The 57,267-nt window shown below is 65.0% G+C and carries 50 protein-coding genes and 3 pseudogenes (1 of these 53 only partly in view); 27 read left to right on the top strand and 26 right to left on the bottom strand.

Features of this window, described 5'->3' with window-relative positions; all coding sequences use genetic code 11:
* A protein-coding gene (locus AC0L3P_RS21120; RefSeq protein ID WP_473304649.1) for an endo-1,4-beta-xylanase crosses the window boundary here: on the top strand, positions 1-573 show its 3' portion. The gene continues 495 nt to the left of window position 1, outside the view; 573 of the gene's 1,068 nt are visible here — the last part of the coding sequence; its start codon lies off the left edge, out of view; its stop codon occupies positions 571-573.
* Between the two features lie 12 nt (positions 574-585).
* On the opposite strand, the gene AC0L3P_RS21115 is transcribed toward AC0L3P_RS21120, so the two are convergent.
* From AC0L3P_RS21115 to AC0L3P_RS21105, 3 genes are all read right to left on the bottom strand, one after another.
* On the bottom strand, positions 586-1,536 hold the full coding sequence (locus AC0L3P_RS21115) for a DUF6492 family protein (protein ID WP_275172167.1): 951 nt from the start codon (positions 1,534-1,536) through the stop codon (positions 586-588).
* A 95-nt stretch (positions 1,537-1,631) separates the two neighbouring features.
* Positions 1,632-2,426, bottom strand: a complete 795-nt coding sequence (locus tag AC0L3P_RS21110) for a protein-L-isoaspartate O-methyltransferase family protein (RefSeq protein WP_275172168.1) — start codon at positions 2,424-2,426, stop codon at positions 1,632-1,634.
* Position 2,427: 1 nt separating this feature from the next.
* Positions 2,428-5,892 carry an AAA family ATPase gene (locus tag AC0L3P_RS21105; protein ID WP_473304646.1) on the bottom strand — a complete coding sequence of 1,155 codons (3,465 nt, stop codon included), beginning with the start codon at positions 5,890-5,892 and terminating at the stop codon, positions 2,428-2,430.
* A 143-nt stretch (positions 5,893-6,035) separates the two neighbouring features.
* Between AC0L3P_RS21105 and AC0L3P_RS21100 the strand changes: the two genes are divergently transcribed.
* The 4 genes from AC0L3P_RS21100 (at position 6,036) to AC0L3P_RS21085 (ending at position 14,760) form a co-directional block, all read left to right on the top strand.
* A complete protein-coding gene (locus AC0L3P_RS21100; protein ID WP_473304644.1) occupies positions 6,036-12,491 on the top strand; it encodes an amino acid adenylation domain-containing protein in 6,456 nt (2,151 codons plus the stop codon).
* Between the two features lie 141 nt (positions 12,492-12,632).
* The gene (locus tag AC0L3P_RS21095; RefSeq protein WP_007600599.1) at positions 12,633-12,806 is read left to right on the top strand and encodes a hypothetical protein; all 174 of its coding nucleotides are present in this window, start codon (positions 12,633-12,635) and stop codon (positions 12,804-12,806) included.
* Positions 12,807-13,051: 245 nt separating this feature from the next.
* Positions 13,052-13,783, top strand: a complete 732-nt coding sequence (locus AC0L3P_RS21090) for a 4'-phosphopantetheinyl transferase family protein (RefSeq protein WP_473304642.1) — start codon at positions 13,052-13,054, stop codon at positions 13,781-13,783.
* On the top strand, positions 13,780-14,760 hold the full coding sequence (locus AC0L3P_RS21085) for an LLM class flavin-dependent oxidoreductase (protein WP_473304639.1): 981 nt from the start codon (positions 13,780-13,782) through the stop codon (positions 14,758-14,760). Before AC0L3P_RS21090 ends, AC0L3P_RS21085 begins: the two co-directional genes overlap by 4 nt.
* Positions 14,761-14,897: 137 nt before the next feature.
* Here the strand turns inward: AC0L3P_RS21085 and AC0L3P_RS21080 are convergent, their stop codons facing one another.
* From AC0L3P_RS21080 to AC0L3P_RS21070, 3 genes are all read right to left on the bottom strand, one after another.
* Positions 14,898-15,923 (bottom strand): histone deacetylase family protein, encoded by a 1,026-nt coding sequence (locus AC0L3P_RS21080; protein WP_354065293.1) that lies wholly within the window; start codon positions 15,921-15,923, stop codon positions 14,898-14,900.
* 126 nt (positions 15,924-16,049) lie between these two features.
* The gene (locus AC0L3P_RS21075) at positions 16,050-16,991 is read right to left on the bottom strand and encodes an SMP-30/gluconolactonase/LRE family protein (protein WP_354065295.1); all 942 of its coding nucleotides are present in this window, start codon (positions 16,989-16,991) and stop codon (positions 16,050-16,052) included.
* Entirely contained in the window at positions 16,948-19,020 is a 2,073-nt protein-coding gene (locus tag AC0L3P_RS21070) for a PQQ-dependent sugar dehydrogenase (RefSeq protein ID WP_473304635.1), read from the bottom strand. Before AC0L3P_RS21070 ends, AC0L3P_RS21075 begins: the two co-directional genes overlap by 44 nt.
* A gap of 206 nt (positions 19,021-19,226) precedes the next feature.
* Here AC0L3P_RS21070 and AC0L3P_RS21065 point away from each other — a divergent pair, with 206 nt between their 5' ends.
* From AC0L3P_RS21065 to AC0L3P_RS21055, 3 genes are all read left to right on the top strand, one after another.
* Positions 19,227-19,460 (top strand): DUF6894 family protein, encoded by a 234-nt coding sequence (locus tag AC0L3P_RS21065; RefSeq protein ID WP_007600593.1) that lies wholly within the window; start codon positions 19,227-19,229, stop codon positions 19,458-19,460.
* A gap of 9 nt (positions 19,461-19,469) precedes the next feature.
* A complete protein-coding gene (locus AC0L3P_RS21060) occupies positions 19,470-19,646 on the top strand; it encodes a hypothetical protein (protein WP_275172179.1) in 177 nt (58 codons plus the stop codon).
* Between the two features lie 224 nt (positions 19,647-19,870).
* A complete protein-coding gene (locus AC0L3P_RS21055) occupies positions 19,871-21,460 on the top strand; it encodes a gamma-glutamyltransferase family protein (RefSeq protein ID WP_473304632.1) in 1,590 nt (529 codons plus the stop codon).
* A gap of 3 nt (positions 21,461-21,463) precedes the next feature.
* Here the strand turns inward: AC0L3P_RS21055 and AC0L3P_RS21050 are convergent, their stop codons facing one another.
* The 4 genes from AC0L3P_RS21050 to AC0L3P_RS21035 are packed head-to-tail and all read right to left on the bottom strand — an operon-like array spanning position 21,464 to position 24,931.
* Positions 21,464-22,747 carry an NAD(P)/FAD-dependent oxidoreductase gene (locus AC0L3P_RS21050; protein ID WP_473304629.1) on the bottom strand — a complete coding sequence of 428 codons (1,284 nt, stop codon included), beginning with the start codon at positions 22,745-22,747 and terminating at the stop codon, positions 21,464-21,466.
* Positions 22,748-22,759: 12 nt separating this feature from the next.
* Positions 22,760-23,491 carry an amino acid ABC transporter ATP-binding protein gene (locus tag AC0L3P_RS21045; RefSeq protein ID WP_473304627.1) on the bottom strand — a complete coding sequence of 244 codons (732 nt, stop codon included), beginning with the start codon at positions 23,489-23,491 and terminating at the stop codon, positions 22,760-22,762.
* A complete protein-coding gene (locus AC0L3P_RS21040) occupies positions 23,488-24,141 on the bottom strand; it encodes an amino acid ABC transporter permease (RefSeq protein WP_007600584.1) in 654 nt (217 codons plus the stop codon). The genes AC0L3P_RS21045 and AC0L3P_RS21040 overlap by 4 nt, the downstream gene beginning before the upstream one ends.
* 31 nt (positions 24,142-24,172) lie before the next feature.
* A complete protein-coding gene (locus AC0L3P_RS21035; protein WP_275172183.1) occupies positions 24,173-24,931 on the bottom strand; it encodes an ABC transporter substrate-binding protein in 759 nt (252 codons plus the stop codon).
* A 180-nt stretch (positions 24,932-25,111) separates the two neighbouring features.
* Between AC0L3P_RS21035 and AC0L3P_RS21030 the strand changes: the two genes are divergently transcribed.
* A complete protein-coding gene (locus AC0L3P_RS21030; RefSeq protein ID WP_473304624.1) occupies positions 25,112-25,786 on the top strand; it encodes a helix-turn-helix domain-containing protein in 675 nt (224 codons plus the stop codon).
* A 117-nt stretch (positions 25,787-25,903) separates the two neighbouring features.
* On the opposite strand, the gene AC0L3P_RS21025 is transcribed toward AC0L3P_RS21030, so the two are convergent.
* Both AC0L3P_RS21025 and aptA read right to left on the bottom strand, forming a co-directional pair.
* Positions 25,904-27,169 carry a D-amino acid dehydrogenase gene (locus AC0L3P_RS21025; RefSeq protein ID WP_473304622.1) on the bottom strand — a complete coding sequence of 422 codons (1,266 nt, stop codon included), beginning with the start codon at positions 27,167-27,169 and terminating at the stop codon, positions 25,904-25,906.
* A gap of 70 nt (positions 27,170-27,239) precedes the next feature.
* Positions 27,240-28,568: an omega-aminotransferase AptA gene (gene aptA, locus AC0L3P_RS21020; protein WP_018455698.1), complete on the bottom strand. Its 1,329-nt coding sequence runs from the start codon at positions 28,566-28,568 to the stop codon at positions 27,240-27,242.
* 149 nt (positions 28,569-28,717) lie between these two features.
* Here aptA and AC0L3P_RS21015 point away from each other — a divergent pair, with 149 nt between their 5' ends.
* The gene (locus AC0L3P_RS21015; protein WP_007606338.1) at positions 28,718-29,266 is read left to right on the top strand and encodes a cupin domain-containing protein; all 549 of its coding nucleotides are present in this window, start codon (positions 28,718-28,720) and stop codon (positions 29,264-29,266) included.
* Positions 29,267-29,406: 140 nt separating this feature from the next.
* Positions 29,407-29,559, top strand: coding sequence for a hypothetical protein (locus AC0L3P_RS21010; RefSeq protein WP_167552259.1), 153 nt, complete (start codon positions 29,407-29,409; stop codon positions 29,557-29,559).
* Positions 29,560-29,600: 41 nt separating this feature from the next.
* On the opposite strand, the gene AC0L3P_RS21005 is transcribed toward AC0L3P_RS21010, so the two are convergent.
* The 3 genes from AC0L3P_RS21005 to AC0L3P_RS20995 are packed head-to-tail and all read right to left on the bottom strand — an operon-like array spanning position 29,601 to position 33,398.
* On the bottom strand, positions 29,601-31,856 hold the full coding sequence (locus tag AC0L3P_RS21005) for a xanthine dehydrogenase family protein molybdopterin-binding subunit (RefSeq protein WP_473304619.1): 2,256 nt from the start codon (positions 31,854-31,856) through the stop codon (positions 29,601-29,603).
* Complete coding sequence (locus AC0L3P_RS21000) at positions 31,843-32,904, bottom strand: FAD binding domain-containing protein (RefSeq protein WP_473304617.1); 1,062 nt, start codon at positions 32,902-32,904, stop codon at positions 31,843-31,845. Before AC0L3P_RS21000 ends, AC0L3P_RS21005 begins: the two co-directional genes overlap by 14 nt.
* Complete coding sequence (locus AC0L3P_RS20995; protein ID WP_027568188.1) at positions 32,901-33,398, bottom strand: (2Fe-2S)-binding protein; 498 nt, start codon at positions 33,396-33,398, stop codon at positions 32,901-32,903. The genes AC0L3P_RS21000 and AC0L3P_RS20995 overlap by 4 nt, the downstream gene beginning before the upstream one ends.
* 240 nt (positions 33,399-33,638) lie before the next feature.
* On the opposite strand from AC0L3P_RS20995, the gene AC0L3P_RS20990 reads away from it, so the two are divergent.
* Together AC0L3P_RS20990 and AC0L3P_RS20985 are read left to right on the top strand one after the other, a co-directional pair.
* Positions 33,639-34,280, top strand: a complete 642-nt coding sequence (locus AC0L3P_RS20990; RefSeq protein WP_473304811.1) for a TetR/AcrR family transcriptional regulator — start codon at positions 33,639-33,641, stop codon at positions 34,278-34,280.
* Between the two features lie 53 nt (positions 34,281-34,333).
* A pseudogene (locus tag AC0L3P_RS20985) lies at positions 34,334-34,737 on the top strand (DUF4864 domain-containing protein).
* Here the strand turns inward: AC0L3P_RS20985 and AC0L3P_RS20980 are convergent.
* Positions 34,734-35,999, bottom strand: coding sequence for an MFS transporter (locus AC0L3P_RS20980; RefSeq protein WP_473304615.1), 1,266 nt, complete (start codon positions 35,997-35,999; stop codon positions 34,734-34,736). The pseudogene AC0L3P_RS20985 and the gene AC0L3P_RS20980 sit on opposite strands and share 4 nt — an antisense overlap.
* 152 nt (positions 36,000-36,151) lie before the next feature.
* Here AC0L3P_RS20980 and AC0L3P_RS20975 point away from each other — a divergent pair, with 152 nt between their 5' ends.
* The 8 genes from AC0L3P_RS20975 to AC0L3P_RS20940 all read left to right on the top strand — a co-directional run bounded on the left by AC0L3P_RS20975 (position 36,152) and on the right by AC0L3P_RS20940 (position 43,565).
* Positions 36,152-36,595, top strand: a complete 444-nt coding sequence (locus AC0L3P_RS20975) for a hypothetical protein (protein ID WP_473304613.1) — start codon at positions 36,152-36,154, stop codon at positions 36,593-36,595.
* A 79-nt stretch (positions 36,596-36,674) separates the two neighbouring features.
* Positions 36,675-36,959, top strand: coding sequence for a hypothetical protein (locus AC0L3P_RS20970; RefSeq protein ID WP_275172198.1), 285 nt, complete (start codon positions 36,675-36,677; stop codon positions 36,957-36,959).
* Positions 36,960-36,968: 9 nt separating this feature from the next.
* Positions 36,969-38,390, top strand: coding sequence for a TolC family protein (locus tag AC0L3P_RS20965; protein WP_473304609.1), 1,422 nt, complete (start codon positions 36,969-36,971; stop codon positions 38,388-38,390).
* A 13-nt stretch (positions 38,391-38,403) separates the two neighbouring features.
* Positions 38,404-39,741 (top strand): copper oxidase, encoded by a 1,338-nt coding sequence (locus tag AC0L3P_RS20960; protein WP_473304607.1) that lies wholly within the window; start codon positions 38,404-38,406, stop codon positions 39,739-39,741.
* 35 nt (positions 39,742-39,776) lie between these two features.
* Positions 39,777-40,232: a cupredoxin domain-containing protein gene (locus tag AC0L3P_RS20955; protein ID WP_275172202.1), complete on the top strand. Its 456-nt coding sequence runs from the start codon at positions 39,777-39,779 to the stop codon at positions 40,230-40,232.
* 15 nt (positions 40,233-40,247) lie between these two features.
* Complete coding sequence (locus AC0L3P_RS20950) at positions 40,248-40,550, top strand: copper-binding protein (RefSeq protein WP_275172204.1); 303 nt, start codon at positions 40,248-40,250, stop codon at positions 40,548-40,550.
* Positions 40,551-40,922: 372 nt separating this feature from the next.
* The gene (gene flhA / locus AC0L3P_RS20945; RefSeq protein WP_275172205.1) at positions 40,923-43,064 is read left to right on the top strand and encodes a flagellar biosynthesis protein FlhA; all 2,142 of its coding nucleotides are present in this window, start codon (positions 40,923-40,925) and stop codon (positions 43,062-43,064) included.
* Between the two features lie 294 nt (positions 43,065-43,358).
* On the top strand, positions 43,359-43,565 hold the full coding sequence (locus AC0L3P_RS20940) for a hypothetical protein (RefSeq protein ID WP_275172206.1): 207 nt from the start codon (positions 43,359-43,361) through the stop codon (positions 43,563-43,565).
* Between the two features lie 297 nt (positions 43,566-43,862).
* Here the strand turns inward: AC0L3P_RS20940 and AC0L3P_RS20935 are convergent, their stop codons facing one another.
* From AC0L3P_RS20935 to fliI, 6 genes are all read right to left on the bottom strand, one after another.
* A complete protein-coding gene (locus tag AC0L3P_RS20935; RefSeq protein ID WP_473304601.1) occupies positions 43,863-45,083 on the bottom strand; it encodes an NAD(P)/FAD-dependent oxidoreductase in 1,221 nt (406 codons plus the stop codon).
* A 142-nt stretch (positions 45,084-45,225) separates the two neighbouring features.
* The gene (locus AC0L3P_RS20930; RefSeq protein ID WP_275172209.1) at positions 45,226-46,185 is read right to left on the bottom strand and encodes a helix-turn-helix transcriptional regulator; all 960 of its coding nucleotides are present in this window, start codon (positions 46,183-46,185) and stop codon (positions 45,226-45,228) included.
* Between the two features lie 355 nt (positions 46,186-46,540).
* Positions 46,541-47,599, bottom strand: a complete 1,059-nt coding sequence (locus AC0L3P_RS20925; RefSeq protein ID WP_473304597.1) for an anti-sigma factor — start codon at positions 47,597-47,599, stop codon at positions 46,541-46,543.
* A 76-nt stretch (positions 47,600-47,675) separates the two neighbouring features.
* Positions 47,676-48,221 (bottom strand): sigma-70 family RNA polymerase sigma factor, encoded by a 546-nt coding sequence (locus tag AC0L3P_RS20920; RefSeq protein ID WP_275172211.1) that lies wholly within the window; start codon positions 48,219-48,221, stop codon positions 47,676-47,678.
* Positions 48,222-48,399: 178 nt separating this feature from the next.
* Positions 48,400-48,819, bottom strand: coding sequence for a flagellar export protein FliJ (fliJ, locus tag AC0L3P_RS20915; protein ID WP_007606301.1), 420 nt, complete (start codon positions 48,817-48,819; stop codon positions 48,400-48,402).
* 121 nt (positions 48,820-48,940) lie between these two features.
* Entirely contained in the window at positions 48,941-50,266 is a 1,326-nt protein-coding gene (gene fliI / locus AC0L3P_RS20910; RefSeq protein WP_106946294.1) for a flagellar protein export ATPase FliI, read from the bottom strand.
* A 415-nt stretch (positions 50,267-50,681) separates the two neighbouring features.
* Between fliI and ctrA the strand changes: the two genes are divergently transcribed.
* The 6 genes and pseudogenes from ctrA to AC0L3P_RS20880 form a co-directional block, all read left to right on the top strand.
* Positions 50,682-51,383: a response regulator transcription factor CtrA gene (gene ctrA / locus AC0L3P_RS20905; protein ID WP_007600544.1), complete on the top strand. Its 702-nt coding sequence runs from the start codon at positions 50,682-50,684 to the stop codon at positions 51,381-51,383.
* A gap of 169 nt (positions 51,384-51,552) precedes the next feature.
* Positions 51,553-51,957: a DUF350 domain-containing protein gene (locus AC0L3P_RS20900; protein WP_473304594.1), complete on the top strand. Its 405-nt coding sequence runs from the start codon at positions 51,553-51,555 to the stop codon at positions 51,955-51,957.
* A gap of 1 nt (position 51,958) precedes the next feature.
* On the top strand, positions 51,959-52,381 hold the full coding sequence (locus AC0L3P_RS20895; protein WP_275172213.1) for a hypothetical protein: 423 nt from the start codon (positions 51,959-51,961) through the stop codon (positions 52,379-52,381).
* Positions 52,382-52,384: 3 nt separating this feature from the next.
* Positions 52,385-53,542, top strand: a complete 1,158-nt coding sequence (locus tag AC0L3P_RS20890) for a glutathionylspermidine synthase family protein (protein WP_473304589.1) — start codon at positions 52,385-52,387, stop codon at positions 53,540-53,542.
* A gap of 248 nt (positions 53,543-53,790) precedes the next feature.
* Positions 53,791-54,429: a response regulator transcription factor gene (locus AC0L3P_RS20885; RefSeq protein WP_473304586.1), complete on the top strand. Its 639-nt coding sequence runs from the start codon at positions 53,791-53,793 to the stop codon at positions 54,427-54,429.
* 30 nt (positions 54,430-54,459) lie between these two features.
* Positions 54,460-54,666, top strand: a pseudogene (locus tag AC0L3P_RS20880) (hypothetical protein); the annotation flags it as partial.
* Here AC0L3P_RS20880 and AC0L3P_RS20875 read toward each other — a convergent pair.
* The 4 genes and pseudogenes from AC0L3P_RS20875 to AC0L3P_RS20860 all read right to left on the bottom strand — a co-directional run.
* A complete protein-coding gene (locus tag AC0L3P_RS20875) occupies positions 54,593-55,465 on the bottom strand; it encodes a CheR family methyltransferase (protein WP_473304584.1) in 873 nt (290 codons plus the stop codon). The pseudogene AC0L3P_RS20880 and the gene AC0L3P_RS20875 overlap by 74 nt on opposite strands.
* Positions 55,462-56,652, bottom strand: a complete 1,191-nt coding sequence (locus AC0L3P_RS20870; RefSeq protein WP_275172219.1) for a protein-glutamate methylesterase/protein-glutamine glutaminase — start codon at positions 56,650-56,652, stop codon at positions 55,462-55,464. The genes AC0L3P_RS20875 and AC0L3P_RS20870 overlap by 4 nt, the downstream gene beginning before the upstream one ends.
* Positions 56,653-56,727: 75 nt before the next feature.
* Positions 56,728-57,093, bottom strand: coding sequence for a response regulator (locus AC0L3P_RS20865; RefSeq protein ID WP_007600538.1), 366 nt, complete (start codon positions 57,091-57,093; stop codon positions 56,728-56,730).
* Positions 57,094-57,166: 73 nt separating this feature from the next.
* Positions 57,167-57,267 (bottom strand): annotated as a pseudogene (locus tag AC0L3P_RS20860) (chemotaxis protein CheW); the annotation flags it as partial.

The following is a 57,267-nucleotide window of genomic DNA, read 5'->3' as shown; positions in this document are numbered from 1 at the left end:
GACTCGTTCTGGACGCAGCATTTGGGCAATCGCTGGATTCCGCTGGCGTTCCGCACGGCGGCCGCGGCCGACCCCTTCGTCAAGCTCGCGATCAACGAATACGACATCGAGTCGGCAAAGGACACGTTCATTGCGAAGCGCGCGGCCTACCGCAATCTCATCATGGACCTGCTCGACCAGGGCGTGCCGTTGCACGCCGTGGGACTGCAATCGCATCTGCATGCCGAGCTCGAGATCGACACCCATGGGCTCGCGGAATTCGTCACCGAGCTGCGCGCCTGGGGCCTCGAGGTGCTCGTCACCGAGCTCGATGTCGACGATCAGAAGCTGACGGGGACGCCGGCGGAGCGCGATGCCATCGTCGCCAAGCGCGTCGACGATCTCCTGACCGCGATCTCGACCAGCGGACCGGTGCGCTCGATCCTGACCTGGGGCCTCTCGGACCGCTATAGCTGGATCAACGGCACGTTTGCGCGGGCGGACAAGCAGCCGAACCGTCCCCTGCCGCTCGACGGCGAATTCAAGCCGAAGCCGTTCATGAACGTGATCAGCAAGTTCACGAGAGACGCGTGAAGGCGCCGGGTCTCAGCGCGTCTTCGGAGCCTCGAACTGAACCTCGTCCCCCATGTCCTCCGGAGACAGGCTCGGACCACGACGGTCGCGCGAGCTAAGGCGGAACACGTCGCGGATATCGTCGATCGAGGTCGACGAATAAGACTGGATGCACAGCGCCACCTGGTCGGGCGAAGCGGCGTGCATCATCGTTTCGATGGCCGGGCGGTCGAGGCGCGTGTCGTCCCAATGCGAGACCGCGATGCTGTCTTCGGTGACCCGATGCGTGGCCAGATGCGCGGGCGAGTTCGCGACGAAATGGCCGTACATGAGATATTCCGAGAACTTCTTCTTCCGGCACAGTGCCAGAACCCAGTTCAATCCCGTCGCGGACTTGATCGCGTCGGTCATCGCACGCGCGGTGTCCTTGTCCCACACCAGCGCGTTGCCGACATAGTCGTCCGCAGGGAAGGACCGCTCCTTGATACCGAGGAGCTGATCGACGGTGCGGAGCCACAGGACATGCAAGGGGTGGGCGGCGTCGATCCCGTTACGCGTGACGAATAGCGGTGTCTTCTCGGAGCCCGCATATTGACCGACGTCGAATTCGCGGAAGAACAGATTGTCCGAATCCAGGATACAGACGCGCTGTTCGGGCGCGTTGAGGACGCCCGCGATCTTGAGGATCTGCTGGATGTGCCAGCCATGAACGGGCGACGACAGCAACGACAGCCAGACGCGCCGTTTGCTGATGAACTGAAGTGCCGGCGGCAGCGCCCACAGCCATTTCGGCAAATAGCGCGAGGCCGGAACGATGACACGCTTGTCGGAAGCGAACCGCGCGAACAGCGGCAGATCCTCATCGTTAACGAGAACATAATGCCGCGTGTAGCCCGTCAACCAGGTGTCGATGCTCTCGCTGAGCAGCGAAAAGCGCTCGATATCCTTGGCGTAGCTGGCGGTCAGCAGGGCAACGGAATGCATGGCGCGCGCTCGTATGGCGATCAGGCCGCAGTCATAGCGGCGTCGAGACGCGTTGGATACTTAGATTCGCAATCAAGGTAAAATGAAACGAAGCATTAGCCATCCGAAGGCAGCCCCTGCTCGATGCCGCGAAAACGCAGCGGCGCCAGTGCGGAGGCGCGCTGCCACCAGTCGGCGACGCGGTCGTCGAGCGCGGTCACACCTCGGCCCTGGCCGGGGAAGATCCGGACCTGCTGCACCGCCTCGGCTTCGAACCCCTTGCCCTTGCGGGTGATCTTGAGGGCGGCGCCTTCGCGGTCCCGCTGGGTCAGCGGCACCAGAAGCCGGCCGCGCGGACGAAGCGAACGAAGCCAGAGCGGATGCGGCTGCGAGAAGCCGGCATGAACGATGATCATGTCGGCGGGTTCGCCGATGTCCTCGCATCCGTCGCCATGGACGACCGCGACGTTGCGATAGGCGCTGAGATAATTCGCGGCGCGCGACGCAAGCCGTTCGTCGCATTCGATCGCCCGCACCCTGCCCTTGGGGCCCACGATCTTCGACAGCACGGCCGAGAAATAACCGAGCCCGCAGCCGATCTGGACCACACGGTCTTTTTCCCCGACGTCGAGCAAATCGATGAAGTGCGCCCACAGGCTCGGCAGTCCGGTGTCGAGCTTGCGGCGCGCATCGATCGCGACCAGCACATTGTTCTGGAGATGAACGGGATCGGCATCCGGCGTCAGCCGATAGTTGCGCGCCGCCTCGGTCTTGATGCGCCAAGGCCCCTTCGCCAGGAAGTTTTCGCGGGGAACAGTGCCGAGGGCTTCGAGCAAGCGCGTTGAGGAGATCCGCTCGCGCTTTGCGATCAGCTCCACGTAACGCGCACGCGCGGCGGCGAGGTCGCTCATCTCACGGGATGGCCTGTGCGCGAACAGGCGCGTCGGCGCCGAGTTCGTTGATCAGTTGCATCGCCTGTTTCAGGTCCGGCGTGGAAAAGCCCTCGCTGAACCTGCCGACGATCGGTACGAGCAGGAGACGAGCGTGCTCGCGCTTGCCGGCTTCGTGCGACAGGCGCGCGAGGCTGACGGCGGTGCGAAGCTCCCAGGACAGAGCGCCCTGCTTGCGCGCGATCTCCAGCGACAGGTTGAACAGGTCCTCGGCCTCCTGCACCGAGGCTGGATTCCCGTCCGACAGGGTGATCTCGCCTTGCAGGCGGTAGACTTCGGCGAGGTAGGAGTGATCGCCGGTCCGTCTTGCGGTCGCGAGCGCACCATCCAGCGCGCGCAAGGCGGCGTCGCGCATCCCGACTTTGGCGTAGGCCTCGGCAAGCAGGCAGCGGAACCAGCAGCCGGCGAGCCAGGAATCCATCGCTTCATATTCGTCGAGGCCGAACCGCATCTGGCTGAGGCCTTCGTCGGCCTCGCCGAGCTGCGCCAGCGCCCAGCCGCGCAAGATCGCCGCCTGCTGCTTCCAGTGCAGGAAATTGTGCTCGGTGGCGATGATCATGGCGCGGTTGGCGTGGTCGCGCGTGCCCTCGACATCGCGCAAATGCTGGCAGAGATAGGCGCCGAACACGAGCGCGAAGGCGAGCGTGAAGGGGTGGCGGATCTTCTCGGCGTTCGCGATCGCCTGCTCGCTGTGCTGGCGCGCCGCGTCGGGCCGGCCGAGGAACCACAGCAGGTAGCCGAGATAGGACAGCGAGACGACGCCGGGATCGGTGCCGTGCCGCTCCATCAGATCGGAGTGCAGGTCGGGGCTGTAGAGGTTGATGCAGCGATGCAGATGGTGCTGGGACACAGCAAAGCGCCCGCGATAGAGCATGGTCATCGCGATCGAGCGATGCGCCTCGATCAGATAGCCGGTCTGCTGCGCCGGCAGCGTCCCCTCGTTCAGCCGCTCGCGCTTGGCGAACTTCAACAGCTCGACGCTGAGGTCGTGCGCGCGGGTCAGATCGGCGCGGATGAAATGACAGACCCAGAGCCCGCGCGTGGCGGCGAAGGCCTTTTCGTCGTCGTCGAGCTGCTGGCCGAGCTCGAGGGCGCGGACGTAGTTCTCCTCGACCTCCTGCACGGCATAGCCCTTGGCGGCGATCAGTGCGTTGCCGAGCGCGATGCGCAGCTCGAGCTCCATCTCGTCGGCGCCCTGCATGCGCGCATTGGCCTGCACGACGCCGAGGCCGCGGCCCAGATGCCCGATCGCCTCCAGATTGGCGCCACTCTTGGCCGCCTGCTTGCCGGCCTTGAGCCAGAAGCTGGCGGCGCTCTCGCTCTGGCCGGATTCAGTCATATGATGGGCGAGCAGTTCCGGTTCGCGCTCGGTCTTCTCGGGATACATCTCGGCGAGCACCTGCGCGATCCGGGAATGCAGCTTGCGCCGCTCGCTGTGCAGCAAGCTCGCATGCGCGGCGTTCTGGATCATCACGTGCTTGAAGGAGTAGAGCGCGTCGGGCGGATGGCCGCGGCGCATGATCAGCCCGGCCTCCTCCAAATGATTGAGCGCGGCCTCGATCTGTTCGGCGGGCGTGTTGGCGACCGCGTGCAGCGTCTCGTAGGAGAATTCGCGGCCGATAGTGGCGCCGATCTGCGCGATCCGCTTGAACGGCCCCATCCGGTCCAGCCGCGCCATCAGCGAGTCCGTCAGCGTCGCCGGGATCGCGAGCTGCCGCCACGGGCCCGACAGCACGTAGCGCCCGTGCCGTTCGGTCAGGAGGTTGGATTCGAGAACCGTCTTGGTCAGCTCCTCCAGGAACAGCGGCACGCCGTCGGTCTTGACGATGATCTCCTCGATGACCTCCTTGGGAAGTTCGCGTCCCGCCACGCGCTCGACCAGCGTCGCGCGCAACAGCCGGCTCAATCGGCTCAGCACCAGGGTCGTGATATGCGAATGGGCGTTCCAGCTCGGCTGGAATTCGGTGCGCGCGGTGATGATGACCAGGATTGGCCGGTTCTGTGCCCGGTCGACCAGGAGATCGATCACCTCACGGGACGTCGGGTCGATCCAGTGCAGATCCTCGAATGCGATCACCAGCGGCTGCTCGCGCGCAAGGCCGAGGAAATGATTGACCAGCGCCGCGACGGTTGCATCCTTTTGCTGCTGCGGCGACAGCTCCAGCGGCGGATAGCGGTCGCCGGTCGGAATGGACAACAGCGCGGCAAGCAGCGGCGCAACCTGCTCGATGTCGCCATGAGCGGCGGCGATCGCGGTCTCCAGGCTCGCCAGCGACTGCACGGACGCATCCTCGCGATCGAGACCGAGAGAGAATTTGAGCTGCTCGGCGAACGGATAGAACGCCGTGGAGGTGTAATAGGGCGAGCACTGGAACGAGACCTGTCCATGGCGGTCGCCCGCGATCCGCTCGAAGATTTCCTGGATGATGCGCGACTTGCCGATGCCGGGCTCGCCGAACTTGACCACGACCTGGCCCTCGCCCTCCTTGGCCTGCTGCCAGCGCCCCATCAGCAGCGCAATCTCCTCCTCGCGGTTGACGAGCGGGGTCAGCCGCGTGCCCATCGCGGCGGCGAAGCGGGTCTCCACCCGCGAGGCGCGCATCACGTGCCAGGCCTGGGCTTTCTCCGAGATGCCCTTGAGCGCGTGGACGCCGAGATCGCGGTAGTCGAACTTCCCCTTCAGCAGCGACTGGGTTGACGTGGAAATCACCACACCGTTGGGCGGCGCCAGACCTTGCAGGCGCGCGGCGAGATTGACGGTTTCTCCGACCGCGGAGTCGCGCTCTTCGGTGCCCTGTCCGACGAGGTCGCCAACCACGACGATACCGGTCGCGATGCCGATGCGGACGGCGGGTGAGTGGCTGAGCGCACCACGCGGCTCGATCGCGCGGGCGGTGGACAGCACCCGGACGATTTCCAGCCCCGCACGCACCGCGCGCTCGGCGTCGTCCTCATGTGCGGTCGGATAGCCGAAATAGACCAAAATACCGTCCCCGACGAAGCGGGCGGCAAAACCTTCGTAATGCTTCACCACGCGGACGCAGGTTTCGCGGAAGCTCGCGATCATGTCGCGCACGTCTTCCGGATCGAACTGCACCGACAGCGAGGTGGAATCCACCATGTCGCAGAACATGGTGGTGAGCTGACGCCGCTCGGCGCCGACCTCCGTCCGGACTTGCGGGCGCGCTGTCGCGTCAAGCTTCTCCGCGGTTTCAGCCCGGAACAACGCGGTCATGGCCCGCTGGAGCCGCTTCCGATCGCCGAGTGGCAAGCCGAGCTCGACCAGATCGGATTCGGTCAGGTCCCCCATGACGTCGAGATCGAGACGGTGTTGCGCGAAGAGATCGGTATAGTGGCTAAGACCGATGCCCTCGAGCCAGCGCTTCAGCCCGCCTTCCGCTCCCGTGCCCGGCTCATTCTCCAGCATGGTGATTCTGCCCGACCCAATCACTCCGTCGAAGGGCTCAGGGCCCCGCAACCACAGATTTTGGGGCCAAAACTTCACCTCAGACTGGACGCGTTCCTTAACTTCTTGGAAGAATAGCCCAATCGGATCAAAAGGGAACGGAATTGTCGGACGCCACACGCCCAGCGCCGCAGGAATCAGCCGGCACGACGGCCGAAACGAAGATATTCGCGCATATCGGCGGCCTTCTCGATTTCCATGCCCGCAAGACGCCGGCGGCCCCCGCCCTCCTCGCCCCCGGCCGGCCGGTCCTCAACTACGGCGAGATTGCCGAGCGAACGCATGAGCTCGTCAGCACGCTGCGCGGGTTTGGCATTGCACCTGCCGACCGCATTGCGGTTGCGCTGCCGCGCGGTGCCGACAGCGCACTGGCTCTGATTACGGTCGCCTCGAGCTGCGCTTGCGTCCCCGTCAATCCCGATCTGACGGCGGACGAGCTGCAACGCTATTTCAGCGAATTGAAGCTGACGGCGCTCGTCACCAGGGCCGACACGAACTCGGCCGCCCGCGATGTCGCCAAGGCGCTCGATATTGCCGTGATCGATTTCATGCCGGGGCCGCAAGATGATCTCGGCGGCTGCGCGTTCGTCGGGCCTGCGGTTGGACCGGCGAGCAGCATCGGCGCCTCGCGCGGCGACGATGACGCGTTCATCCTGCTGACATCGGGCACGGCGGCGCGGCCGAAGATGGTGCCGCTGACGCATCGCAATGTGTGTCTCTCCGCCTACAACGCCGGCCGCGTGCTGTCGCTCGCGTCCCACGATCGTCTGCTCAACGTCCTGCCGCTGTTTCACGCCCATGGTTTGATCTCCGGCCTGCTGACGGCGCTGGCCGCGGGCTCCAGCGTGATCTGTACCGACGGTTTCGACGCATCCTCCTTCTTCGGCTGGATGCGGCAGCTGCAACCGACCTGGTACACGGCAGTGCCGACCATCCATCGCGCGCTGCTGACGGCGGCGGAGGCGAACCCGGATCTTGCCCGATCGTCGTCGCTGCGCGTGATCCGCTCCGCCTCGGCATCGCTTGCGCCTGCGATCCTCGACGGGCTGGAGGCGACGTTCGGCGTTCCCGTGCTCGAAACCTACGGCATGACGGAGGCGGCCTCACAGATCGCGGCCAACCCGTTCGAGCTGCGCAAGATTGGATCGGTCGGCCGTGCCGCGGGCCCCGAGATCGCAATCATGGACGAGACGGGCCGCGCGCTCGCCAGCGGCGAGCATGGCGAGATCACGCTGCGCGGACCCAATATGAGCCGCGGCTACTATAATGACGAGGCGGCGACACAGGCTGCCTTTCGCAACGGCTGGTTCCGGACCGGCGATCTCGGTTATCTCGACTCCGACGGCTATCTCTTCATCGTCGGCCGTATCAAGGACGTCATCAACCGCGGCGGGCAGAAGATCTCGCCCCTCGAGGTGGAAGAGGTTCTGCTCAGCCATCCGGGGGTGCTGGAGGCCGGCGTGTTTGCCGTCCCGCACCAGAAGCTCGGCGAGAACGTCGCCGCAATCGTGGTGCTGCGGCCTAATTCCGAGGCGACCTCGGACCAGTTGCGTCAGTTCGCCCGGAAGCGGCTCGCGGCCTACAAGGTGCCGAGCCTGATCCGCAGCGTGGCGACGCTGCCGAAAGGCGCCAGCGGCAAGGTTAAGCGCAATGCGCTGGCCGAGCTGATCGCAACAGGGGGCGGCGGCGAGGACGAGGCTCGTCTGCCGCGCAATGCGCTGGAGACGGAGCTCGCCGGGGTCTGGGCCAATTTGCTGGAGCTGCCGCAGGTCGGGGGCGATCAGGACGTCTTCGCGCTCGGCGCGGACTCGCTCGCGGTGACGCAGATGCGCTCGCGCCTGCGCGAACGCTTCAATGTCGATTTCTCGTTCGAGGACGTTTTTGATTGCGCCACGGCCGCCGCGCTTGCGGCCCGGATCGAGACCGCTGCAACCCATCGCGAAACGCTGCTGCCGGCCTGGCGCCAGACGACGGAAGCAGACGCGCCGCTGTCGTTCCAGCAGCAGCGGATGTACGTGCTCTCGCGGCTGGACCCCACTCGCTATAATTATAACGTCGTCGAAGTCGCGCTCCTCAAGGATGGGCTCGACGTCGCCGCACTTTCTGCGAGCCTCGCCGCGGTGTCGGCGCGCCATGAGGCGTTGCGGTCGGTCATCATCGAACGCGAGGGCGAGCCGGTGCAGCTTGTGCTGCAATCGCCGCCGCGGTTCGAGCGGATCAAGCTCAAGCCCTGCCCTGCGGACAAGCGGGCCGCTGTCGTCAGGCGCGAAGCGCTCCGGCTCGCGCAGCATCCGTTCGACCTTGCGCATGAGGCGCCGCTGAAAGTCACGCTGCTCTCGTTCGACAAGAGCAGCCATGCGCTGGTAGTCAACGTCCACCACCTCGTCACCGACGGCTGGTCGCAGCGGCTGTTCTGGGAAGAACTCGCCGCCCATTATTCGGCAGCGCGCAAGAACGACGTGGCGGCACTGCCTTCGCCCGCCTTCCAGTACCGCGACTTTGCGCTCTGGCAGCAGAGCTGGACGAAGACGTCGGCGGCAAAAGAGCAGCTCGACTACTGGCGGACGCATCTCGACGGCGTCACCACGCTGCCGCTGCGAACCGACCGGCCAAGGCCGGAGGTCTGGAGCGGCCACGGTGCCCGTCACTATCTCGAATTCTCCAAAACTCTGTCGGCCGACCTGCGCGCGCTGAGCCAGAACCAGGGCGTCACGCCCTTCATGACCCTGCTCGCGGCGTTCCAGTGCCTACTGTTCCGTCACACCCGACACGAGGATGTCGCGACGGGATCGCTGATCGCCAATCGTAACCAGATCGAGAGCGAGCGCCTGATCGGACTGTTCGCCAACACCCTGATCCTGCGCAATGATTTTGGCGGCGATCCGAGCTTCGGCGACATGTTGCGCCGGGTACGGCAGGTCACGCTCGATGCCTATCGCAATCAGGACCTCCCGATCGAAGAGGTCCTGCGCGCGCTTCAAATCGCGCGAAGGAGCGATGGCAATCCGCTGTTCCGGATCATGTTCATCCTCCAGAACGCCTCGATCGAGGCGGCACGTTTCTCCGGCCTGTCGACGCGGCGGATCGAAATCGATCCAAAAGTGGCGCGATTCGACATCACCCTCGAACTGGTCGAGGCCGACGGGCGTTTCACCGGCTTCTTCGAATACGCCACCGATCTGTTCGACGCGGCGACGATCGAGGGCATGGCCGCTCAGTTCAAAACCCTGCTCAAATCGGTCATCGCCGATCCGGAGCAGCGCATCTCGCGCTTGGCACTCCTGACCGAGGCCGAACGCCGGCAGCTGCTGACGCAGGGCCGGGGCGTGCCGGCCAATTTCGCCACGCGCGGCAATCCGAGCGAACGTTTCGACCGCCAGGTCAAGAAGACCCCGAACGCGATCGCGGTGTCGGACGGCCGCACATCCGTGAGCTATCGCGAGTTGGCGCGCCGCAGCCAGGCGGTCGCGCGCTGGCTCACCCTCGAAGGCATCGGCGCCGAGGCCGTGGTTGCCTTGCTTGTGGATCGCGGGCCCGACCTGCTTGCCGCGATGATCGCGGTGCAACGCGTGGGCGCCGCCTTCCTCAATCTCGATCCCGACCAGCCGCCGGCACGGCTCGCAACCATCCTCGGATCGAGCTGCGCCCGCGTGCTGCTGACCGGACGCGCGCAATCATCCATGGTCGAGGCGCTGCTCGAACCGCTGGTCGAGCGCATCCAGGTCGCCGAGCTCGAGGACGCGATCGCGCCAGGCGTGACCAAGCCGGCCCGCGCGGCGCGGCGCACGGCCTCCAGCCTCGCCTATCTCATCTATACCTCGGGCTCCTCCGGTGCGCCGAAGGGCGTCATGATCGAGCAGCGCGGGCTTTCGAACCATCTGGCCTCGCTCATCTCCGAGCTGAACCTCTCGGCCAGGGACGTGATCGCGCAGACCGCGCCGCAGAGTTTTGTCATCTCGGTGTGGCAGTTCCTCGCGGGGCCCATGGTGGGTGCGCGCGTCCATGTCTGCGGTACCGCGATCGTGCGGGACCCGATCTTGCTCGCGCGCGAGATCGAGCGCGAGGGCATCACGGTGCTCGAGATCGTCCCATCGCTGCTGCGTGTGATCCTCGATCGCATGGACGAGGCACAGGTCCGACGCGCCTTTGCGAGGCTGCGCCTTCTGATCTCGACGGGCGAGCCGCTGCCCATCGATCTCTGCAAGGCCTGGTTCGCCCGCTGTCCGAAAGTGCCGCTGATCAATGCCTATGGTGCGTCGGAATGTTCCGACGACGTCTCGCTGCATCGCCTGACCAAGGCGCCGGCGACCGACACGGGCCATGTCCCGGTCGGCGCGCCTTTGCCGAACACGCAGCTGTACGTGCTCGACGCAAACCTGCAGCCGCAGCCGGTCGGCGTGACCGGCGAACTCTGCATCGGCGGCGCCGGTATCGGCCGCGGCTATGTCAACGATCCCGCGCAGAACCGGCAGCGCTTCCTGCCCGATCCGTTCTCGCGCAAAGCAAGCAGCCGGCTGTACCGGACCGGCGACCTCGCCCGCCGCCGCGCCGACGGCACGATCGAATGCCTCGGTCGCGCCGACCATCAGGTCAAGGTCCGCGGCTACCGTATCGAGCTCAAAGAGATCGAGAACGCGCTTGCCGACCATCCGGATGTGCGCGCCGGCATCGTCGAGCCGCGCCGCGAAGCGAGCGGCGAAGTCAGACTGATTGCCCATATCGTCGCAAGATCCGGCAGCCGGAGCAGCGCCAGCGAGCTGCGCGACTTTCTGAAGAGCCGGCTGCCGGGCCATGCCATCCCGTCCGCGTTCCTGTTCCTGGATCAGGTGCCGCTCAATGCCCATGGCAAGATCGACCGGACCGCGCTGCCGGCGCCCGCGCAGCAGGAAACGTCCGGAGCGGATGTGGCCGTGCCGGCGCGGCGCTTCACCGAAAAGGTGCTGTCCGACATCTGGATCGACCTGCTGAAGGTCGAGAGCCTCGGCGTGACCGACAATTTCTTCGACCTCGGTGGCCATTCGCTGCTGGCGGGCCAAGTCATGGCGCGCGTCGCTCGGGCGCTCGGCGTGTCGCTGCCGATCAAGACCATCTTCGAGGCACCGACGATCGACGAGCTTGCCCGGCGGGTCGACGAGGCCGTGGCGGCAAAGCCGCGCAAGCCGGCCGCAAGTTTCGCAAGGCTGGCTACAGCGAGCCTGGCCGAAGGCAGCCCTCCCACGCTCTCGATCGCGCAGGACCAGATGCTGCGGATCGAGCAGAATCTTCAGGGACTGCCGCTGTTCAACCTGCCTTTCGCCTTCCGTCTCCAGGGGCCGCTCATTCTGGCTGCTCTGGCGCAGGCGATCGACGACATCGTGCGCCGGCACGAATCGCTGCGGACCCATTTCGGCTGGAGCGGCGGGGAGCCCGTCAGCCGCGTCGCCGCGCCCGGCGCCCTCGGCCGTGTCCTGACCGTCGAGACGATCGGCGACGGTCAGCCCCACAACAACAAGCGGCGCACGGCGCTGGAGCTCCGCAAAATCGATCTCCTGATCGAACAGGAGACCTATACCCCGATCGACACCACGCGCGCGCCGCTGCTGCGCGCCCGGCTGCTGCGACTTCACGACGGCGATCACGTGTTGCTGCTGACACTGCACCACGCCGTCGTCGATGGCTGGTCGATCGGCGTGCTGTTCGAGGAAATATCCAACCGTTATGCGGCGCTGGCCGGCTATCGGTCGGTGCCGCTGCCGAAACCGCCGCCGGCTTTTTCGGACGTGGCGCGCTGGCAACGCTGGTGGTGCGGCACCGATGCCGCCCGCCGTCAGGCGGCCGACTGGACCGAGAATTTGCGCGGGGCGCCTCCCCTCTTCGAGGGCGAATCAAGCCCGGGCCCGTCCAGGGGGCACCATCCGGTCAGTCTCGAGCGTGAGCTGATCGGCCGGCTCGCGGCTTTCGCCAGCCAGCACAATTGCACGCTGTTCATGTGCCTGCTGACCGGTTTGAAAGCCCTGCTGCTGGCGCGGACCGGCCGCAACGACATCTCGATCGCCACCGCCATGGCCAATCGCGCCCAGCCGGACACCGACCGGATCGTCGGTACGTTCGAGAACACGGTGATCGTTCGCACCAAAATCACGCCGGAACTGTCGTTCGCGCAGGCCGTGGCCGGGGTCCGAGAGAGCGTGCTCGACGCGCATGCGCGCCAGGAGCTGCCGTTCAACATCCTGGCCGACCATCTGGAGCAGGAGGGCGTCAATCCAGCCTCGCTGCTCCAGGTCTATTTCACCCTGCAAAATCCGCTGCGCCGGCCGCTCGATCTGCCTGATCTCACGACAGCATCGATCGGCAACATCGCCCGCGAAGGCCAGCCGGTGCTGCCGATCGACCAGACCTGGCTGTCGCTGATGCTCAAGGAGCGGTCGACGGGAATCACCGGTTCATGCAATTACAAGAGCGAGCTGCTCGACGGCGCTACGGTCGGCCAGTGGATGGAGGATCTTGTCGCGCTGCTCGGGGCTGCTCTCGTCCAACCCAATGCGCCACTCGGCCGATTGCTCAATCGCAGGGCGGCATAACCGGCCGCAAAGCACGGACTAATACGGGGTCACTCGTCAAAGCTGTGAATGACCAAGTTGCATCTTGATTATTTGGCGCCATCGCGCAAGATTATTCTCGCGTTTTGATTTGGACGATTATTTTCAACCGGGGAGTTCGTTATGGGTTTCATCAAATTTACCAAGGGCACCTCGTTGAGCGACAAGGACCGCAAGGCCCTGCAGAAGTTGCTCGGCGCCGAGAAGAAGAAGCTGCAGTCCGCGCTGAAGGACGTCGACGCTAGCATCTCGATGTTGGGCGGCTCCAAGAAGTCCAAGAAGAAGAAGAAGACGTAAGACTCGTCGGCCGGGACGCCGCACGAATCTTCAGGCTTCAGTTTTCGGGCTTCAGCTTTCAAATTTGGCCGCTCGCGTGTCGAGTTGGGGTCTCGCACAAGCTTGCGCCCGTAAACCGGCCAGCAATCGACAAGGATTCGCCCGAGTGGACCGCTAGAAGCGGTCCGCTCAGTTGATTCTTGCTCAGTTGATTCTTCCGTCATGGCAGGGGATTTGGCCCCGGCCTGACGCCATGGGCCCAATTGATGGCAGACGACAGAATTGAACTGTTTGTCGGACTGATCGAGACTTTTGACGCGCCGGATGCGGTTGATACGTGCCGGCGCCTGCTCTCGGTCGACGAACGGGTACGAGCCGACCGCTTCATGTTCGAGCGGCACCAGCGGCAATATATTTTCGCGCACGCAATGTTGCGCCTTTCGCTCTCGCATGTCGCACCTGATGTCGCACCCACCGACTGGTCGTTTGCGGCCGGGCGTTACGGGCGGCCGTTTGTCGCATCGCCCAAGACCTCGAGCTCGCTGCATTTCAGCCTGTCGCACGCCGACGGCTGCGTCGCCTGCGTTGTGTCAGGGCATGAGACCGTCGGCGTCGACGTCGAGACCGTCTCGAGTCGGGTGGCGCCGCTGTCGACCGCGCTTCGGTTCTTCGCGCCGGAAGAGGTCGAAACGCTGCGCGGACTGCCGGAGCCCGCTGCGACCGAGCGCTTCTTCGACTACTGGACGCTGAAAGAAGCCTATCTGAAGGCCAGGGGTTTCGGCCTCAATCTGCCGCTCGACGCCTTCGCAATGCAGGTCTCGCGCGAGGCGATCGAGATCAGCTTCAAGCCCGATATTGCCGACGATCCGCAAGGGTGGCGATTCCAGCTGATCTCGCCGTCGCCCTCGCATCGTCTCGCGATTGCCGATGGCTCCCGCGCCACCGGCGGCCTTCCCATCACCCGCAATGCGTGGCCGCTGCAGGAGGCGGCTGAATGACGCCGCGGCGGCTGCGCGTATTTCCCGCGATTTCGCGCAACCGCGACCCCAAGAAATACGTCGCCGAGTTGATGCGGGTCGCGCAGTTCGCCGACCGCAACGGCTTCGAAGGCATCCTGCTGTTCGAAGGCAACGACGTGTTCGTCGAGCCCTGGGCGATGGCCCAGCACATCATCGGCGAGACGACCCGATCCTCGCCGCTGATCGCGGTCAATCCGGTCTACATGCACCCGTTCACGGCGGCGAAATTTGTCTCGTCCTTTGCGCAGCTCCACGGCCGCAAGGTCTATCTCAACATGATCACGGGGACGGCGGTCAGCGATTTGCAGGGGCTCGGCGACGAGCAGTCGCATGCCGACCGCTATGTCCGGCTCGGCGAATTCGTTGCGCTGATGCGCCAGCTGCTGGCAAGCCCGCGGCCGGCGACTTTCGAGGGCCGGTTCTACCGCGCAAGCAACCTGCAACTGCGGCCGCGCCTGCCGCCGGAGCTGATGCCGGAATTTCTGGTCGCAGGCCAGTCCGAGCCGGCACAGCGCGTGGCGAAGGAGACCGGCTGCATCAAGATGCAGATGCTGCCGCCCGATCTCGACCGCGGCCTCGATGCGCCGGGCGTGAATTTTGGAATTTTCGCCCGCGAGGGACGCGACGAGGCACGACAAGCGGCAAAGGCGCGTTTCCGCGATAATGCCGACGATCGCGAACTGCTCGCACTCACCGTGGAAAACAGCGATTCCGTGTGGAAGCGGCGCCTCTACGAGGGCCAGAGCGGCGAGCTAGCGGACAATGGCTATTGGCTGCTGCCGTTCCTGACCTTCCAGGCCGACTGCCCCTACCTCGTCGGCAGCTACGCGGAGATCGGCGCGAAGCTGAAGGAATTTGCCGCGAAAGGGCTGACCACGGTCATGCTCGACATGGTCGCAGACGAGACCGAGATGCAGCACGTCTGCAAGGCGCTCGCGGCAAGCGGGATGTTTTGAGTTGTTGATGAAGTCGACCTAACCATCACATCGTCATTGCGAGCGTAGCGAAGCAATCCAGAGTCCCTGCGCGGAAAGATTCTGGATTGCTTCGCTACGCTCGCAATGACGGAGAATGATGGGCTACTCAGCGAGAATCACCGCGCCTCTTCGAATCCCGCCAGCACCGAGGTCAGGTTCGCGCCCAGGATATCCGAGAGATAGCCGCCCTCCTGCACGAACACGGTCGGCAGGCCCATCTTCGCGATGGCCTGGCCGATGCGGCGGAAGCCGGGCGTAGTGACGGCGAGACCCTTCAGCGGATCGTGCTCGGAGGCGTCGAGGCCGAGAGCGATGACGAGGGCGCCGGGCGCAAAGGATTCGATCGCCTTGCGCGCGACGTCCATCGCCTGGATGTAACCGTCATCGCCGGTGCCGATCGCCAGGGGGATGTTGAGATTTGTGCCGAGGCCGGGACCTTCGCCGCGCTCATGCGCATAGCCCCACACGTAAGGATAATACGCGACGGGATCGGCATGGATCGAGACCGTGTAGACGTCCGGCCGCGCGTAGAAGATGCCTTGCGTGCCGTTGCCGTGATGGACGTCGACGTCGAGGATCACGACACGCTCGTGCTTCTGCCGCAGATGCGCCGCCGCGATCGCGCTGTTGTTGAGGAAGCAGAAACCGCCGGCCATATCGCGATAGGCGTGATGGCCGGGCGGCCGGCAGAGCGCATAGGTCGCATCCTCGCCGTCCATCACCATCTGTGCCGCGCTGACGGCAACGTCGGTCGCGGCGCAGGCCGCGGCCCAGGTGCCCGGGCCGATCGGCGCCGCGGTGTCGGCGGTGTGCCAGCCGAGCTTGCCAATGATATGAGTGGGATAAGTCGCGGCATGGCGCACCGGATGGATGTTGCCGATCATCTCCGGGCCGGAATCGCCGAGCGCGGTCCAGGCCTCCCAAGCCTCGCTCAGGAACGACAAATATTCCGGACTGTGGATGCGCGCACGCGGCCCCTGCCCGAATATGGTGGGCTCGACCAGTTGATGCTTGCCGTCCTTGAGCCCTTTAAGCAGGCGGTCGGCACGTTCGGGCTGCTCGGTGGTGCGCTTGACGACGCCGCGGACCAGGAAGAATTGCGGATCGTGGCTGCGATGCAGCTCGGTATGGACGGCTTTCACTCAAACACTCCGTGGTCGCTTTGACGGTGCCACAGATGTCTAAATCCCCGCGGCGGCGAGATGCAAGCAAGAAGAATGCCGCCCGTGTCGCACCGCCCTGCGCCGGAAGCAGATCGCTCGTGAAACTCAGCAGCGCCCGCGCTGAAGACAGTGCTCGCGGCCCTGCTGGTCGGTGCGGAAGGACTCGACGAAGCCGCCCTGACGCTGGGTCACGAAGATCGTCTTGCCGTCGTGGCCTCCGAAGGCGAGATTGGTCGGCTCCTTGGCCCTGAGCGCGATCTCCCGCTCGACCGCGCCATTGGCCTTCATCAACGTGATCGTGCCCTTGAGGATGCGCGCGACATAGAGGCGGCCGGCCACGTCGGTGCGCAGGCCGTCGACGGTGTCGGGCTGAAACGCCTTGACGAGTTTTGGACTGGTGAGCTCGTTGCCGCCGAGCGTGTAGGACCAGATCTGGCCGCTGCTGGATTCCCCGACATAGAGCGTCTTGTCATCAGGGCTGAGATCGATGCCGTTGGTCGTGCCCATCGCGCGCGGCGCCGACATGAGCTGTCCCTGCACCGTTCCGTCGGCGCCCCTCGCGATGCGCCAGATGTGACCTTCGCGACCTTTCCAGTTCGGATCGCTCGCGTAGATCGTGCCGTCGCGGGCGATGGTGATGTCATTGGGCTGGTTCATCTCGTCGGAGTGAAACCAGAGGGCTGGCTCGGTCGATCCCTTCGGGATCGCGAAGATGTTGTGCTTCTTGTAGTCGGCGATGAACATGGTGCCGTCGCGCGCGAAGCGGATGGCGTTGCCGACGCTGCCCTCGGGCAAAGCCGTAAACGGCACGGACGCCGCGCCGCCGACAGGCAGCTTGCCGATGGTGCCGGGCTTGCCGAAATTGACGACGAAGAGGTTGCCGTCGAGATCGGCGGCCGGGCCTTCGATGCCAAAGGTGTATTCGCCTGATGGCGTCACCTGTACGCTTTCGAACAGTTTCGTTTCCGCTCGGACCGGTGCCGTCGCAAGGACGAGAACAACGCTACTGCACAGGCACCAGAAATTCCTGCCGGATGTAATAGCCATCGCCGTCGCTGCACTCGCCATTCAGATAGGGATCGGCCGGCCGGAAGAAGCGGCTGAAGCCGGGTTTGTCTACAGCGTTCCTTTGTGTCACGACGACGACCTTGGCAGCCGGTATTTCGCCGCATTCCTTGTTGGTTTTCCCAAAGAACTTGCGCTGCGGCGGGCCGGGCTTGATCCGCATCCGGATGCCCGGAACCATTTTTGACACCAGCAGATCCGCCGTGTCGAGCAGGCGCGTGTAACCAGGCTCGGCCTTCGGCAAGCCTTCGCCACCCGGCGGCATCAGCTTCTCCGCGCCTAACCCGCGAAGCCGCGTGCGCAACTTGCCGGAGTCTGGATCACCAGGATAGATCCAGCCGTCCTGTGACAGCATGAAGCGAAGCACCGTCGCGTCCTTCTGTGCGTCAGATTGGCCCGGCTTCAGGCCGAAATCCGAGTGACAGCCGACGCAATGCTTCTCGACGAGGCCCTTGCGCAAATTGGTGAGCCGGACGCTGTTCTGCGCGTCCCTGGCAACGAAGACCGCCAGTTGATCGATCAGCGCCTGGCTACGCATGTCGCAGGGCAACGGCGCGGGCGCATCGCCCGCGGCCCGGTCGATCCGGATCGCGGTCTGGTTCTTGTCCTCGACCAACCAGATTGCGCCGTCCTCCGCGACCGTCATGCCGACGGGCGCACCTTGCGGCCGCGCGCCGTTGACGCGGTGCCAGCCTGCAATCAGCTCCTCGAACGGCGCCGCGGCGACGTCGCCGGCCTCGGTGTGAAAGCTGTGGGTCGGATCGGCCGCGCAACTGACATGATAGCGCACCGGCGCCGGGGCGGGCTTCGGGAAGCCGTGGTCGTCGACGTCATAGACGATGACGCGGCTGCCGGTCGGGCGATAGCCGTGCAGGCCGACCAGCAGCTTGCCCTCGAGCTCCGGAAATTTCACGCCGTGATAATAGAGCATCGCGAGCGGCGCACCGTGCGGCGGCAGCAGCGAGAACGGCGACTTGTAGAGAACGTTGGAGGTGCACAGCGACTTGTAGATTCCCGCCTGCAAGACGATCCTGAATTCGGGACTCGGCGTCGACAGATCGTAGCAATAGGGCCAGCCGTAATGCCGAGCCTGCTCGATCGCATTGATCTCCTCGTTCGGCTTGAAAATGTCAGGCAGGTCGCGACCGTTCTCGCCTTGCAGGAAGGCATAACCAGCATCGGGAAAGCTCGGGTGCAGCGCCAGTGCCATCGAGTTGCGCAGGCCGCGCGCATAGACGCTATGCGGCGGGTCGGCATCGCCAGGCTTCAACGCCGGGAAGATACCGCCCGGCGGCGGCATGAACAGCCAGATCGACGCCATCGCGGAAGCGCCCTCGGCCGCCGCGCAAGGCTTTGTGATCGGCGCCGGCGTGATGCAGTCGTCGCTGTGCGAGCCGATGTTGACGAACAGGCGGCCGTTCTTATCAAAGACAAACTGCTTGAGTGGATGCGCGCTCTCGTCGACCCTGGTGCCGTCGGGCAATGTGATCCGGCGGCCCGGCATGTGACGGACGATGGTCTCGACCGTATCGCGCGGTTTGTCGGCGAGCGGATCGAACCGGAAGATCGTCTCCGCGCTCGAGGCATAGAGCTTCTTGTCCGGACCGATCACGAGGCCGAACGGATATTCGATTGCAGTCAGCAGCTCCTTGAACCGCTGTCCCTGGGGTGCACGCGGGTCGAGCAACAGCAGCCGGCCGTCGGTATGGCCCCAGCCCGCCATGTCCGCGACCACGAACAGGTCACGACCGGGCACCTGGATGATCGAGCGCGGGAATTTCAGCCGATCCTCCCCGCTAGCGACGAGGCCGGCGCAAAATCCCGCTTTCATGTCGATCTGGATTCTTGGAAAAACCAGATCGGAGCTGCCGCAGGTCTCCGGGCCGATCGCATAACCGCTCTTGCGGACCGGTTCTGACGAGCCTACCGAGGCGAAGGTCAGGAGGATCACCAAGGCGCCCGCGCATACGCGCAGGCTTCGGCGTTCACGCCAGAATGTGAGGTGGTTCACGGCGCCTCCCGGACTTTCCGTCCAGGGTTGTTCCATGCCGTGGGAATGCCGTCCAGTTGATCAACACCCCCTTGTGATCAAACCAGCAGGGGGCTTGGCGCCGACCAATCTCCGTAGATTCCCTTACCGGGCTCGACCCGAATGTTTCGCGAAGGCTTGGAATGGTATCGGTTTGCCGTCCCAATCGCTCCCAATAGGAGACGCATATGGTCCAGGTCTATTTTCACTGCTCAAATACCGAGGGCACGCTGATCGATCGCAGCGGCACAGCGGTGACCAATCTGACCGAGGCGCGCGACCGTGCCGCCCAGATCATGAACGCGATGATCCTAACGCCCGGCGCTGAGGATTGGCGCGACTGGGTGATCCATGTCAGCGGCTCCGACGGCGAGGAGATCTTCGACCTCCCCTTCACTGCCATGCTCGGCAAGCCGCACTGAGGTGATGCCATGTTGCTCGCGTCACTGACCCTGCTCCGCCAGCCCCTGAGCTTCGTCGCCAGCAAATGGCAGACGCTGATCCGGATCGCCGGCAATCCCTACCGGCCCGAGCTCCACTACATGCGCGGGCCTGGCCCGAAATGGCACGCCAAGTATCAGGCCAGCCGGCTGGATCGCGCCCGCTGAGCCCTGCGGCTCCTGCTTCCCACTGATCGGTCTCTCGACTCATGATGCCCGGGCCACCCCCGGGCATTCACGTGTTGGCGCCTCCCCCGCCTGCTTCACACCAGCCATGTCGCGCCTCCCTTTCGATATTCTCGGTGGGGACGATGTGCCATTGTCCGGGCACTCCGCCCATTGCGGAGCCCAGCGCAACGAAGCCAAACCGAAAACAGCACACAGACATCATCATGCCTCATCAGTTCAGCCACGCCCAAACCGTCCGCAAGCCCGCCGTTACATCCAAAGGCGGCATCGTCGCTGCGCAATCGCGGCGGGCGGCCGAAGTGGGGGCGCAAGTGCTGGCGGCAGGCGGCGACTGTGTGGACGCGATCGTCGCCACCACCTTCGCGCTCAACGTGCTGGAGCCCTGGAACAGCGGCATGGGCGGCGGCGGCGCGATGGTGCTCTACCGTGCGGCGGAAAATCGCTACGAGGTGATCGACTACGGCATGTGCGCCCCGCAAAGCCTGCGCACCGCCGACTATCCGCTCAGCGGCGAAGGCGCGGCTTCCGATCTGTTTCCCTGGCAGCGGGTCAAGGACGACCGCAACATCCACGGCCCCGGCGCGATCGCCGTGCCCGGCGTCGTCGCCGGCATGGAAGAGGCGCATCGTCGTCACGCCAGGCTGCCGTGGAAGGATCTGGTCGCGCCGGCCGTCGCCCTCGCCGGCGAAGGCCTGCTGGTCGACTGGTGGACCACGCTGACGATCGCGGCATCGGCGGCCGATCTTCGGCGCTATCCCGCGAGTGCGACAACGTTCCTGAAGGACGGCCTGCCGCCAAGCGCGCCATGGGGCATCAAGTCAGAGACGCGACTGCCGCTGGACACACTGAAGGCGACGCTGTCGCATCTCGCGGCCGCCGGTCCGCACGATTTCTACCAGGGCGATCTCGCCAGGAGCATCGCGTCCGACATCAAGGCTGACGGCGGCGCGCTGTCGGTGGAGGACCTCGCCGCGTTCCGGGCCCATCCGCGCGAGCCGCTGGCGATCCCCTATCGCGGCGGCAAGGTGTTTGCGACGCCGGAGCTCACGGCCGGACCGACGATGGCGCATGCGCTGCGCCTGTTGCAACAGAACTTTAAGCCGGGAAGCGCGCCCGATGCAGCCGCCTACGTCGAATATGCCGCCGCGCTGCAATCAGCCTATCGCGAGCGGCTCAAGGATATGGGCGATGCCGACGGCAAGCGCTCGCTCGGCGCGGACTATCTGGCGCCCGCCTGCACGACGCACTTCTCCGTGGTCGACCGCCACGGCAACATCGCGGCGGTGACGCAGACGCTGCTGTCTTCCTTCGGCTCGAAATATGTCACGCCGAACACCGGCATCGCCATGAACAACGGCATCATGTGGTTCGACCCGACGCCGGGCACCACCAACTCGCTCGCCCCTGGCAAGCGCTGCCTCACCAACTACACGCCTGTCATCGCCGAGGCCAAGGACGGCAAGCGGCTCGCGGTCGGCGCCTCGGGCGGTCGCCGCATCCTGCCCTCGGTGATGCAGATCGTATCGTTTGCGATGGATTTTGGCATGGATCTCGATGCCGCGATCCATCAGCCGCGCATCGATGCCAGCGAAGGCGCAATCGTGATCGGCGATACCAGGTTGCCTGCGGGCACACGCGAGACGCTCGCGGCGCGCTTCGACTATGAGGAAGCGCGGGTGCAGTCCTTGCCGCAGAAGTTCGCCTGCCCGAGCGTGGTGATGCGCGACGGCGACACCAATTCCGGCGCAGTCGAGATTTTCCAGCCGTGGGCCGACGCGGTGGTCGAGGGCTGAGGCTTAGATCCCCAGCCGGTCCCGCACGCGACCAGCGATCACTGCCGTCGTCACGCCCACCGGCCACAACGTATGCATCGGGATCGGCTTGATTCCGGTGACGGGCATGTCGATCTCGGCCTTGGCGCCACCGATCAGACGGCGCGCCAGTTGCGCGCCCATCGCGGTCGAGAGCGCGACGCCGCGGCCGTTGCAGCCGAGCGAGATCAGGATGTTGTCCGCGGGCTCGTGCACATGCGGATAATGATCCCCTGTGATGGCGAGCCGGCTATTCCAGCCATGGGTCCAGGCAACGCCCTTGAGCTGCGGCCATAGCCGCTCGGCATATCGCATGAGATAGGCGACGTCGCGCGGCGAATTGATCCAGCGCATCGGACCGCGACCACCCATCAAGAGGCGGTTCTGCTGATCGATGCGGTAATAGACGGTGATGTGGCCGCTCTCGTAGAGCACCGGTCGCGTCGGCATGATCGAACGTGCCACGTCATCAGACAGCGGCGCCGTGGCGGCGATCGAGGAAAACACCGGCACGATGGTGCGGCGGAGCGCCGGCCAGAGATCGTCCGTAAAACCGTTGGTCGCGAGCAGCACCTTGTCGGCATGAACCACCGCGCGCGGAGTCTCGATGCGCCAGCGGCTGCCCTCGCGACGGAGCGATAGTGCCGGTGTTTCGCCATGCACCTGCGCGCCCGCGGAGATCACGGCGCGCGCAAGGCCGCGGGCGTAGCTGAGCGGATGCAGGTCGCCGCCGCGGGTATCCAGCATGGCGCCGATGTAGCGATCGGTGCCGGTCATCTCGCGCAATTGCTCGCGATTGAGGTACGTCACCGGCATCCCACGGGCGATGCACTGTTGTGCGGTTGTCTCGATCGCGGCGGCGCTGGCCTCATTATAGGCCGCGCGCAGCGTGCCGTTCTGCCGCGCTTCGCACGGAATCTGGTAGCGACGGATCAAATCGTGGGTGAAGTTCGTCGTGCCGTAGGAGAACGCGACCATGCGGCGGCCGAGCTCAGCGCCGAAATCGGCCTCGATCTGATCGGGATCGTGCTTCAGTCCGGGATTGGTGTGGCCGCCATTGTTGCCGGATGCGCCCCAGCCCGGCTCCTGCGCCTCCAGTACCAGTGCCTCGACGCCCTGCTCCGCCAGATGCAATGCGGTGGACAGGCCGGTGTAGCCGCCGCCGATAATGGCGACGGAAACATTCTTGTCCGTGTCGAGCGGCGGCGTCGCAACCGGCGCCACGGCGGTGTCGGCGTAGAGCGAGGGTGGCAGCGGCAGGCGCGTCATGGCAAGAACCGGTCAGAGCGGATGCAGCACGCGGCGCAAAAAGTCCTGCGTCCGCGCATGCTGCGGTTGATTGAGCACCGATTTTGCCGGCCCCTGCTCGACGATAACACCGCCGTCAATGAACAGCACACGGTCGGCGACGTCGCGGGCAAAGCCCATCTCATGGGTGACGACGACCATGGTCATGCCGTCATCGGCGAGCTTGCGCATCACGCCGAGAACGTCCCCAACGAGCTCGGGATCGAGCGCCGAGGTCGGTTCGTCGAACAGGATGGCCTTGGGCTGCATCGCCAGCGCCCGCGCGATCGCGACGCGTTGCTGCTGGCCGCCGGAGAGCTGCGGCGGATGTTCGTCGGCTTTCTCGGCAAGGCCCACCTGGGCGAGCAGCGCGCGGCCACGCTCGAATGCGGCAGCGCGCGGCTCCTTCTTCACATAGAGCGGACCTTCGACCACGTTCTCCAGCACCGTCCGGTGCGGAAACAAATTGAAGCGCTGGAACACCATCGAGACCTGGGTGCGGACCTTCACGATCGACGGCGCGTCGCGGTCGACCTTCAATCCTTCGACGCTGATCTCGCCGCGGTCATAGCTTTCGAGACCGTTGATACAGCGCAAGATGGTTGACTTGCCGGAGCCGGAGGGGCCGACGATGCAGACCACCTCGCCCTTCTGCACGGACGCCGTGATGCCCTTGAGCACCTCGTTCTCGCCAAAGCTCTTGTGGACGTCGGTCAGCTCGATCATTTCTTGCCGGCCCGCTTCTCGAAGTGACGGACCAGCAGGATCAGCGGAATGCTCATGGTGAGATACATCAGCGCAACCATCGTAAACACGTTGGTGTTCTTGAAGGTCGAGGACGCGATCAGCTTGCCCTGAAGGGCGAGCTCGGCGACCGTGATGGTCGAGGCCTGCGAGGAATCTTTCAGCATCATGATCATGACATTGCCATAGGGCGGCAGCACGATGCGTACCGCCTGCGGCAGCACGACCCGGCGCATGGTCAGCCACCAGCCCATGCCGATCGATTGCGCCGCCTCGATCTGCCCCTTGTCGATCGCCTCGATGCCGGCGCGGAAATTTTCTGCCTGATAGGCCGAGTAGGCGATGCCGAGCCCGAGGATCGCGGCCTGCAACGCGGACAGCGTGACGCCGAGATCGGGCATCACGAAGTAGAGGTAGAACAACAGCACGATGATCGGAATGCCGCGGATCACGTTGATCAGGCTGGCGCTGAGCAGCGACAGGACGCGGATGCCGGAGACCCGCATCATCGCCCAGACGAGGCCAAGCACCGTCGATAGCAGCAGCGAGCCGATGGTGACGACGATCGTCAGCACGACGCCGCTCATCAGGATCGGGAAGAATTCGGCCGCGTCGTGCCAGAAGCCCTTCATCAATCAGCTTTCATCGATTGGCGTCTGGCGATCAACCCTGTGCCTTCAGGCCCCATTTATCGAGGATCTTGTCGATGGTGCCGTTGGCCTTCAGCTTGGCGAGCGAGGCGTTGATCTTGCCGAGCAGCGCGGTCTCACCCTTGCGCACGCCGATGCCGACCGAGCCGACGGTGACGGGCTTATAGCCATCGACCAGGCGCACCTCGGGAAAGCCGCCCTGCTTCAGATTGTAGGCGAGGATCGGATAGTCGGCGTAACCGGCCTTGAGGCGGCCGGTGTTCACGTCGCGCAGGATGTCGGGGATGGTGTCGTAGGCCTTGACGTCGGCGAACAGGCCGGACTTCTTCAGCGCGTCAACGAAGGCGGTGCCGACCTGGGCGCCGACCGTCTCGCCCTTCAGATCGTCCTGGGTGGCGTAGGCCTTGGTATCGCTCTTGGGGACCACGAGGCCTTCGCCATAGGTGTAGATCGGATCGGAGAAGTCGACGACCTCCTTGCGCGGCGCCGTGATGAACATCGCGGCCGCGATGATGTCGATCTTGCTCGATGTCAGCGACGGAATCAGCGCCGAGAACTGCATCGGCTCGATCTGCACGTTGAAGCCGGCATCCTTGCCCACTTCAGTGACGAGATCGACCATGATGCCCTGGATTGTATTGGTCTTAGTGTCGAGGAACGTGAAGGGAATGCCTGTCGGCGTCGAACCGACCTTCAGCACTTGCTGCGCCGAAGCCGGCGCTGCTGCGGCAATCGCGAGTGCCGCGACCGCGGCCAGACCAAAACGCTTCATCGCATCCCCCTTGGGCCCGACCGATGGCGGCGCTCGCAGATCTCGTCATCGCAGACGTTGCGGGCCAAGCCGTTTCGGCCTATTTTCACCAGTATGAAAATTTGGTCACATTTTCACGAGCGATGCAAGCGGTTTTCATGCACATGAAGGAAGCGGTTTGACGTGAGCGGTGGCAAAAGAATGCGCAGACCGGCCGCCGCAAAGCGGGTGAAGAAGGTGCAGATAAAGGTGAAGGTGAACGCCAGCGCCAGCACCAGGACTATTGCGAAAGCGGCCGAGCCGGCGATGGATGTCGCGGTCGGTCGCCGCATTCGCGATCTCAGGCGGATCAGGCAATTCTCGCTCGAGACGGTCGCCTCGCGCACGGATCTCTCGATCGGCTTCCTCAGCCAGATCGAGCGCGGTCTGTCGTCGCCGTCGCTGCGCGTGCTCGCCACGCTCGCCGACGTGCTCGGCGTCGGTATCGCCGCGCTGTTCGGCGCGAGCCCGAGCGCCGACGGTGCATCCGACCAAATCGTCACGCGCGGGCTTCAACGGCCCGAACTGAAGCTCTGGCGCACCGGCGTGTCCAAGCAATTGCTGAGCCCCGCCAGCACCGACAACCGGCTCAACCTATTCCTGGTGCATCTGGAGCCCGGCGGCTCCACCGGCGACGAGCTCTATACCCATGACGGCGAGGAAGCCGGCCTCGTTCTCGAAGGCGAGATGATGCTGACGGTGGACAACGAGACATGGTCGCTGAAGACCGGCGACAGTTTTCGGTTTGCCAGCCGGAGGCCGCACCGGTTTTCAAATCCGGCTGAGGATGCCAAGGCGGTGGTGCTGTGGGTGAATTGCGTGACGGGGACGGGGTAGTGCAGCCCGTCATTCCGGGGCGATGCGCAGCATCGAACTATGGTGCGCGATTGCGCACCTGAGAATCTCGAGATTCCGGGTTCGTCTCTTCGAGACGCCCCGGAATGACGGCCTCACTTAGCCAAACCGGTACTTGTACCGGTCCACCGTCAGCGCACTCACATCAATGTCCGGCTTCTTGCCCGACAGCATGTCGGCGAGCACGCGGCCGGAGCCGCAGGACATGGTCCAGCCTAGCGTCCCGTGGCCGGTGTTGAGGTGAAGGTTGGCGTACTGCGTCGGGCCGATCACGGGCGGGCCGTCCGGCGTCATCGGGCGCAGACCGCTCCAGAACGTCGCCTTGGAGAGATCGCCGCCGCGCGGGAACAGATCGGTCAGCGAGTGATCGAGCGTGGCGCGGCGCGCGTCGTAGAGCTGGCTCGAGAAGCCGGAGATTTCGGCGGTGCCGCCGACGCGGATACGACTACCCAAACGGGTGATGGCGACCTTGTAGCTCTCGTCCATCACCGTCGATTCCGGCGCGCCGGAAGCGTCCTTGATCGGCACAGTGATCGAATAGCCCTTCACGGGATAGACCGGCAGCGAAATATCGAGGGGCACGACCAGCCGCGACGACCAGCTTCCGAGCGCGAGCACGTAAGCGTCTGCCTGCAACATGCCGGCACTGGTCGCGACACCGCTGACGCGCGCGCCGTCGGTGACGATGCGGTCGATGCCGGTATTGAACATGAAGCGCACGCCGAGCGCTTCGGCGTGCTTGGCCAGCGCCTGCGTGAACATGTGACAATCGCCGGTCTCGTCCTGCGGCAAACGCAGTCCGCCCGCGAACTTCTCCTTCACGCCCGCCAGCGCCGGCTCGGCCGCGATGCAGCCCTCTCGGCTCAGCACCTCGAACGGCACGCCGTACTCCTTGAGCACGGCGATGTCCTCACCGGTGCCGTCGAGCTGGGCCTGGTAGCGGAACAGCTGCAGCGTGCCCTGCGAGCGCTCGTCATACTGGATGCCGATGTCGCGGCGCAGGTCGCGCAGGCAATCGCGGCTATATTCCGCGATCGGAATCATCCGGCTCTTGTTGATCGCGTAGCGTTCGCTGGTGCAATTGCGCAGCATCTTGAGCAGCCAGACCCACATCACGGGATCGAGCTTCGGCCGGATCACCAGCGGGCCGTGCTTCATCAGCAGCCATTTGACCGCCTTCACCGGAACGCCGGGACCGGCCCAGGGCGAGGAATAGCCGGGCGAAACTTCGCCGGCATTGGCAAAGGAGGTCTCGAGCGCCGGTTCGGGCTGACGGTCGACAACCGTCACCTCATGGCCGGCACGCGCGAGGTAGTAGGCAGAGGTGACACCGATGACACCGCTGCCGAGGATCAGAACTTTCACGCTTCGTCAAACTCCCGCGGCATCACGCTCGCCGCTGCAAGAGGAAACTCCGCAACGGCGAGAGCAATTATCAGGCCACCCGCTTGATGGCGTCGCCGAGGATCGACACGATATCGTCGATGTGGCTCTTCTCGACGATGAGCGGAGGCGACAGCGCAAAGCTATCGCCGCTCATGCGGAAGTACAGCCCGCGATTGAAGCAGTCGACCATGACGTCGTAGCCACGCACGCCGACCGTACCGTCACGCGGCGACAGCTCGACCGCGCCCATCAGGCCGCAATTGCGGATGTCGACGACGTTGGGCAGGCCCTTCAGCGAATGCAGCGCGTCGCGCCAGTATTCGGAGATCGACGCACCGCGCGTCAGCAGGCCTTCGTCCTTGTAGATGTCGAGCGTGGCGATGCCCGCGGCGCAGGCGACCGGATGCGCCGAATAGGTGTAGCCGTGGAACAGCTCCATCGCGTTCTCCGGGCCGACCATCAGGCCGTCATGCACCTTGCGGCTCGCAAACACGGCGCCGCAGGGAACGGTGCCGTTGGTGATGCCCTTGGCCGTCGTCATCATATCAGGCGTGACGCCGAAGAAGTTGGCGGCGAACGGGGTGCCGAGGCGGCCGAAGCCGGTGATGACCTCGTCGAAGATCAGGAGAATGCCGTGCTTGTCGCAGATCTCGCGCAGGCGCTGGAGATAGCCCTTCGGCGGCGGCAACACCGCGGTCGAGCCCGGCACCGGTTCGACGATGACGGCCGCGATGGTCTCGGCGCCGTGCAAGGCCACCAACCGCTCGAGATCATCGGCGAGCTCGGCGCCATGCTCGGGCTGATCCTTGGCGAAGGCGTTGCGGGTGAGATCATGGGTGTGGCGAATGTGGTCGACGCCAGGCAATAGGGTCGCGAAGGCGCGGCGGTTGGCGACCATGCCGCCGACCGAGGTGCCGCCGAAGCCGACGCCGTGATAGCCGCGCTCGCGGCCGATCAGGCGGGTGCGGCTCGCCTGGCCGTTGGCGCGGTGATAGGCGAGCGCGATCTTCAGCGCGGTGTCGACCGACTCTGAGCCGGAATTGGTGAAGAAGATCCGATCGAGGCCCTTCGGTGCGATCTCGGCCAGACGCTCGGCGAAGTCGAATGCCAGCGGATGGCCCATCTGGAACGACGGTGCGAAGTCCAGCGTCATCAGCTGGCGCTCGACGGCGGCGGCGATCTGCTTGCGGCCGTGGCCGGCATTGACGCACCAGAGGCCGGCGGAGGCGTCGATCACCTTGCGGCCGTCGACGGTGGTGTAATGCATGCCCTCGGCCGAGGAGAACAGGCGCGGCGCCTTCTTGAACTGCCGGTTGGCCGTGAACGGCATCCAGAACGAGTCGGTCTTGATGGTGTTCGGAATCTGATGAAGGGTCACGGGCCACGCTCCTTTGCTGACCTGCTACCAGAGGCACGGCTTGAAAAGCGCAACAAGTCCTTTTCTGATGAGCTGCAAGCCATTGATTTGACTGGGGCTGCCGGTCCATATTTGCGCGATCCGCAACACCTGCAACACGGGACAGGGACATGAGCGTCGATATCGGTGGACGGCTGCGATTCATCCGGGCGCGCCAGAAGCTGTCGCAGCGCGAACTCGCCAAACGCGCCGGCGTCACCAATTCGACGATTTCGCTGATCGAATCCAACCAGATGAACCCGTCCGTGGGAGCGCTCAAGCGCATCCTCGACGGCATCCCGATGGGGCTCGCCGAGTTCTTCGCGCTGGAGCCGGAGAGCCGGCGAAAGATATTCTACCGCGGTGAAGAGCTGACCGAGGTCGGCAAGAAGCCGATCTCGTATCGGCAAGTAGGCGACAATCTGTTCGGTCGCAGCCTGCAGATCCTGAAGGAGCGCTACGAGCCCGGCAGCGACACCGGGCGCGTTCACCTCGTCCATGACGGCGAGGAAGGCGGCATCGTGATCTCGGGAAAGCTCGAAGTCACCGTCGAGGACGAGCGCCGCATCCTCAATCCGGGCGATGCCTACTACTTCGAGAGCCGTCGCCCGCATCGCTTCCGCTGCGTCGGCGGCAAGCCGTGCGAGGTGATCTCGGCCTGCACGCCTCCAACGTTTTGAAGTTGTCCGCAATCCTACGGCGCCACCGGTATCTTACGGAGCTTGAGCCATCTCAATTTCCGCAGCCTGATCCTCTATATGTTTCGAGCCATAGCCAAGCAGCCTCCGCTTTCCGGAGCCGCTTCGTAACAGGGCTCGCTATGAAGATCACGCTCGCAAATGCAGAGGCTGCACTCGATGAAGTGCAGCGCGACAGCGACAAGCTCCATTCGGAGGAGCTGCGCAAGGCCATCGCGAACTACATCGAGTCGCAGCGAGAAGCGCTCAAGGCTCTTCGCAAGAAGCTGCACTAGCACGCGGGGGCGAGAAGGCCTCGCCCGCCGCGGCCTCAAAGCTACTTCAGCAACTCCTCGATCCGGATCGGGAAACGGCGCACACGCACACCGGTCGCATGCCACACCGCGTTGGCGACTGCCCCTGCACTGCCGGTGATGCCGATCTCGCCGACACCCTTGATGCCGAGCGCGTTCACATGCGGATCGTGCTCCTCGACCGTGATCACGTCGAGCGGCGGCACGTCGGCATTCACCGGGATATGGTACTCGCCGAGATTGGCGTTCATGATCCTTCCGGTGCGGCGGTCGGTGATGGCTTCCTCGTGCAAGGCGAAGGACAGGCCCCAGATCATCCCACCGAACAGCTGGCTCTGCACCATGCGCGGGTTGACGATGCGTCCCGCGGCGAAGGCGCCGACCATGCGGGTGACGCGGATCTGGCCGAGCTCGGGATCGACCTTCACCTCAGCGAATACCGCGCCATGGGCGTGCATCGCATACTCCTCCATCGCCGCCGGATTCGGCGCGCCGGTGCCGCGCGCCTCGACCTCGGCGACGCCGGCGCGCGCGAGAATCTCGGAATAGCTTTCGCCGCGGCTCTCGTCGTCGCGCCGGATCAACCGGCCATCGCGCGCGATCACGCCGGCATTGCCCGCACCGAACAGCGGCGAGCGCTCGTCACCGGTGGCGAGATCGGCGAGTTTTGCAATCACGGCCGCGCCTGCGCTGTGGATCGCAGCACCCGCGGTTGCCGTGTGTGCTGAGCCGCCGGCAATGCCGGCATCGGGCAGGTCGGATGAACCCGCCTTGAACTCGACGCGGTCGATCTCGAGCCCGAGTTCGTCGGCCGCGATCTGGGCCAGCGCCGTCCAGGCGCCCTGCCCCATGTCATGCGCGCCGATCTCCATGGCACCGGAGCCGTCGCGGCGAAGCACGGCACGCGCTTCGGCCTGGAACATCAGCGCCGGGAAGGTCGCGGTACCCATGCCCCAGCCGACCAGAAGGCCGGCATCGTCGCGCATCTGCCGCGGCTGGAGCGGTCGCTTCGCCCAGCCGAAACGCGCCGCGCCTTGGTCGTAGCAGGCACGCAATGCCTTGGACGAGAACGGCTTCCCCGTGATCGGCTCGACCTCGGCATAGTTCTTCAGACGAAAGGCGAGCGGATCGATGCCGCAGGCCCAGGCCATCTCGTCGATCGCGCTCTCCAGCGCGATCGAGCCGGTCGCCTCGCCGGGCGCACGCATGAACAGCGGCGTGCCGGTGTTGACGCGCACGGCATCGTGCGAGGTGCGGATCGCAGGCGCCGCATAGAGCGTATGCGAGGCATCGGCCGCGGGCTCGTAGAAATCATCGAACGTGCTCGACACGGTCCTCGCATGGTGATCGAGCGCCGTCAGGCGCCCCTCGCCATCGGTGCCGATGCGCAGCCGCTGCCGCGTCGGCGCGCGATGGCCGACCGGGCCGTACATCTGCTCGCGCCGCAGCACCAGCTTGACCGGCTTGCCGACCAGCTTCGCCGCCATGATGCCGAGGACCGGAGGACCGGCCATGAGCCCCTTCGAGCCGAACCCGCCGCCGAGGAACGGGCTACGGATGTGGATCTTGTCGTGGGCGATGCCGAACAATTCGGCAACACGCGCCAGCGACAGCATGAGACCTTGAGTCGGCATGTCGATCTGCAGACTGTCGCCGTCCCAGGCCGCCACGATCGCATGCGGCTCCATTGCGTTGTGATATTGCGGCGGCGTCTCGTAAACCGAGTCGATCCGCTTGTCGGCAGACGCAAGTCCCGCCTCGACATCGCCGCGGTGATTTTCCGTCGGGTTGCCGACGCCGACGACCGGCGGCACGAAGCTTTCACCCGCATCGAGGCCGATGAGCGCGGGCAGCGTCTCGTAGCGCGGCGCCAGCAGTGCCGCGCCTTCCGTCGCCGCCTCCAGCGTCTCGGCGATCACGACGGCGATGGGCTGGTTGGCGTAGCGGACCTCATTGCTCTGCAACACCTCCATCCGGAATACGAATGGATTGGTCTTGATCTCGGGGTCGATCGCGAGCTCGGGCTTGTGGTCCGACGTCATGACGTCGATGACGCCGGGATGGCGCTTGGCAGCAGTGACGTCCAGCGAGGTCACGCGGCCGCGCGAAATGCTGGCGACGGCCATCACCGCAAACAGCATGCTGGGCGGATGGTTGTCAGCGGCGTAGGTCGCCTGGCCCTTGACCTTGAGGACCCCGTCGCGGCGGGTCAGCGGCTGGCCGATGTTCGAGCCGTGGCGCAGATGAGCGGGTGCGCTGGTGAGATTAAGCTCGGGCATGAATGGCTCCGGACGTCGAGGCAAAGGGAGAGGCCGGCAGCGCGGAGATGCGCGCGGGCGTACCGGCGGCGGCGAGGCCCAGCGCGCGCACGACGATGCGGCGCGCGAGCTCGATCTTGAAGGCGTTGTCGCCAGACGGTTTTGCGTCGGCGAGCACGCGCGAGGCGGCTTCCTGGAAAGCGTCCACCGTGGGCGCGACGTTCTTGAGCACGTCCTCCGCAGCGCGGGCGCGCCAGGGTTTTGCGGCGACACCGCCGAGCGCAAGCCGCGCCTCCATGATCTTGCCATTCTCGATCCGCAGCGCAGCGGCAGCCGAGACGACGGCGAACGCGTAGGACGTTCTATCGCGGACCTTGAGATAGCGCGCATGCGCGGCAAAGCCCCGCGCCGCAGGCGGCAGGCGCACCGCGACGATGAGATCACCCGGTTCGAGCGCCGAATCACGCTCGGGCGTATCGCCGGGCAGGCGATGCAGTTCGTCGAGCGCGATCTCGCGCCGCCCGTTCCTGCCCTCGATCTCGACGATGGCGTCAAGCGCGACCAGGGGCACGCAGAAGTCGGACGGATGCGTGGCGATGCAGTTTTCGCTCCAGCCGAGCACGGCGTGGGTGCGGTTTTCGCCGTCGCGCGCGTCGCAGCCGCTGCCGGCCTCGCGCTTGTTGCAGCGGCTGGCGGTGTCGTAGAAATACGCACAGCGCGTCCTTTGCAGCAGGTTGCCGCCGACGGTCGCGGCATTGCGCAGTTGCGCCGATGCGCCGGAGAGCAGCGCTTCGGCGACGGCCGGATAGGACTTTGCAAAGTCGGCGTCATGCGCAAGATCGGCGTTGCCCACCAGCGCGCCGATGCGGATGCCACCGTCGGCAAGGCGCTCGATTAGATCGAGCCCGTCGAGATGGGTGACGTCGACCAGACGATCCGGACGGCTGACGCCGCCCTTCATCAGATCGAGCAGGTTGGTGCCGGCGGCGAGATAGACCGCGCCCGGCTGGGCCGCGGCAGCGACGGCCTCGGCGACCGTGGCGGGCCTGACATAATCGAACTGCTTCATGCGGAGCGCCTCTGATTGGATTCGTCCATGCCGGCCTGCGCGTCGAGCACGGCATCGACGATGCCGGCATAGGCGCCGCAGCGGCACAGATTGCCGCTCATGCATTCGCGAATGCGCTCGGGATCGTTGCCGGCCTGCGCCTCGCTCATCATGCCGATGGCGCTCATGATCTGGCCGGGCGTGCAGAAGCCGCACTGAAATCCGTCATGGGCGATGAAGGCGGCCTGCACGGGGTGAAGCTGGTCGCCGCGCGCCACGCCCTCGATGGTAAGAATGTCGGCGCCGTCATGACTGATGGCAAGCGCGAGACAGGAGTTGATGCGCTTGCCGTCGACGAGAATGGTGCAGGCGCCGCATTGGCCGCGATCGCATCCCTTCTTGGTTCCGGTCAGATGGAGGCGCTCACGCAAGAGATCGAGCAGCGTGACGCGGGGATCGTCGAGGACGAAGTCGCGCCGCGCACCGTTCACGGTGAGGCTGATGGAGTGGTTCATACAAGGCTCCGATCAGATATGGACATGAGTCGTCGCGCAGCGCGCCACCGCCGTGGCCGCCGTCGACATGCGCCGCCCGAACATCATCCGGGCCAACGTCTTCAGCAAAGATACGGAGGCAGCCTCCGCTTAACAAGAGTCGGCGGGAAATATTTGGAATTCGTCAAAAGCCCGTGCGCATCAACGCGATGCAGCCCCGTAAGGGTTCAATCTAACCAATTCGTGATCTACATTGCGTGGATGGACGAGCACACCGACCAGACCCGGAAGCCCCGCGCCGATGCCGTGCGCAATCGCGAGCGCGTGCTCGAGGCGGCCAAGGCCGTGTTCAACGCGGGCGGGCCGGAGGCGAGCCTCGAGGCGGTGGCAAAACGCGCCGGCGTCGGCATCGGCACGCTCTATCGGCATTTCCCGACCCGCGAGGATCTGTTCGAGGCGGTGTACCGGCGCGAGGTCGAGCAGCTCAGCGAACTCGCCGAGCAGTTGAAGAACGCGAAGGACCCCGTCGACGCGCTCAGGCGCTGGCTGCGCTCAGGGGTCGAATTCGTTGCCACCAAGAAGGGCATGGTGGCAGCCTTGGCACTCGCGGTGCAGAGCGGGTCGGAGTTGCATGCCTTTTCCTTTGAACGCCTGACCAAGGCGATCGGCTCGCTGCTCGATCGCGCAGCCGCGGCCGGCGCCATGCGGGCAGACGTCAGCCCCGAGGACTTGCTGCGCGCGTTCTTCGGCATGTGCTACATGCACGACCAGCCCGGTTGGCAATCCTCGGTGCTGCGAATGCTCGACGTGTTCGTTGACGGGCTGCGGGTGCAGCCTGTCATGAAAGCCAAGGTCCGCGCGGCCGCCAAGCCCGCGAAGCCGGCTGCAAAGCGGAAGCGATAGCCCGCGAGATGTGCTAGGATCGGCGCCGCCGGGATTTCAACGCGGAGCCTGTCATGCGCATCGCCGCCTTGCTGGTCTTTCTCAGTGTCGCCTTCGGTCCCGTCTCAGCACGGGCCAACGATGTCGCGACGGCACAGGGCGTCATCCGCAACAGCAGGCATTCGGCCGCGACGACGCGAGCGCGGCCTATTCCTACGCCGCGCTGGCGATCCGGGAGATCTTCCCCACGCCCGAGATCTTCATGTCCATGGTGCAAAACGGCTATCCGCCGGTCTACCGGCACAAGAGCTTTGAATTTGGCGACAGCAAAAGCGACGGCAGCCGAATTGCCCAGCACGTCCATATCATCGATGCCAATGGCGAGGCCTGGGAAGCCCTCTACACGCTCGAGCAGCAGGCAGACGGCAGCTACAAGATCACGGGTTGTTCGCTGCTGAAGGCGGGACAGGCAGTCTAGGTCGCAAAACCCGGACCGGTCCTGACGGCATTCATCCGCGACCGGATCAGCAGGGTCAAGACGATGCCGATATTGAGCGCGTTCCACGCCACGCCGTTGGCGAACGCAGCCGCGTAGGAACCTGTCGCGTCGAAGATGACGCCCGAGACCCAGCCGCCGAACGACATGCCGAACACGGACGCGAAGATCACGATGCCGACGCGGGTTGCGGCCTCGCTCGCCGGCATCGCCTCGCGCACGATGATGGCATAGCTCGGCACGATGCCGCCCTGGAACAGGCCGAACATCGCGGAGATCAGATAGAGCGAGGTCAGGCTGTCGAAGAACAGATAGAATACGAGTGCAAATCCCTGGGCGACCGCACCGATCAGCAGCGTGGGGATGCCGCCGATCTTGTCGGCGAGATAGCCCGAGCCGATCCGGCTGACGATGCCGCAGGCCATCATCAGCGACAACATCTCGGCGCCGCGAGCCACGCCATATCCGAGATCGCCGCAATAGGCGACGATATGCACCTGCGGCATTGCCATGGCGACGCAGCAGGAGATGCTCGCGATCGAGAGCAGCACCGTCAGCGTGTTGGTCGAGAGCTTGAGGTCGACCCGCGGCGGCGCTGCATTGGCATGATCGTGAACCTTGTCGTCGCCCATCTGCGCGCGCAGGACCAGCACCAGGATGGTCATCAGGCTCACGCAGACGAGGCCGATGCCGATGTGCGTGTAACGCCAGCCGATCGTCTGCATGCCCGTGCTCACAAGCGGGGGCCACATCGTGCCGGCGACATAATTGCCGCTCGCGACGATGGTCACGGCCAGGCCGCGATAACGCTCGAACCAGTGCGAGGCCTCCGCCATCAGCGGCGCGAAGGTCGCCGACGTGCCGAGCCCGATCAGGAAATACGCCGCCACGAACTGCCAGAGCTGGGTCGACAGACCCGCCAGCACATTGGCGACGCCGAGAAAGGCGATGCTGATTGCCATCGCCGCCACGATTCCGAACCGATCGGTGATCCGGCCGGCGATGACGCCGCCCAGCCCGAAGCCGAACATCATCAGGGTGAAAGCCAGCGACACCGCGCCGCGCGTGGCGGAGAATTCGGCCTGCACCGCGGGAATCATGACGACGATCGCCCACATGCCGACGCCGCCGATCGAGCCGATCAGAAGCGCAATGACGAGGCGCATCCAGGCCTGACGCGAATCAGGGGTGAATGCTTCAGGTGTTTGTCCTGATTGATTTGGCGCGTGCACGGGCGGGACCATGGCCCGCACATCGCCACAGGGTCAAGCATTGTGGCGCGATATTGGGCATGCACGGTGCACTGCGGTAAGAAGGAGCTTGGCGAACGCGCGTTTTGTCATTATTTTGCAAATCAGCGCGTGCAACATGGCCGCGCGAAGAGCAAGTCGGCGGAATGTTGCTGCGATTGACACGATCGATGCGGATCAGGGTGGGGCGCTTCATTGCCCTCGCCTATCTGTTCTGCGTGCTCGCGCCGGCAGCAAGCCTCGCCTGGGGTAGCGGTCCAGCACCGTGCCTCGACGACACGCTCCTCGCCGACCTCGGGCCGGTGCATCACCAGATCCAGGCCGGCCACACGCATGACGGCGCCTCGCATGACCACGCAGGGGCACATGCGCATCACCAGGCCGCCGCGCAGGACGCGCCCGTGCCCGATCATCACGACGGCAAGGGTACGCCAGGACCGTGCTGCGCGATGATGTGCGTAAGCGCGCTGCCTGCCGACCTGCCCAGCGTCGCAAAGCCGCTTCAGCCGGTTTCCGCCTGCTCGCCCGAGATCGTGGCCAGCCTGCACAGCGCGGCACCGCCCCTGCACTACCGCCCTCCCATCGCCTGATCTGACGCGCGAGGACGTCAGGCCGAGCGCGCATCCGCGCGCGCGAGCCTGTGGTCTCCAGACAGATCAGGGATGACTCATGCTTACGCTTTCCGAGGCGAAGTCCGCCGCCGCATCCGCAGCGCGGGGGCGACACTTTCGATTCAATTGGCCGCTGCTGGCCGCGACCGCATTGGCGTTGTCCGGCTGCATGCCGGCAACGACACAAATCGCCGGCGCTGATCCTGCCGATCCCGCGGCCAAGGTCGCGCGCGCCGGCTATCGTTCGACGATTGCGCCCTACACCAGCCTGCGGCCTGCGACGCCCGCACCATGGCGCGAGCGCAACGAGAGCGTCGCGCCGCAACCCAAGCAAGACCGATAGGAGCGCGCCATGACACACCGTCTCGCGCCAAGCCTGCTCGTTCTTGCCTCGGTCGGCTTGTCGGGCTGTGCCGCCTTCTCGCCCGACAGCGGCATGAATGCCGTCTCCGAGCTGACGAGCCAGACCATCAACAAGGATGTCGCTTTCGTGCGAACGGCCGAGGGAGCCGGCGCGGTCGACGCGCGCGTTCACCAGCTACTCTCGCGAACACTCAGCGTCGAGACCGCCGTGCAGATCGCACTGCTCAACAACAAGGGGCTTCAAGCCGCCTATAACGAGCTCGCGCTGGCCGAGACCGATCTCGTCGAGCAGAGCTTGCCGCCCAATCCCGTGTTCTCGGTCTCGCGGATCTCGGGCAACGGCGCCAGCGAAATCGAACGTCAAATTGTCGGCGACATCCTCGCGCTCGCCAGCCTGCCGTTCCGCTCGGAGATCGCCCGCGACCGTTTCCGCCAGGCGCAATTGCGAGCTAGCCTGGCGACGTTGCGGCTTGCCGCCGATGTCCGCCGCGCTTATTGGCGCGCCGTTGGCGGCAACGAGATGGTGGCGTTGCTGACGGATGCGAAGGCGACGGCGGAATCGACCGCGCAGCTCGCAGTGAAGCTCGGCGAAACCGGCTCGATCAACAAGCTCGATCAGGCCCGTGAACAGGTGTTTTACGCCGAAACCACCGCCGACCTCGCCACCGCGCGACAGACGGCGACGAGCGGGCGCGAAAAGCTGGCGCGCCTGATGGGACTGTGGGACGGCGGCCTCGACTTCCGGCTGCCCAACCAGCTGCCGCCGCTGCCGCGCCGGCCGCAGGCTTTACCCTCGATCGAGGCCGACGCGGTCGCCCATCGCATCGACCTTCAGATCGCGCGGCTCGAGCTGACGGCGCTGGCGAAATCGCTGAACCTCACCGAGGCGACCCGCTTCGTGACCCTGCTCGATCTCGCCGGCATCTCCCGCCGGACCCGGGATCCGGAAGGCGCGCCGTTCCGCGAGCGCGGCTTCGACGTGCAGTTCCAGATCCCGATCTTCGACGGCGGCGAGGTGCGGGTGCGGCAGGCGGCGGAGACCTACAATTTCGCCTTCAATCGGCTGACCGAGCGCGCCGTGAATGTACGCTCCGAGGCGCGCGATGCTTACCGGATCTATCGCTCCGGCTACGACATCGCCAGCCACTATCAGCGCGAGATCATCCCCTTGCGAAAAATCATCACCGAGGAGATGCAGCTCCGCTTCTCCAGCATGCAGGTCGATATTTTTGCGCTGCTCACCGAGGCGCGGCAGCGGCTCGCGTCGCTGCGCGGCGCAATCGATGCCAGGCAAAGATTTTTCCTTGCCCAGTCCGACTTGCAGACCGCCGTCAATGGCGGCGGCGCGCCTGCTGACGGCGACAATTCAACCACTCTCGCCGCGGCAGCGCCTGCCGATGGCGGTCACTGACATGGAGGCCAACATGTTTTCCCGCCGAGGATTTCTGGGCAGCGCCGCGCTCGCCGGCGCATCTGTCGTCAGCGGCCGCGCGCAGGCCGCCTCCATTCCGGAAGCCCCGCACATGGAGAAGGTGGTGATGCAGCCGCCGCTGCACCCCATCAGTGGGCCGGACTATCGCCCCGTCGTCACGCTGAACGGCTGGTCGCTGCCGTTCCGCATGAACGGCGACTGGAAGGAATTCCATCTCGTTGCCGAGCCCGTGGTGCGCGAATTCGCCGAGGGCATGAAGGTGAATTTGTGGGGCTATAACGGCCAGTCGCCGGGTCCGACGATCGAGGCCGTCGAGAGCGACAAGGTCCGCATCTTCGTCACCAACAGACTGCCCGAATACACCACCGTGCACTGGCACGGCATGATCATTCCGAGCGGCATGGACGGCGTCGGCGGACTGACGCAGCCGCACATCCAGCCGGGAAAAACCTTCGTCTACGAGTTCGAAATGAAGAAGAGCGGGACCTTCATGTACCACCCGCATTCCGACGAGATGGTGCAGATGGCAATGGGCATGATGGGCATGGTCGTCGTGCATCCACGCGATCCGAACTTCCGTCCGGTCGACCGCGACTTCGTCTTCGTCATGAGTACCTATCGCGTCGATCCCGGCACGTATCTGCCGCAGGTCAACGAGATGACCGACTTCAACATGTGGACCTGGAATGCGCGGGTGTTTCCCGGCATCGATCCGCTGCCGGTCAGGCTCGGCGACAAGGTGCGCGTGCGCATCGGCAATCTCAGCATGACCAATCATCCGATCCATTTGCACGGCCACAGCTTTGCCGTGACCTGCACCGACGGCGGCTGGATTCCGGAGAGCGCGCAATATCCGGAAACGACCACGGACGTGCCGGTCGGCGCCGTCAGGGTGTTCGACGTGCTCGCCGATAATCCCGGCGACTGGGCGTTCCACTGCCACAAGTCGCATCACACCATGAATGCGATGGGACACGACATGCGCAACATGATCGGGGTGTCGCGCAAGGATCTCGCCAGAGCCGTCGGCAAGCTCGCGCCCGACGGCATGGCGATGGGCTCGACCGGCATGGCGATGGGCAACATGGAGATGCCCGCGCCCGATAACACGCTGCCGATGATGACCGGCACCGGTCAGTTCGGCCCGATCGAGATGGGCGGCATGTTCACGGTGATGAAGATCCGCGAAGGCCTCGCGCGCGACGACTATCGCGATCCCGGCCCCTACCAATTCCCGCAAGGCACAGTCGCCTACGAGATCACGCCGCCGGCCCCGGAGCCCGTGCGGCAACAACCAGGCGGACCGCCGATGAAGAACATGAAGATGTGAGCGTTTCGATGAACCACCACCAACTGGAGATATCAATGAAGACGACGATCAAGCTCGGTCTTGCGCTGGCCGCGCTTTCCACCGCGCCGGCCCTTGCCCACGACCAGCACGGGCACGGCACCTTTTCGGCCGGCGAGCCCGGCGATCCGAAAAAATCCGCGCGCACGATCGAGATCCTGCTGAACGAGATGGACTACACACCCGCCAGGATCGAGGTCAAACGCGGCGAGCAGATCCGCTTCGTGCTGCGCAACGTCGGCAAGGAGGACCATGAATTCCTGCTCGCCACCACAAAGGAGAATCTCGCGCATGCGGTGGAGATGAAAAAGCATCCGCACATGGAGCACGACGATCCCAACGGTGTCAGGCTCGCACCGAGCAAGACCGCCGAGATCCTCTGGAAGTTCAGCAAGGCCGGCACGTTCGAATTTTCCTGCCTGATTCCCGACCACCGCGATTACGGCATGGTCGGCCACGTCACCGTAAAGTAACGCAAGGAGGCTCCCATGAACCGCATCATCCGTATCGCCGCAGCGCTGTCTCTGGCCATCGGCCTTGCCACAGGTGCCCTGGCGGCCCAGGGCGCCGCGATCAGCGGCGAGGTCAAGAAGATCGACGAGGGCGCCGGCAAGATCACCCTCAAGCACGGGCCCGCGAAGAATCTCGGCATGGATGAACCCATGACCATGGTCTACCGCGTCAAGGACCCGGCCGTGCTCAAGCAGGTGAAGGTCGGCGACAAGGTGACTTTCGAAGCCGAGGAGGCGGCCTCGGGCTATACGGTGACCCGGATGGAGAAGGCGAAGTAGGGCTACTACCTCCGTCCGCCAATTTTTCGGCCCGACGCTTCCACAACGTCATGGCCGAGCTCGTCCCGGCCATCCACACCTTCGGCGCGGCATGAAGAACGTGGATGCCCGGGACAAGCCCGGGCATGACGGCTGCTCGCCTGCCAGATGGCCGAAATACCCCGGTCTAACCCTCCTGCCCCGCCCCCGTTAACCCTTTGCTAACCATACACCCGGCAAGAATTGCCCAGTGGAGTCGAGTGTCGTCAGCCGCGTAGAACGGGAGCTCCCGTGGACGCCAGTGCGGTGCCTCACTTTCGAAACGGCGGCCCTTCGGCCGCCACGCAGACGTTTGGGGCGCGCGGACGGCAGTCGCGCGGAGGGGCAGCTACCATGGTCGACGTCACCGCGGGACAGGGCGTAGGCGGCACAAATGCCGGTTTCCCCACCCTTGCCGAGATCGGCAATATCCTCAAACGCGGCGATATCGCGCTGGCGCTCGGCGTGCTCACCATCCTGGTGGTGCTGATCCTTCCGCTGCCCGCGATCGTGCTGGACCTGTTTCTGGCGATTTCGATCACGCTCTCGATCCTGATCCTGATGACGTCGCTGTTCATCCAGGCGCCGCTGGAATTCTCCGCTTTCCCGACCGTCCTGCTGATTTCGACCATGCTGCGGCTGTCGCTTAACATGGCCTCGACCCGCCTGATCCTGTCGCACGGGCACGAGGGCACGGACGCCGCCGGTCACGTCATCGAAGCCTTCGGCAGCTTCGTGATGGGCGGCAATTTCGTCATCGGCATCATCGTCTTCGCCATCCTGATCATCGTCAACTTCGTCGTCATCACCAAGGGTTCGGGCCGTATCGCCGAAGTCGCCGCGCGCTTCCACCTCGACGCCATGCCCGGCAAGCAGATGGCGATCGACGCCGACCTTTCCGCCGGACTGATCGACGAGGCGGTCGCCAAGCAGCGGCGCAAGGATCTGGAGGACGAGAGCGGCTTCTTCGGTGCCATGGACGGTGCCTCCAAATTCGTCCGCGGCGACGCCATCGCCGGCCTCCTGATCGTCTTCATCAACGTCGTCGGCGGCATGATCATCGGCGTGGCGCAGCAGGGCATGTCCTTTGCCGATGCCGGCCGCAGCTACACGCTGCTGACCGTCGGTGACGGCCTCGTCACCCAGGTGCCGGCGCTGATCGTTTCGACCGCCGCCGGCCTGCTCGTCTCCAAGGCCGGCGTGTCCGGCGCCGCCGACAAGGCGCTCATGAAGCAGTTCTCCGGATATCCGCAGGCGCTCGCGATGTCCGCGGCGGTCATGCTGGTGCTGGCGGCCCTGCCGGGCATCCCGACCCTTCCCTTCCTGGCGCTCGGCTCCGGCGCCGGCGCGCTCGCCTGGAACGCCCGCAACCGCAACCGGGCGACTGCCAGGGCTGAGGAAGTTGCGAAGACCGCACCTGCGCCGGGAATGCCGGGCGCACCGGGCTCCGCTGCGGCGGAGGAGCCGATCTCCGCGGCGCTGAAGATCGACGACCTCAAGATCGAGCTCGGCTATGCCCTGCTGCCGCTGGTCAACGGCCCCGACGGCACCGACCGCCTCACCGAGCAGATCAAGGCGCTGCGCCGCTCGCTCGCGATCGAGATGGGTTTTGTGATGCCCGCCGTGCGCATCCTCGACAACGTCCAGCTCGAGGCCAACACCTACATCATCAAGATCAAGGAGGTCGACGCCGGCACCGGCAAGATCTGGCCGAACCAGTTCATGGTGATGGATCCCGGCGGCAGCCAGGTGCAGGTGCCCGGCATCCACACCACCGAGCCGACCTTCGGCCTGCCCGCGACCTGGGTCGATGCCAGCCTCAAGGAGGAGGCCTCGCTCAAGGGCTATACCGTCGTCGACGCCGCGACCGTGCTCTCGACCCACCTCACCGAGCTGCTCAAGGCCAACATGTCGGACCTGCTCTCCTATGGCGAGGTGCAGAAGCTGCTCAAGGAGCTGCCGAAGGAGCAGGGCGAGCTGGTCAAGGACATCGTGCCGGGACAGGTCACAGTCTCCGGCATTCAGCGCGTGCTGCAGCTGCTGCTCGCCGAGCGCATCTCGATCCGCGACCTCTCGACCATCCTCGAAGGCATCGCCGACTCGCTCGCCTTCTCGCGCAATCCGGCCACGATGGTCGAGCACGTCCGCGCCCGCCTGGCGCGGCAGATCTGTGCGCAGAACACCTCCTACAGCGGCTACCTGCCGCTGATCGCGCTGTCGGCCCGTTGGGAACAAGCCTTCGCCGAATCCATTATCGGCCAGGGCGAGGAGCGCAGCCTCGCGATGCAGCCCTCGAAGCTGTCGGAGTTCATGACCGGGGTGCGCGAGGCTTTCGAGCGCGCCGCGCGCGAGGGCGAGGCCCCGGTGCTCGTCACCTCTGCGGCAATTCGTCCCTTCGTGCGTTCCCTGGTCGAGCGGTTCCGGGCCCAGACGACCGTGCTGTCGCAGGCTGAAATCCACCCCAGGGCGAGACTGAAAACGGTCGGAAGCATCTGATTTGCCTTAAGAAGCCGTATGTTTTTTGGCCACAGGCAAATGGTTTTTAAGCTTTTGGCGCCTTGCCGATCGACGGCCGGCAAGGCGCATGGCAGACACATTACAGCTTTGAAATAATTGCGAAATTGCACGATCAAGGGCCGTTTTTGATCGCGGCTTCTCACGTCGTGTCACGCTCTTGTGATCGCCTCTTGGGAACGAATCCCCCCAATACTAGGTTGTTGGGCACCGGAAGCATGAACCTGCCCAAACACGCAGGCGACTACTTCGGGTAGATGGCGGCAGGAGCCTTCCATGAACCACTCGATTTACAGCGCAGATCGCTCGACCCACCTCAAGATCGTGGTTGTCGCGCTCGTTGCCGGCATCGCGGTGGCGGGTCTCGGGATCACCGCGCGCACGAGTTCAGATTCAGATGAAGGCCTGACCCAGACCGCTCGCGTCATGAAGGCCGGCAAGCCGATCGCCATCACCAGCTCGAACGTTTCGCTCGTTCGCTAAGGAGATTTGAGTTTCAGGAATTCACGCGGCTCTTTATCAGCCCCCCAAAGTCGCCACGTGGATATGTAGACGACCCCAACCCCAAGTCGACTACAGAAAGCGCCCGCCCCCCACGGGCGCTTTCTCATGTCTGGGGTATTGTTTGCTGGTGTATGTAGCGCGGGCAACTGTGTGCTACTGGCGCTGTCATTCCCCGCGTAGGCGGGGAATCCAGTACGCCGCAGCCTCTCCGTATTCCCGCGCTGTCTCTGGAATACTGGATCGTCCGCCTTCGCGGACGATGACACCGAATTGGGACTACCGCGCCCCATACGTCGGCGGCGGCGCCTGCACGGTCGGCGCGGCCGCGGCGAACAGCTCATCCTTGCGCCCCGAGAGCGGCGGATAGATGCGCCTGCGATTGATGGTCTGCTTGGTCGCCTTCGCGGCTGCGCCGACAGTACGGACTTCGCGGTCCCACCCTTCCGTATAGAGCGCGCCCCAGCCGCCGAGATCGAGCACGGTCACATACCAGTCGATCCGGAGCGGCAGCATCGGCAGGCCCGCGAGATCGGCGACCACGTTGTGGCCGGCGAAGCGGCCCATGGGACGCGCGAACTGGCAGGACATCACGGTCGGATGCAAGCCGTCGACCACGCTCGAGGCGACATCCCCGGCCGCGAACACGCCGCCGACATCCGCAACCCGCATCATGGGATCGACGAGAAGCCGCCCAAGGCGATCGCGTGCGTCCGGGAAGCTCGCCGCCAAGGGGCTCGCGCGCATCCCGGCACACCAGATCACTGTCCGCGTCGGAATGAACTCGCCCGAGCTCAGATGCAGGCCGGCGTCCTCGACGGAGACGACACGGACGCCAAGCCGTGTCTCGACGCCGAGCGAGGCTAACGCCGCATCGATGACGGGACGCGCATGCGCGCCGATCGTTGCGCCCACGGCAGGATTGGGATCGACCAGGATGATACGGTGGCTGCCGGTAATGCCGGCACGCGCCAGCCTGTCGGGCATCTCGGCCGCGACCTCGATGCCGGTGAAGCCCGCGCCGACCACCACGATCGTCGAGCGCCCCGGCGCGGGCACGCTGCGTCCGAGCGAGGCGAGATGATCCTCGAGGTGGAGCGCCGCTGCATAAGTGTCGACATCGAAAGCATGCTCGGCAAGGCCGGGAATGTCGGGACGCATCACTTCGCTGCCGAGCGCCAGCACCAGCCGGTCATAAGCCAGCGTCTCGTCGCCGCCACCCGTGACCAGCGAAATCTCGCGCCGTTCCGGATCGATGGCTTCGACCTCGCCGATGCCGTGGCTCACGCCGATCGGATCGAGCAGTTGCGGCAGCGGAAGCGCGACCTCGCTGAGATCGGCCTCGTAATTGCGGACGCGGACGTTGTGATAGGGATTGCGATCGACGACACGAATCTCGATGTCACCGCCGACCGCGCCGATCTCCTCGCGCTTGCGTGCGGCACCGATGGCCGCCCACAGACCCGCAAATCCGGCGCCGAGCACGACGATATGCACCATGTCCGTTGACTGCATTTCCCAAGAGAGCGACGACGAAGCGACGAACGATCAAGCCGTCTGACCGCGCAGACAGATATAGCTCATCCGGCCGGGCGCACCAACGGCGGCGGCACCGCCGCGCCGCACAAATTGTCGGCGCGGCTCAGGCCTCGCGCAGTTCCGACGGCGTCGCGCTAAAGCGCTTGCGGAAGGCGCGGTTGAAATAGGACAGATCGGAGAAGCCCGACGAATGCGCGATGTCGCTGATCTTGCGGGTCCTGGCGCGGGGATCGCTGAGCAGCTTGCGCGCCTGCAGCAGACGCTGCTCCAGCACGAATTCGGTGAAGGTCGTTCCAGCCTGCTCGAACAGGCGCTGTGCCTGGCGCGGGCTCAGGCCCGAGCGCGTGGCAATCTCGGACAGGCAGAGATCGTTGCGGCCAAGCGCGGCCATCACGTCGGCGCGCATGAGGTCGAGACGGGCGGCCGCATGACCTCGTCCCCGCGCGAGACTTGCATGTTCGGCGTCGGTGCCGAGCAGGAGGCCGACGAGATCGACCATGTGCTGCGCGGTCAGGCGCTGGCCGACGGCGTCGAGATGCGGCGCGTGATGGGCCGCTAGGGAGTGGTAGCGGAAAATCGTCTCGGCGACCGCGCCATCCGAGAGCACTTGCGACAGCTTGTCCTCGGCGCGCGGATTGATGTCGAGCAGCGCGCGGCGCGGCATGCGGATGGTGGTGAAGCGATCTTCCTCGGTGTGGCCGACCGTGCCGGTGATGCCCATGTCGACGAGCACCATCTGCGCCGGCGCAAGCTCCACGGCATGGCCGTTCTGCCCAACGCGGACGAGGCCCGCATGCGCCGCGATCAGGACGAGATCGTCGCTGCCGTCGGCAAGGTGGCTCTGGGTGCGCGAATATTGCGCGGAGGCGCCTTCGGGAATGGCGAGCGCGATATTGTCGACCAAGCTGACCTGAAGCCGGCAATCGATGCTATCGCCCCGGCTCGGCCCGATATCCAGGCCGCAGGCCCCAAAAGTCCGCTCGCGCCAATGTTCGAAGGCCGGGCCGTGTGGCAGCCCCGCATATTGGTGAATGAAGATGCCGGACGTTTTCGCTGCATCCATCTGATTTCTCGCCCCTCTCCGGCACCATGATTGGGGGGCGCCGACTGCAAATTCCGGGCATTTGACGCCGCGAAACGCGGAGAGGTTCAAATCGGAGGCGGATTCGGCGGGATTTGTCGGGATACGACGGCGGGACGGACCGTGGCGACAGGAAACGATCAGGCATTGCCACGACGATGTTGAAGCGTGCAATGCCTCCCTCGGTGTCGTCCTGGACAAGCGAGCAGAGCGAGCGCCGATCCAGGACCCATTACCCCGGGATTGAGTGGTTGCTCACCCGTGTTGCCACCACTCATTCTTGCGACAAGCTCTTGGGGTAATGGGTCCTGGCTTTCGCCAGGACGACAGTAGAAACCTACTTCTTCGCGGGTGCCTGCGGCTGTGACGGCGGCACGGTCTCGATCAGCTTGCCGGAAAATACAGGCGCCGAGGTCGGCTGGCCGCTGGGCGAACCGCCGGTCTGCTCGACGGTGACCGCGTATGTCGCGCCGTTGACGACGTCGGCATCGTACGAACCGAGCACCGGTCGCGCGGTGAAATCGCCGGCGCCGATCACACCCAGCGAGCGCGGACGCGGCAGCTTGTCGGAGATTAGCCAGAGCTCGAAGCTCTTGCCGGGCTCCGGTGTCGCGCCGACCTTGCGCACGGTAAAGTTCTTGGTCGCACCGTCGATGGTGAGGATGAAGGCGGGACCGCCGCCCTGGCCCTGCAACAGCGCCACATATTGCGACGCCGCCGCCGGGAGCGGCGCCGGTGTCTTCACCTCGACCGTCTGGATGCGTGGCGCCGGTCGCAAGCCGCCCGGCAGCGCCTCGGGCTGGAAGATCTGAAGCGACAGCGTCACGAGCAGCGCGGCCGCGAGCGCGCCGACGGCGGATGCGATGGTGCGCCAGCGCTTCACGCGGCCCTCGAGCTGGATCACGTTGCTGTTGTCGGCAACCGGCGGCGGTGGCGCGCGCACGACCTCCGGGTCCGGCGCGTGGACCTGCGGCATGAATATCGGCGCGACATCGGGAAGCGCATCGGACGCAAGTCGCGCCGGATCGGGCTGCTCCGCTTCGGGCGGCTGCGGCCCCGGTTGCTGCATAGTCTCCGACGGCACCTGCGGAGACACGGTATCGGGCGAGGAAAACTCCGGCATAGGTGGCGGCGCGACATCCGGCAGCGCTGGCGGCTCCTGCGCAAAGGCCGTCCGCGCGAGCTCGGACTTGATGTTCTCCCATACGATCGGACGCGGCTGGATCGAGCCGACCATCTGGTTGAGGACGCCGAGCCGGAATGCCCACGCCTGCACGACATCGGCGAACGCCTTGTCCACCGCCATCATGGTCTCGACCTGCGCGCGCTCGCCGGCGTCGAGCGTGCCGAGCGCATATTCCGCGGCGAGCGCGATATGGTCCTCCGTATAGGCCATCACTTGCGGTCCAGATCCATCCTCACAGTACGAGCTCTCATGGCCCAAGCCTTCATAGTCCGAGCCTTCAGAGCCCTCATAGCCCGAGACATTCGCGAATATCCATCATGCTGCGCCGAAGCCACGTCTTCACCGTGTTGACGGGCGCTGCGAATTTCTCCGCCAATTGTTCGCGGCTCCAGCCGTTGTAATAGGCGAGAAGCACGAGCCTCTGACGGTCCGGCTCGAGCCGGCCGATACATTCCAGCAGCCGCTTCAATTCCTCGGTCATCTCCCGCCGCGCCAGCGGATCGGGGCTGTCGCTTGCGACTTCCATCGCCTGCGGCTCTTCCTCGATGGAGACTTCCGTCTTCTTGCGCACGATGTCGATGGCGCGGTTGCGCGCGATCGACGCCATCCAGGTGATCGGCGACGCGAGAGCGGGATTGAACTGGCCGGCGCTGTTCCAGATCTTGACGTAGGCCTCCTGAATGACCTCCTCTGCGAGATCCTGTCGGCGCAAGATACGGAGCACGATGCCATAGAGTTTCGCGCGCGTGGCGACGTAGAGGCGCTCGAACGCGGCCTGATCGCCCTGCGCTACCGCCCCAATCAGCCCGACCAGCTCTGCTGGCGTCAGCATTCAGCCCCCCAATGCGCGGCTCTCGCGTTCCGCGCGGGCCCTGGCACCCAGCCACCATAGCGCGCGACAAAGCCGACCACCAAGGGGGCGCGGCGCCACTCTGTGGACAGCACATGCGAAAACCCGGACCTTTGGGGTCCGGGTTCTGCAAGTTCTCGCAGGTCTGGCGGCTAGCGTCTCAGGCGACGGCGCCCATGCGGGCACGCATCAGGCCGATGCTGTCGAGGTCGGCCTGCTCGCGGGCGTTTTCCTCGGCCCGTTCACGGGCCTGATCGCGCTCGTCGAGGAGCTCGACCTTCTTCAGCTCCTCGAAGGCTTCGGCCAGCGCAGCCTTGGCTTCGTCGAGCTGGCCCTTCAGCTCGTCGGCCGAGCGGGTCAGGTTCTCGCGACGCTGGATGGCAGCCTTGGCATAGGTCGGATAGGCGAAGTGCGAGGGATCGTTGATCCCGGCGCGCTCCTGCTCGGTCGAGATCTCGCGTTCAAGATCGGTCGACATCCGCTGGAAGTCGGCGATCATGGTCTCGATCTGGGTGACCCGGCGGCGCTTCTCGTCGACCTGAAACTTCTTCAGGCGGATGAGGGTATCACGTGACTTCATCGACTCGTACTCCCCAGAAGTCCCTTGGCTGCGCGTGGGACAACACCGGTCTCCCCACAGGCCCGACGGGGGCCAAGACCGGCTCTGCTACTCTGTGGGATGGGATGATGACGGGACAAAGTTAGCGTTCCGTTTCCAAATTGCCGAGGATTTGCGCCAACTGACGGTAGCCGTCCGCCAGCGACGCATTTTCGTCCTTGCGCTGGCGCAGGAAGGCCTCCAGCGGCTCGTGCAGGCGGATCGCCTCGTCGACCTCGGGGCTGGAGCCGGCGCGGTAGGCGCCCAGACGGATCAATTCCTCCATGTCGGCATAGGTCGCCATCACCGCCCGCGCCTTCTGGATGGTCGGCCAGAACTGCGGGTCGGCCGATTTTGGCATGGTGCGGGAGACGGATTTGAGGATGTTGATGGCAGGGTAGCGGCCGCGCTCGGCGATCGAGCGCTGCATCACGATGTGGCCGTCGAGAATGCCACGGACGGCATCCGCAATCGGCTCGTTATGGTCGTCGCCATCGACCAACACCGTGAAGATCGCGGTGATGGCGCCCTCGCCCAGGCCCGGACCGGCGCGCTCCAGAAGCTTCGGCAGCTCGGTGAACACGGTCGGCGTGTAGCCCTTGGCGGTCGGCGGCTCGCCCGCGGACAGGCCGATCTCGCGCTGGGCCATGGCAAAGCGCGTCACCGAATCCATCAGGCAAAGGACGTCCTGCTCCTCGTCGCGAAAATATTCGGCGACCGCGAGCGTCAGATACGCGGCCTGGCGGCGCATCAGCGCCGGCTCGTCGGAGGTCGCGACCACGACGACCGAACGCGCCAGGCCCTCCTCGCCGAGGTCGTCCTGCAAGAACTCCTGCACCTCGCGGCCGCGTTCGCCGATCAGCCCGATGACGCTGACCGCGGCATCGACGTTGCGCGCAAGCATCGAGAGCAGCACCGACTTGCCGACGCCGGAGCCTGCGAAGATGCCCATGCGCTGGCCGCGGCAGCAGGTCAGGAACGTGTTCATCGCGCGCACGCCGAGATCGAGCGGCGCGCCGACGCGCTTGCGCGAGTGCGCCGGCGGCGGCGAATTGCGGTATGGCATCGGCGCCGGGCCCTGCGGCAGGGGCCCCTTGCCGTCGATCGGCTCCCCCAGTGCATTGACGACGCGACCGAGCCAGGCCGCGCAAGGCCGCACCTGATTTGCGGCATTGGCGATGACGGCCTTGCAGCCGCGCCGCACGCCGTCGAGGCCGGCGAACGGCATCACGACGGCATTGTTGCCTGAGAAGCCGATCACCTCGCAGGGGATGGAACGGTTGCCGCCGGTCTCGATCACGAGCCGCGCGCCGACCGACATCGCATGGATCGGGCCGGCCACCTCGACCATCAGGCCGCGCACGCCGACCACACGGCCGTAAATATTGATGCCGTCAATGTCGCCGATCTGTTCGGCAAGAGCCTTCATAAGAGGGCCTTCATGAGGTGATCGCCTTCATAATCCCGGGCTTCGTGGCGAATACCTTAAGTTTCGCCATATTTCTGAACGGCGCTTAACTTCGTGTTTACCCGCATCGTTAATCATTGCGTCACTGTCTTTGTGACTGAGCGTGGCTCCCCTTCAGAAGAAGGCTGAGTCGCGGGAGTCGGTTAGGCCCGTCTCTTAAAGTGGAACTTGAACGCAACCGGATAACGAAAGCTGCTTCGCACACAAGACCTTAGGGCGATTCGACGAAAATTGCATCTACAGGGCTTGCGTTCCAGAATCAGAATTTGTTAACCATCTGTTGTCAGGATCCGAATCAGTTGTTCAAAGGCGTTTTGTTGTGTGCCGCGAATGCGGCCGACCTGACGCCCAGGAGCGGCGACTATGGGGAACTGGCATGCGCGTTTTGCTGATTGAAGATGACAGCGCCGTCGCGCAGTCGATCGAGCTGATGTTGAAGTCTGAGAGCTTCAACGTCTACACGACCGATTTGGGGGAAGAAGGCGTCGATCTCGGTAAATTATACGATTACGACATTATCCTTCTCGACCTCAATCTGCCCGACATGTCCGGCTACGACGTGCTCAAGCAGCTCCGGGTCTCCAAGATCAAGACACCAATTCTGATCCTCTCCGGCCTTGCCGGCATCGAGGACAAGGTCAAGGGTCTCGGCGTCGGCGCCGACGACTACATGACCAAGCCCTTCCACAAGGATGAGCTGGTTGCCCGCATCCACGCGATCGTGCGCCGCTCCAAGGGCCATGCCCAGTCGGTGATCCAGACCGGCGACCTCGTCGTCAACCTCGATACCAAGACGGTGGAAGTCGGCGGCCAGCGCGTGCATCTGACCGGCAAGGAATACCAGATGCTGGAGCTGCTCTCGCTCCGCAAGGGCACGACCCTCACCAAGGAAATGTTCCTCAACCACCTCTACGGCGGCATGGACGAGCCCGAGCTGAAGATCATCGACGTCTTCATCTGCAAGCTCCGCAAGAAGCTCGCCAATGCCTCGGAAGGCCGCAACTTCATCGAGACCGTGTGGGGCCGCGGCTACGTGCTGCGCGAGCCGCACGAGGTCGAAGAGCGCATTCCCGCCTGATCCTGAGTTTACCCGCGAGCCCTTCGGGGCTTGCTCCTCCCAGCCTGGACCCCGCCGCAAATGGCGGGGTTTTGTTTTTTGGGGATGCGAGCGCGGCCTCATCGTCCTCCGGCCGTTGAACCGCTACCCTTCCCCCGCCGACGAATGGTCGCTGCACGATGGGGGAACGATGATCCTGCAATCACTCGCCGGCCTGCCCGCCTTCCTGGTCTATTTCTGCACCGGGCTGATCGCGATCGTGGCGTATCTGTTCGTCTACACCCGCATCACTCCGTACAACGAATTCCAGCTGATCCGCGACAACGAGCCGGCCGCGGCGATTGCACTCGGCCTCAGCCTGCTCGGCTTCGTCGCGCCGCTGGTCAGCGCCATCGCGCATTCGGCCAATGTGCTGGATTGCCTCATCTGGGCGATCATCGCGCTGATCGTGCAGATCATCGTGCTCTTTCTGGTGAGGGTGCCGGTGCCGAACCTGCCGACGAGGATCGCCGCCGGCGAGCTTGCGCCCGCAATCTGGCTCGGGCTGTCCTCGCTCGCCGCGGGCCTGCTCAACGCCGCCTGCATGATCTACTGACATGGCCGACAAGCCCTCCAAAAAGGAGTTCGGCAAGCGCCGGCCGGCGGCGGGACCGCCGCCCGCACAGCAGCCGGTGAAGCGCTCTGGCCGTGTCGCGCTGCTGGTGATGGGCACGATCGCGGTCGGCACCACCGCCTACACGCTAATGCCGCGGCAGAATTGCGAGCCCTCCCCTGCCGGGGCCATAGTCCCCGGGGCGACGGTCCCCGGAGCCGCGCCGGTGCAGGCGAGCACCGCCTGCAGCAGCAGAAGCAGCTCGTCGGGCGGCGGCGGCAGCTCACGCTGGTCGTCGCGATCGAGTTTCTTCAGCAGCGACTCCTCGAGCCATTCCTCGTCCGGAACGTCGTCCGATTCAGGCTCCGGCGGCGTGAGCCGCGGCGGCTTCGGCTCGTTTGGCCATGGCTTCTCTGGCGGCGGCTGACCCATGCGACGCATCGTCTGCCCCGAGCGCGACGACTGGCGGCAGACCGCCGAACAATGCGGCTTCGCCTTCCACACCATCGACGGCGAGCGCTATTGGGACGAGCGCGCCTACTACGCCTTCACGCTCGACGAGATCGAGCGCGGCATCGAGACGCCGACCGGCGAGATCGACGCGATGTGCCTGGAGCTTGCCGGCCGCGTCATCGGCGACGAGCGCCATCTGCAGCGCTTGAAGATACCCGACACGTTCTGGAGCCTGATCGCCGAGAGCTGGGCACGAGACGACCGCAGCCTCTACGGCCGGCTCGATCTGAAATTCGACGGCAAGGGACCGGCAAAGCTGCTCGAATACAACGCGGATACGCCGACCTCGATTTTCGAAGCCGCGGTGTTTCAATGGACCTGGCTCGAACAGGCGATCGAACGTCGCATCATCCCGTCGCGCGCCGACCAGTTCAACTCCATCCACGAACGACTGATCGAAGCCTGGAAGCAGATTGCCGCTAGCCACGTCCATCTCACCGGCACCACGGGCAATGAGGAGGACGCCGGCACGCTTGCTTATCTCGAAGACACCGCGCGCCAGGCGGGACTGACGACCACGCTCCTGGATGTCGAGGCGATCGGCTGGCGCAATGATGCCGGCGGCTTCGTCGATCTCGACGACCGCGACATCGCGCTCGCCTTCAAGCTCTATCCCTGGGAATGGATGTTCCACGACAGCTTCGGCGCAAAGCTCAAGGACGCACCGACACGCTGGATCGAACCGCCGTGGAAGGCGGTGCTCTCCAACAAGGGCATCCTGCCGCTGCTCTGGGAGATGTTTCCGAACCATCCCAATCTGCTGCCGGCCTTCTTCGAGGACGATCCGCGGGCAGCCGAGCTCGGCAGCTCCTACGTGCGCAAGCCGCTGCTGTCGCGCGAAGGCGCCAATGTCACGCTGGTATCAGGCGGAATGCCGCTCGACGAGCAGGCAGGCCCCTACGGCGCCGAAGGATTCGTGCGGCAGGCGCTCGCGCCGCTGCCGAACTTCTCAGACTTCTATCCAGTGGTGGGAAGCTGGCTGGTGGATCACGAACCCTGCGGCCTGTCGATCCGCGAGGACGAGAGCCCGATCACCGGCAACGGCTCGCGGTTTCTGCCGCATGCGATTTTGTGAGGGATACCCTTCTTCCCTTCTGGGAGAAGGTCGCCGCGTAGCGCCGGATGAGGGGGTCTATTCGCGAGTTCAAAGCGTCAGTTGGATTCGCGGCTCGCGCATCGACAAAGGCCGGCACGCCGGCGGCGTGGCACAAAGTGCATAGAGACTTTTCGCTGCGACAGATCAGCTATGTCTTAAATGGGTGCACTAAGACACTTAGGCACCCTGAATAGCGCGGTAGCCTCTCTGCAATGGAGAGGGGACCAGTGCCGGGGCTCGTGCATATTGTTGACGACGACCTGTCTTTCCTGACGGCCATGGAGCGTCATTTAAGGCACGCCGGTTACGAGGTCGCCGTCTATGCGTCGGCGCAGGCGTTGCTGGACCGACTGCCGAGCGACAGCATTCCGAGTTGCATCCTTCTCGATGTGCAAATCCCCGACTTGGACGGCCCTGCGCTCCAAAAACAATTGGGCGAACTCGGCTCGACATTGCCGATCATATTTCTCTCCGGCTATCGCGACATTCCGATCACTGTGCGGACCATAAAGGCGGGTGCGCAGGATTTTCTGAGCAAGCCGGTAAGCTCAGAAGACCTTCTTCGCGCGATCGCCGGAGCCTTGGCACACCATCGATCGTCACGAGACCTGCAGACCATGCTGAACATGGCTCGTGCTCGTCTCGCTAAATTGACGCCGCGCGAGCGACAGGTCTTCGACCTTGTCGTTCGGGGCAAAATCAACAAGCAGATCGCACACACGCTCGGAACGACCGAGCGCACGATCAAAGCTCACCGCCACGGCTTGATGGAGAAAATGCAGGTTCGGTCGTTAGCCGAACTGGTCTCTCTTGCCGAGCGGATCGGCGTCTTGGACGGCGCATCCGACGAGAGAGGGACGGCCTGACAACTCCCCCAGTTTGCAGATACCTGCCGCTCCGCGGTCGTATATTGCCAGTACGTCGAATATCCGGTGGGTTGCGTTGCCCGGGCAGGCGTCGTGCTCAGGCCTCGTCCGGTGGCGCGCGCAGCGGTCCGCCATAATGCAGGTGGCAATGCAAATGGCGGTGTCACCGCGCCGCTGCCACCTTCAACGACGGCGGCATCAATCCACCCATCGGGCGGCCGGAGCGCTTCGGATTGAGCTGATAGAGGCCACGACGCTCGGCGATCGGGCGGAACGCGTCGGTGATGCCGACGACGGATTCGGCGGCGCCCAGCAGCAGCGTACCGTCGGCTTCCAAAACCTTCGCCATGCGCTCGAAGATCACCGCCTTGGTGTCCTGGTCGAAATAGATCAGCACGTTGCGGCAGAAGATCACGTCGAACGTGCCGAGATGGGAGAAGTCCTGCAACAGATTGAGCTGGCGGAACTGCACCATCGCGCGGATGTCGGCATTGAGCTGCCAGACCTCGCCCGCCTGCGTGAAGTATTTCATCAGATGCTGGATCGGCAGGCCGCGCTGCACCTCGAACTGGCTGTAGACGCCGGCCTTGGATTTCTCCAGCACCTCCTGCGACAGATCGGTGGCGACGATCTCGATGCGCCAGCCGGCGAAGGCTGCGCCCATCTCCTTCACGCACATCGCGATCGAATAGGGCTCCTGTCCGGTCGACGACGCCGCCGACCAGATGCGCAGCGACTTGCGCGCCGTGCGCGCCCGAAGCAGCCCCGGCAGGATCGTTTCGCGCAAGTGATCGAACGGGATCTTGTCGCGGTAGAAGAAGGTCTCGTTGGTGGTCATCGCTTCGACCACGTCGCTTGCAAGCCGCCCGTCGCCGTTCCTGATCTTCAGCACGAGATCGGGAATCCCGGCGAGGCTCGCCTTGCGGGCCAGCGGCAGCAGCCGGCTCTCGACCAGATACTGCTTGTCCGGGGAGAGATCGAGGCCGGAGCGCTCGTTCAGGAATTTGCGCAGATAGTCGTAGTCAACCGGCGTCACGAGCGGTCTCCCGCGAACAGGCGGTTGACCCGGGCGCCGATCTGGTTGAGCGGCAGGATCGCCGCGCAGATGCCGGCATTGGCCGCTGCACCCGGCATGCCCCAGACCACGCTGGAAGCTTCGTCCTGCGCGATCACGCTGCCGCCGGCGGCGACGATGTCCTTGCCGCCGCGCATGCCGTCCGAGCCCATGCCCGTCAGGATCACGGAGAGGATGGCGCCATGCCAGATGTCGATGGCGGACGTGAACAGCGGATCGACCGCGGGCTTGCAGAAATTGACGGCGGGGCCGTCGTCGAGCGCGATCGCTACGTCGGCGCCGCTACGCACGACGCGCATGTGCTTGCCGCCCGGCGCAAGATAGATGCGGCCCGGCTTCACCGGCTCGCCATCGACCGCCTCGGCCGCAGGCTTGCGGCTCGTGCGTGCCAGATGCTCGGCGAGAATGGTGGTGAAGGTGGGCGGCATGTGCTGGGTGATCAGCACCGGGACGCGGTCGATCACGGGGCCGAGCTCGGTGACGAGCGCCATCAGCGCCTGAGGACCGCCGGTCGATGAGCCGATCAGTAGCACCTTCGGCGCCTGGGTCGAGAACGGACGCGTGGACAGCACCGAGGACGACGACGCATGCACCGCCGGAGCCGCCGCAGGCCGCGCGACAACCGGTCCACGTGCAGCCGGAGCCGGGCTTGGGGGCGCCAGCGGCGGGCTCGCGACCGCGGCCTTGCGGCGCAGCCGTGCGCCGAGGTGGCGGATTTTCTGGATCAGGTCGTGGTGGAAGATGTCCGCAGCCGACGCCTCGCGCGTCGATTCCGGCTTCGGAATGTAGTCGGCTGCGCCGAGCGACAGCGCCTTGAAGCTGATCTCCGCGTTACGGCGGGTCAGCGTCGAAGCCATGATGATGACGAGATCGCGCTTCTTCGCCAGGAGTTGCGGCAGCGCCGAGATACCGTCGAGCTCGGGCATTTCGATATCGAGGACGGCAACGTCGGGGTTGATGCGTTCGATCTGGTTGACCGCCTCGAGCCCGGTGCGCAGCGACGCCGCAACTTCCATGTCATGCTCGGCACCGACCCAGCGCGAGATCAGTCCGCGAATGACGACGGAGTCATCGACGATCATCACCCGCAAAGGTCCGGCTTCCCGCGACGAGCCCGGGGTCGAATTACCTGCGAACGCAACACTCATTACTCACCAACTCAGACTGAAACGGTCAGTTGAAAACAAACGCCGAAGGAGCCGTTCAGCCTCCGGGGCGGTCGCTCAGATAAGGCCGACTTCCTGGAATTTCGCCGTCACGATGTCCTTGTCGAAGGGCTTCATGATGTACTCGTTGGCGCCGGCGTGCAGCGCGCGCGCGATATGCGCGACGTCGTTCTCGGTGGTGCAGAACACCACCTTGGGCTGGTCGCCGCCGGGCATGCGCCGGAGATGGCCGAGGAACTCGTAGCCGTCCATCACCGGCATGTTCCAGTCGAGCAGGACAGCATCAGGCAAGCCGCGCTTGCAGGCCTCCAGCGCCTTCTCACCGTCCTCGGCTTCGAGGATCTGGAAGTCGAGGCCCTCCAGGATCCGGCGCGCAACCTTGCGGATGACGCTGGAATCATCAACGACGAGACAAGTTCGCATGTGAACCTCTGCTTCTCCCCGCTTTTGCGGGGGCACTTCCAATTGCAGGTACGTCGGCGGATGTGCCGGCGTATCAGGCCGCCATCATCTCGGGCGCGAGCTCGAGGACGCGGTCGACGTCGAGGACGACCATGAGCTGGCCGTCGAGACGGTGGACACCGCCGGCGAGCTTGG

It is taken from the genome of Bradyrhizobium sp. WSM4874 (assembly GCF_055811835.1).
The sequence above is the reverse complement of the archived record's forward strand: the minus strand, read 5'-3'. Positions and strand labels throughout refer to the sequence as shown.

Coding starts and splice junctions, on each gene's coding strand:
- AC0L3P_RS21115 (WP_275172167.1), bottom strand. CDS start 1,536: ATGCATTCCGTTGCCCTGCTGACCGCCAGCTACGCCAAGGATATCGAG.
- AC0L3P_RS21110 (WP_275172168.1), bottom strand. CDS start 2,426: ATGAGCGACCTCGCCGCCGCGCGTGCGCGTTACGTGGAGCTGATCGCA.
- AC0L3P_RS21105 (WP_473304646.1), bottom strand. CDS start 5,892: ATGCTGGAGAATGAGCCGGGCACGGGAGCGGAAGGCGGGCTGAAGCGC.
- AC0L3P_RS21095 (WP_007600599.1), top strand. CDS start 12,633: ATGGGTTTCATCAAATTTACCAAGGGCACCTCGTTGAGCGACAAGGAC.
- AC0L3P_RS21090 (WP_473304642.1), top strand. CDS start 13,052: ATGGCAGACGACAGAATTGAACTGTTTGTCGGACTGATCGAGACTTTT.
- AC0L3P_RS21085 (WP_473304639.1), top strand. CDS start 13,780: ATGACGCCGCGGCGGCTGCGCGTATTTCCCGCGATTTCGCGCAACCGC.
- AC0L3P_RS21075 (WP_354065295.1), bottom strand. CDS start 16,991: ATGGCTATTACATCCGGCAGGAATTTCTGGTGCCTGTGCAGTAGCGTT.
- AC0L3P_RS21065 (WP_007600593.1), top strand. CDS start 19,227: ATGGTCCAGGTCTATTTTCACTGCTCAAATACCGAGGGCACGCTGATC.
- AC0L3P_RS21060 (WP_275172179.1), top strand. CDS start 19,470: ATGTTGCTCGCGTCACTGACCCTGCTCCGCCAGCCCCTGAGCTTCGTC.
- AC0L3P_RS21055 (WP_473304632.1), top strand. CDS start 19,871: ATGCCTCATCAGTTCAGCCACGCCCAAACCGTCCGCAAGCCCGCCGTT.
- AC0L3P_RS21050 (WP_473304629.1), bottom strand. CDS start 22,747: ATGACGCGCCTGCCGCTGCCACCCTCGCTCTACGCCGACACCGCCGTG.
- AC0L3P_RS21045 (WP_473304627.1), bottom strand. CDS start 23,491: ATGATCGAGCTGACCGACGTCCACAAGAGCTTTGGCGAGAACGAGGTG.
- AC0L3P_RS21040 (WP_007600584.1), bottom strand. CDS start 24,141: ATGAAGGGCTTCTGGCACGACGCGGCCGAATTCTTCCCGATCCTGATG.
- AC0L3P_RS21035 (WP_275172183.1), bottom strand. CDS start 24,931: ATGAAGCGTTTTGGTCTGGCCGCGGTCGCGGCACTCGCGATTGCCGCA.
- AC0L3P_RS21030 (WP_473304624.1), top strand. CDS start 25,112: ATGCGCAGACCGGCCGCCGCAAAGCGGGTGAAGAAGGTGCAGATAAAG.
- AC0L3P_RS21015 (WP_007606338.1), top strand. CDS start 28,718: ATGAGCGTCGATATCGGTGGACGGCTGCGATTCATCCGGGCGCGCCAG.
- AC0L3P_RS21010 (WP_167552259.1), top strand. CDS start 29,407: ATGAAGATCACGCTCGCAAATGCAGAGGCTGCACTCGATGAAGTGCAG.
- AC0L3P_RS21005 (WP_473304619.1), bottom strand. CDS start 31,856: ATGCCCGAGCTTAATCTCACCAGCGCACCCGCTCATCTGCGCCACGGC.
- AC0L3P_RS21000 (WP_473304617.1), bottom strand. CDS start 32,904: ATGAAGCAGTTCGATTATGTCAGGCCCGCCACGGTCGCCGAGGCCGTC.
- AC0L3P_RS20995 (WP_027568188.1), bottom strand. CDS start 33,398: ATGAACCACTCCATCAGCCTCACCGTGAACGGTGCGCGGCGCGACTTC.
- AC0L3P_RS20990 (WP_473304811.1), top strand. CDS start 33,639: ATGGACGAGCACACCGACCAGACCCGGAAGCCCCGCGCCGATGCCGTG.
- AC0L3P_RS20980 (WP_473304615.1), bottom strand. CDS start 35,999: ATGGTCCCGCCCGTGCACGCGCCAAATCAATCAGGACAAACACCTGAA.
- AC0L3P_RS20975 (WP_473304613.1), top strand. CDS start 36,152: ATGTTGCTGCGATTGACACGATCGATGCGGATCAGGGTGGGGCGCTTC.
- AC0L3P_RS20970 (WP_275172198.1), top strand. CDS start 36,675: ATGCTTACGCTTTCCGAGGCGAAGTCCGCCGCCGCATCCGCAGCGCGG.
- AC0L3P_RS20965 (WP_473304609.1), top strand. CDS start 36,969: ATGACACACCGTCTCGCGCCAAGCCTGCTCGTTCTTGCCTCGGTCGGC.
- AC0L3P_RS20960 (WP_473304607.1), top strand. CDS start 38,404: ATGTTTTCCCGCCGAGGATTTCTGGGCAGCGCCGCGCTCGCCGGCGCA.
- AC0L3P_RS20955 (WP_275172202.1), top strand. CDS start 39,777: ATGAAGACGACGATCAAGCTCGGTCTTGCGCTGGCCGCGCTTTCCACC.
- AC0L3P_RS20950 (WP_275172204.1), top strand. CDS start 40,248: ATGAACCGCATCATCCGTATCGCCGCAGCGCTGTCTCTGGCCATCGGC.
- flhA (WP_275172205.1), top strand. CDS start 40,923: ATGGTCGACGTCACCGCGGGACAGGGCGTAGGCGGCACAAATGCCGGT.
- AC0L3P_RS20940 (WP_275172206.1), top strand. CDS start 43,359: ATGAACCACTCGATTTACAGCGCAGATCGCTCGACCCACCTCAAGATC.
- AC0L3P_RS20935 (WP_473304601.1), bottom strand. CDS start 45,083: ATGGTGCATATCGTCGTGCTCGGCGCCGGATTTGCGGGTCTGTGGGCG.
- AC0L3P_RS20930 (WP_275172209.1), bottom strand. CDS start 46,185: ATGGATGCAGCGAAAACGTCCGGCATCTTCATTCACCAATATGCGGGG.
- AC0L3P_RS20925 (WP_473304597.1), bottom strand. CDS start 47,599: ATGGCCTATACGGAGGACCATATCGCGCTCGCCGCGGAATATGCGCTC.
- AC0L3P_RS20920 (WP_275172211.1), bottom strand. CDS start 48,221: ATGCTGACGCCAGCAGAGCTGGTCGGGCTGATTGGGGCGGTAGCGCAG.
- fliJ (WP_007606301.1), bottom strand. CDS start 48,819: ATGAAGTCACGTGATACCCTCATCCGCCTGAAGAAGTTTCAGGTCGAC.
- fliI (WP_106946294.1), bottom strand. CDS start 50,266: ATGAAGGCTCTTGCCGAACAGATCGGCGACATTGACGGCATCAATATT.
- ctrA (WP_007600544.1), top strand. CDS start 50,682: ATGCGCGTTTTGCTGATTGAAGATGACAGCGCCGTCGCGCAGTCGATC.
- AC0L3P_RS20900 (WP_473304594.1), top strand. CDS start 51,553: ATGATCCTGCAATCACTCGCCGGCCTGCCCGCCTTCCTGGTCTATTTC.
- AC0L3P_RS20895 (WP_275172213.1), top strand. CDS start 51,959: ATGGCCGACAAGCCCTCCAAAAAGGAGTTCGGCAAGCGCCGGCCGGCG.
- AC0L3P_RS20890 (WP_473304589.1), top strand. CDS start 52,385: ATGCGACGCATCGTCTGCCCCGAGCGCGACGACTGGCGGCAGACCGCC.
- AC0L3P_RS20870 (WP_275172219.1), bottom strand. CDS start 56,652: ATGAGTGTTGCGTTCGCAGGTAATTCGACCCCGGGCTCGTCGCGGGAA.
- AC0L3P_RS20865 (WP_007600538.1), bottom strand. CDS start 57,093: ATGCGAACTTGTCTCGTCGTTGATGATTCCAGCGTCATCCGCAAGGTT.